The organism is Arthrobacter sp. NPDC080086, from assembly GCF_040702285.1.
Map to the genome: position 1 here is coordinate 1 of NZ_JBFBKP010000014.1, position 57,671 is coordinate 57,671.

At 69.4% G+C, this 57,671-nt stretch carries 44 protein-coding genes (1 of these 44 running past the window's edge); 13 read left to right on the forward strand and 31 right to left on the reverse strand.

Annotated elements, in window-relative coordinates:
• On the forward strand, window positions 1-474 hold a 474-nt coding region (locus tag AB0305_RS07340; protein WP_366172282.1), incomplete at its 5' end, for an RcpC/CpaB family pilus assembly protein.
• Between the two features lie 59 nt (window positions 475-533).
• Here AB0305_RS07340 and AB0305_RS07345 read toward each other — a convergent pair.
• The 7 genes from AB0305_RS07345 to AB0305_RS07375 all read right to left on the reverse strand — a co-directional run bounded on the left by AB0305_RS07345 (window position 534) and on the right by AB0305_RS07375 (window position 11,735).
• Window positions 534-4,805, reverse strand: a complete 4,272-nt coding sequence (locus tag AB0305_RS07345; protein ID WP_366172284.1) for a DUF4011 domain-containing protein — start codon at window positions 4,803-4,805, stop codon at window positions 534-536.
• Window positions 4,806-4,947: 142 nt separating this feature from the next.
• A complete protein-coding gene (guaA, locus tag AB0305_RS07350) occupies window positions 4,948-6,537 on the reverse strand; it encodes a glutamine-hydrolyzing GMP synthase (protein WP_364133200.1) in 1,590 nt (529 codons plus the stop codon).
• A 152-nt stretch (window positions 6,538-6,689) separates the two neighbouring features.
• The gene (locus AB0305_RS07355) at window positions 6,690-7,202 is read right to left on the reverse strand and encodes a DUF3817 domain-containing protein (protein WP_290255848.1); all 513 of its coding nucleotides are present in this window, start codon (window positions 7,200-7,202) and stop codon (window positions 6,690-6,692) included.
• Window positions 7,199-8,068 carry an SURF1 family protein gene (locus AB0305_RS07360; protein ID WP_364133202.1) on the reverse strand — a complete coding sequence of 290 codons (870 nt, stop codon included), beginning with the start codon at window positions 8,066-8,068 and terminating at the stop codon, window positions 7,199-7,201. Before AB0305_RS07360 ends, AB0305_RS07355 begins: the two co-directional genes overlap by 4 nt.
• Before the next feature lie 126 nt (window positions 8,069-8,194).
• Window positions 8,195-8,683 (reverse strand): PTS sugar transporter subunit IIA, encoded by a 489-nt coding sequence (locus AB0305_RS07365; RefSeq protein WP_290255850.1) that lies wholly within the window; start codon window positions 8,681-8,683, stop codon window positions 8,195-8,197.
• Between the two features lie 60 nt (window positions 8,684-8,743).
• Window positions 8,744-10,495, reverse strand: a complete 1,752-nt coding sequence (locus tag AB0305_RS07370) for a glycerol-3-phosphate dehydrogenase/oxidase (RefSeq protein ID WP_290255851.1) — start codon at window positions 10,493-10,495, stop codon at window positions 8,744-8,746.
• A gap of 103 nt (window positions 10,496-10,598) precedes the next feature.
• Entirely contained in the window at window positions 10,599-11,735 is a 1,137-nt protein-coding gene (locus AB0305_RS07375) for a GuaB3 family IMP dehydrogenase-related protein (RefSeq protein ID WP_290255852.1), read from the reverse strand.
• Window positions 11,736-11,875: 140 nt separating this feature from the next.
• Here AB0305_RS07375 and AB0305_RS07380 point away from each other — a divergent pair, with 140 nt between their 5' ends.
• The 4 genes from AB0305_RS07380 (at window position 11,876) to AB0305_RS07395 (ending at window position 14,762) form a co-directional block, all read left to right on the forward strand.
• The gene (locus AB0305_RS07380) at window positions 11,876-12,769 is read left to right on the forward strand and encodes a hypothetical protein (protein ID WP_364133205.1); all 894 of its coding nucleotides are present in this window, start codon (window positions 11,876-11,878) and stop codon (window positions 12,767-12,769) included.
• A gap of 91 nt (window positions 12,770-12,860) precedes the next feature.
• Window positions 12,861-13,490, forward strand: coding sequence for a hypothetical protein (locus AB0305_RS07385; RefSeq protein ID WP_364133208.1), 630 nt, complete (start codon window positions 12,861-12,863; stop codon window positions 13,488-13,490).
• Window positions 13,487-14,134, forward strand: a complete 648-nt coding sequence (locus AB0305_RS07390) for a hypothetical protein (protein WP_364133210.1) — start codon at window positions 13,487-13,489, stop codon at window positions 14,132-14,134. The genes AB0305_RS07385 and AB0305_RS07390 overlap by 4 nt, the downstream gene beginning before the upstream one ends.
• Window positions 14,121-14,762, forward strand: a complete 642-nt coding sequence (locus tag AB0305_RS07395; protein WP_366172289.1) for a hypothetical protein — start codon at window positions 14,121-14,123, stop codon at window positions 14,760-14,762. The genes AB0305_RS07390 and AB0305_RS07395 overlap by 14 nt, the downstream gene beginning before the upstream one ends.
• 41 nt (window positions 14,763-14,803) lie before the next feature.
• On the opposite strand, the gene AB0305_RS07400 is transcribed toward AB0305_RS07395, so the two are convergent.
• The 3 genes from AB0305_RS07400 to AB0305_RS07410 form a co-directional block, all read right to left on the reverse strand.
• Entirely contained in the window at window positions 14,804-16,639 is a 1,836-nt protein-coding gene (locus AB0305_RS07400; RefSeq protein WP_364133216.1) for an ABC transporter ATP-binding protein, read from the reverse strand.
• 105 nt (window positions 16,640-16,744) lie between these two features.
• Window positions 16,745-18,256, reverse strand: coding sequence for an IMP dehydrogenase (gene guaB, locus AB0305_RS07405; protein ID WP_364133219.1), 1,512 nt, complete (start codon window positions 18,254-18,256; stop codon window positions 16,745-16,747).
• A gap of 212 nt (window positions 18,257-18,468) precedes the next feature.
• Complete coding sequence (locus tag AB0305_RS07410) at window positions 18,469-20,544, reverse strand: acyltransferase family protein (protein WP_364134634.1); 2,076 nt, start codon at window positions 20,542-20,544, stop codon at window positions 18,469-18,471.
• Between the two features lie 209 nt (window positions 20,545-20,753).
• Between AB0305_RS07410 and AB0305_RS07415 the strand changes: the two genes are divergently transcribed.
• On the forward strand, window positions 20,754-21,722 hold the full coding sequence (locus AB0305_RS07415) for a DUF389 domain-containing protein (protein ID WP_364133222.1): 969 nt from the start codon (window positions 20,754-20,756) through the stop codon (window positions 21,720-21,722).
• Here AB0305_RS07415 and AB0305_RS07420 read toward each other — a convergent pair.
• The 4 genes from AB0305_RS07420 to AB0305_RS07435 form a co-directional block, all read right to left on the reverse strand.
• Window positions 21,706-23,766 carry an acyltransferase family protein gene (locus AB0305_RS07420; RefSeq protein WP_364133225.1) on the reverse strand — a complete coding sequence of 687 codons (2,061 nt, stop codon included), beginning with the start codon at window positions 23,764-23,766 and terminating at the stop codon, window positions 21,706-21,708. The genes AB0305_RS07415 and AB0305_RS07420 overlap by 17 nt on opposite strands.
• A 255-nt stretch (window positions 23,767-24,021) precedes the next feature.
• Window positions 24,022-25,632 (reverse strand): chaperonin GroEL, encoded by a 1,611-nt coding sequence (groL, locus tag AB0305_RS07425; RefSeq protein ID WP_290255861.1) that lies wholly within the window; start codon window positions 25,630-25,632, stop codon window positions 24,022-24,024.
• An 81-nt stretch (window positions 25,633-25,713) separates the two neighbouring features.
• Window positions 25,714-26,010 carry a co-chaperone GroES gene (gene groES, locus AB0305_RS07430; protein WP_056737866.1) on the reverse strand — a complete coding sequence of 99 codons (297 nt, stop codon included), beginning with the start codon at window positions 26,008-26,010 and terminating at the stop codon, window positions 25,714-25,716.
• A gap of 236 nt (window positions 26,011-26,246) precedes the next feature.
• Window positions 26,247-26,642: a hypothetical protein gene (locus tag AB0305_RS07435; protein WP_364133228.1), complete on the reverse strand. Its 396-nt coding sequence runs from the start codon at window positions 26,640-26,642 to the stop codon at window positions 26,247-26,249.
• A gap of 56 nt (window positions 26,643-26,698) precedes the next feature.
• Between AB0305_RS07435 and AB0305_RS07440 the strand changes: the two genes are divergently transcribed.
• Complete coding sequence (locus AB0305_RS07440) at window positions 26,699-27,928, forward strand: class I SAM-dependent methyltransferase (RefSeq protein ID WP_364133231.1); 1,230 nt, start codon at window positions 26,699-26,701, stop codon at window positions 27,926-27,928.
• Between the two features lie 25 nt (window positions 27,929-27,953).
• Here AB0305_RS07440 and AB0305_RS07445 read toward each other — a convergent pair whose 3' ends face one another.
• Both AB0305_RS07445 and AB0305_RS07450 read right to left on the reverse strand, forming a co-directional pair.
• On the reverse strand, window positions 27,954-28,787 hold the full coding sequence (locus AB0305_RS07445) for a shikimate 5-dehydrogenase (RefSeq protein ID WP_364133233.1): 834 nt from the start codon (window positions 28,785-28,787) through the stop codon (window positions 27,954-27,956).
• Window positions 28,788-28,877: 90 nt separating this feature from the next.
• Window positions 28,878-30,524 carry a glycoside hydrolase family 3 N-terminal domain-containing protein gene (locus tag AB0305_RS07450; RefSeq protein WP_366172294.1) on the reverse strand — a complete coding sequence of 549 codons (1,647 nt, stop codon included), beginning with the start codon at window positions 30,522-30,524 and terminating at the stop codon, window positions 28,878-28,880.
• A 141-nt stretch (window positions 30,525-30,665) separates the two neighbouring features.
• Here AB0305_RS07450 and AB0305_RS07455 point away from each other — a divergent pair, with 141 nt between their 5' ends.
• Complete coding sequence (locus tag AB0305_RS07455; RefSeq protein ID WP_364133237.1) at window positions 30,666-31,817, forward strand: glutamate--cysteine ligase; 1,152 nt, start codon at window positions 30,666-30,668, stop codon at window positions 31,815-31,817.
• 71 nt (window positions 31,818-31,888) lie between these two features.
• Here AB0305_RS07455 and tsaD read toward each other — a convergent pair whose 3' ends face one another.
• From tsaD to AB0305_RS07485, 6 genes are all read right to left on the reverse strand, one after another.
• Window positions 31,889-32,995, reverse strand: coding sequence for a tRNA (adenosine(37)-N6)-threonylcarbamoyltransferase complex transferase subunit TsaD (gene tsaD, locus AB0305_RS07460; protein ID WP_364133239.1), 1,107 nt, complete (start codon window positions 32,993-32,995; stop codon window positions 31,889-31,891).
• Complete coding sequence (rimI, locus tag AB0305_RS07465; protein ID WP_364133242.1) at window positions 32,992-33,474, reverse strand: ribosomal protein S18-alanine N-acetyltransferase; 483 nt, start codon at window positions 33,472-33,474, stop codon at window positions 32,992-32,994. The genes tsaD and rimI overlap by 4 nt, the downstream gene beginning before the upstream one ends.
• A 59-nt stretch (window positions 33,475-33,533) precedes the next feature.
• The gene (gene tsaB, locus AB0305_RS07470) at window positions 33,534-34,205 is read right to left on the reverse strand and encodes a tRNA (adenosine(37)-N6)-threonylcarbamoyltransferase complex dimerization subunit type 1 TsaB (RefSeq protein WP_364133244.1); all 672 of its coding nucleotides are present in this window, start codon (window positions 34,203-34,205) and stop codon (window positions 33,534-33,536) included.
• Window positions 34,206-34,820: a tRNA (adenosine(37)-N6)-threonylcarbamoyltransferase complex ATPase subunit type 1 TsaE gene (gene tsaE / locus AB0305_RS07475; protein WP_364133247.1), complete on the reverse strand. Its 615-nt coding sequence runs from the start codon at window positions 34,818-34,820 to the stop codon at window positions 34,206-34,208. It lies immediately after the preceding gene.
• Complete coding sequence (gene alr, locus AB0305_RS07480) at window positions 34,817-36,040, reverse strand: alanine racemase (protein WP_364133249.1); 1,224 nt, start codon at window positions 36,038-36,040, stop codon at window positions 34,817-34,819. Before alr ends, tsaE begins: the two co-directional genes overlap by 4 nt.
• 89 nt (window positions 36,041-36,129) lie before the next feature.
• On the reverse strand, window positions 36,130-37,221 hold the full coding sequence (locus tag AB0305_RS07485) for a carbohydrate kinase family protein (RefSeq protein ID WP_290255871.1): 1,092 nt from the start codon (window positions 37,219-37,221) through the stop codon (window positions 36,130-36,132).
• Window positions 37,222-37,311: 90 nt separating this feature from the next.
• Between AB0305_RS07485 and AB0305_RS07490 the strand changes: the two genes are divergently transcribed.
• Window positions 37,312-38,790, forward strand: coding sequence for a 6-phospho-beta-glucosidase (locus AB0305_RS07490; protein WP_364133252.1), 1,479 nt, complete (start codon window positions 37,312-37,314; stop codon window positions 38,788-38,790).
• A 45-nt stretch (window positions 38,791-38,835) separates the two neighbouring features.
• Here the strand turns inward: AB0305_RS07490 and AB0305_RS07495 are convergent, their stop codons facing one another.
• On the reverse strand, window positions 38,836-39,372 hold the full coding sequence (locus AB0305_RS07495; RefSeq protein WP_364133255.1) for a GNAT family N-acetyltransferase: 537 nt from the start codon (window positions 39,370-39,372) through the stop codon (window positions 38,836-38,838).
• Window positions 39,373-39,537: 165 nt separating this feature from the next.
• On the opposite strand from AB0305_RS07495, the gene mshA reads away from it, so the two are divergent.
• From mshA to AB0305_RS07510, 3 genes are all read left to right on the forward strand, one after another.
• Window positions 39,538-40,803, forward strand: coding sequence for a D-inositol-3-phosphate glycosyltransferase (gene mshA / locus AB0305_RS07500; RefSeq protein ID WP_364133257.1), 1,266 nt, complete (start codon window positions 39,538-39,540; stop codon window positions 40,801-40,803).
• 72 nt (window positions 40,804-40,875) lie between these two features.
• Entirely contained in the window at window positions 40,876-42,579 is a 1,704-nt protein-coding gene (locus AB0305_RS07505; RefSeq protein ID WP_364133260.1) for a formate--tetrahydrofolate ligase, read from the forward strand.
• 341 nt (window positions 42,580-42,920) lie between these two features.
• A complete protein-coding gene (locus AB0305_RS07510; protein WP_364133263.1) occupies window positions 42,921-43,868 on the forward strand; it encodes a hypothetical protein in 948 nt (315 codons plus the stop codon).
• Window positions 43,869-44,096: 228 nt separating this feature from the next.
• Here AB0305_RS07510 and AB0305_RS07515 read toward each other — a convergent pair whose 3' ends face one another.
• The 8 genes from AB0305_RS07515 to glmS form a co-directional block, all read right to left on the reverse strand.
• Complete coding sequence (locus tag AB0305_RS07515; RefSeq protein WP_290255877.1) at window positions 44,097-45,182, reverse strand: inositol-3-phosphate synthase; 1,086 nt, start codon at window positions 45,180-45,182, stop codon at window positions 44,097-44,099.
• A 159-nt stretch (window positions 45,183-45,341) separates the two neighbouring features.
• Window positions 45,342-46,379: an L-glyceraldehyde 3-phosphate reductase gene (gene mgrA / locus AB0305_RS07520; RefSeq protein WP_290255878.1), complete on the reverse strand. Its 1,038-nt coding sequence runs from the start codon at window positions 46,377-46,379 to the stop codon at window positions 45,342-45,344.
• Window positions 46,380-46,400: 21 nt separating this feature from the next.
• Entirely contained in the window at window positions 46,401-48,170 is a 1,770-nt protein-coding gene (gene treZ, locus AB0305_RS07525; protein ID WP_364133267.1) for a malto-oligosyltrehalose trehalohydrolase, read from the reverse strand.
• Window positions 48,171-48,208: 38 nt separating this feature from the next.
• Window positions 48,209-50,533 carry a malto-oligosyltrehalose synthase gene (gene treY, locus AB0305_RS07530; RefSeq protein WP_364133270.1) on the reverse strand — a complete coding sequence of 775 codons (2,325 nt, stop codon included), beginning with the start codon at window positions 50,531-50,533 and terminating at the stop codon, window positions 48,209-48,211.
• The gene (glgX, locus tag AB0305_RS07535) at window positions 50,530-52,770 is read right to left on the reverse strand and encodes a glycogen debranching protein GlgX (RefSeq protein WP_364133272.1); all 2,241 of its coding nucleotides are present in this window, start codon (window positions 52,768-52,770) and stop codon (window positions 50,530-50,532) included. Before glgX ends, treY begins: the two co-directional genes overlap by 4 nt.
• 90 nt (window positions 52,771-52,860) lie before the next feature.
• Complete coding sequence (locus tag AB0305_RS07540) at window positions 52,861-54,423, reverse strand: NAD(P)H-hydrate epimerase (RefSeq protein WP_364133275.1); 1,563 nt, start codon at window positions 54,421-54,423, stop codon at window positions 52,861-52,863.
• Window positions 54,424-54,426: 3 nt separating this feature from the next.
• Window positions 54,427-54,774, reverse strand: a complete 348-nt coding sequence (locus AB0305_RS07545) for a holo-ACP synthase (RefSeq protein ID WP_290255883.1) — start codon at window positions 54,772-54,774, stop codon at window positions 54,427-54,429.
• 4 nt (window positions 54,775-54,778) lie between these two features.
• Window positions 54,779-56,671 carry a glutamine--fructose-6-phosphate transaminase (isomerizing) gene (glmS, locus tag AB0305_RS07550; protein ID WP_364133278.1) on the reverse strand — a complete coding sequence of 631 codons (1,893 nt, stop codon included), beginning with the start codon at window positions 56,669-56,671 and terminating at the stop codon, window positions 54,779-54,781.
• Between the two features lie 113 nt (window positions 56,672-56,784).
• Between glmS and coaA the strand changes: the two genes are divergently transcribed.
• A protein-coding gene (gene coaA / locus AB0305_RS07555) for a type I pantothenate kinase (RefSeq protein ID WP_364133280.1) crosses the window boundary here: on the forward strand, window positions 56,785-57,671 show its 5' portion. It continues 79 nt past the right edge of the window; the window shows 887 of its 966 coding nt (coding positions 1-887); the start codon lies at window positions 56,785-56,787; its stop codon lies off the right edge, out of view.

A 57,671-nucleotide genomic window follows, 5' to 3' on the forward strand; every position in this document is an offset into this window, starting at 1 on the left:
GGGGATCTCAACGCAGTCCAGGTTCCGCCGGGGGTTTTACCTGACGCGGCCATTGACCCGTCGACGGCCGAGGGGCAGCAGCTGGGCATCGCGTTGAGCCGGGGGCAGTTGCTGAGCTCATCGTTCTTTGTCGGACCCGGCCTCTTGACCGGGAGCCCACCCGGTTCCGCCGCCGTACCGTTGCGCATGGCTGATCCCGCCTCGATCCAGCTGGTCTCCCCCGGTCAGCTGGTCAACATCGTGCTGACCGGCGGCAATGGGTTTGAGCAGGCGGCAACGTCGGAGATTCTGGCCGCGCGCGTCCCGGTGCTCTGGACCTCCGCCCGTGGCGGCAGGTCCGGGCAATGGCTCGACGTCGGCGATACGGACGGGCTGATGGTGGTTGCGGCCGACCCCGAGCAGTCCAGGAAGCTTGCCGGCGCGTCGACGCAGGGACAGTTATTTTTTGTCCTCGTTGGTCCCGGTGGGCCGTAGTCACGCTGCGGGCGTGCTGTTGCTCACCGTCCCGCGCCGGCGCTGCCCCGCCCCTGGTGTCAGCCCCAGTGCGGCGGCTTCTGTTCCTGCAGCCAGGCGTCGTGGTCATACCCGCCGGGCTCGTCGCCCCAGCGTCGGGGATCATCCTCCGCGGCTTTGGTGGGAAGGATCCCTGCCGGGGACGCGCTGTGTGCAGCGGCGCCTTCGGCCCGGGACGGCTGACCGGAAGCACTGGCTGCAGTCCGGTCCGCGTCCTGATCCGGGGTACCGGCACTCCGGCCCTCCCCGGCCCGGGCTGCCCTGTCGGTATCGATGGTGGCCGCCGTGGCGGGTTCCCCGTGGGCTTCGCCGGGATGGTTCCGGTTGTCGTTTGCGGCGCTCTGGTGACTGGTCACGTCCGCCTCCTTAGTACTGCTCGTAAATTCCTGCTGGTGCGCCGCGGCGGCCCAGGCGGTGGGCGCCTGGCCGGTGGCCGCATACGCGTCCCGGGCGCTCTCGAGCCCGAAACTTTCCATGTCGTCCGAGAAGCCCGGAGCGGTCCCGATCCGGGAGGACGCCACCGGCTTCTCCAATCCAAGGTACCCGCCAATCCGGTCCGCGCACACGGAGGGATCGGTAAAGACCTCGATGGTCCACAGCGCCATGTAGCGCCAGCCCAGGCGTTCCAGCAGCTGCGGCCGGAGCCGGCTGCGTTCGCGGACGGTCATCCGCCGGTAACGCTCGGTTCCGTCGGATTCGATGGCCACCGGACGCGGGATGTCGGCGTCGTCCTGTCCAATCGTGTGCAGTGGATCCGCAGCCGCCACCATGTCCAGGGCTCCGTCGTACTGGTGCCAGACGCGGGCGCCGCGGGCGCGGAGCCTGTCGCCGAGGTCCGTGACCAACGGGTCCGCACCTAGCGCCTGCTCGCTGGCGGCGGCGCGGGACGCGGGGCTGCCCAGGTCCGAGTTGCCGGCAATCTCCCGGTCGATCAGCTCGTAGAAGTCAACGGCCCCGTGGCTCAGCCGGGAGCTGTCCAGATCCTCGGGCCGGAAGCAGGTGAGCACGTGGAGGGAGCGCCGGGCACGGGTCATCGCCAGTGCGAACTTGGCGCGGCCGCCTTCGACGGACAGGGGCCCCAGGCTGTGCAGCGCGCGGCCGTGCGGCGTGCGGCCGTAACCGGGCGAGAAGATCACCCGGTCGCGGACCAGGCCTTGCGCCCGTTCGAGGTCGACCACGCGGAACGATTCGGTGCCCGCGGTGAAGAAGCCCGCCAGCAGCGGGTAGTTCGGCAGCTGCAGTCGGATGGCCTCGCCGATCCGGGCGGCGTGCCGCAGGCTGCCGGTGACGACGGCGAGGGAGGTCCTCGGACGCAGCCTCGCGTGGTCGAAGACAAGTTCCACAACCCGGTTCACTTCGGCCAGGACGGACTCGACGCCGTCCTGGTCAGCGCTTGGGAGACCCGTTCCGTCCGGCAGGTATTCGACCGTGAGGGCGCGGTCCAGCCCGGTTGCGGACTGCCCCTCGGGCAGCCGCCGGAGTTCGCCGCCGTAGAAGTTCTTACTCAGCTGCCGGACCAGATCCTCGTCCACGGCTCGGTAGACGGTCCGGAGCCTGCGCACCGGCAGCACCGCCGCCAGGCTCTGGTAGGCGCTATCGACGCGGTGGTGGGAGCTCTCTCCCGCCGCGAGCCGCTCGACACCCACGGTAAAGGTTCGCGGGCTGGCGATCCTGTCATCGCCGAAGGCAATAACCTGGCGGGACCGCGCGACCGCGGGGAGCACTGCCTGCAGGGAGGTCGCCTCGGCGTCGAGGATCACCACCGCGTCGAAGTGCCGTTCGGCGGGCAGCAGGCTCGTCATCAGGTACGGGCTGATGGACCAGACGGGCACGAGCATGGGGATGAGTTCGGCAGACTGGGCGGTGAGCGCCGCCGGCGTGACCCGGCCGTCCTTGAGCAGGCTCCGCAGCAGTTCGGCTTGCCGCGGGTGCTCTGCCAGCGCCGCCCGCCAGCGCTCCGCGAGCTTCCACCGGAGCCGGGCAGCGCCGCTGGCGATATGGGCGTTGTCCGCGAGGCGGTATTCCGCCTCCAGCTGCCGGAGGGCATCGCCGTCGGACATGGCGAGGTAGTCGTCCCCGCTGATCATCGCCTCCAGCGCGGACTGCCACCAGGCGAGCTCGAGTTCGGCGGCGACGGAGTCCGCGGAGACCTCACGCTCGGCAAGATCCGCCAGCAGCTCACCCAGGCCGTGCTCGCGCATGTTTTCAATCAGCAGCGTGCGTTCGGGCAGGGTCTCAAGGGTGCCGGTGTCCGCCACCAGGCGGGTCAGCCGGTCGAGCAGCTCCGGGTACGGCGTATTCTGCACGTCGCCGCCGTCGCGGGTATACCTGACGGCCTCGCCGAGGTCCTTGAGCTCGCCGTCCAGTTCCCGGTACAGCCCCGACAGCTCGCCCAACCCGGACGGCACCGCGGGGTGCCGCTGCGTGGTGGCGTACCCCGACCACGCCGCCCGCTGCTCCTGCACCAGGACCAGCGAACTGTGCAGGTCGGCAATGTGGACGCCGGGCCGGACGTACTCCTTCGCGACCCGCCGCAGCCGCGACCGCTGCATGGAGGGCATATCAATGCTGCGCTCCCGTCGCCACGACGAGGAAGCAGTGGCCGAGATCAGGTCGTGGACCGGACGGTCGAAGATGTCGGGGGTGAATTTGTCCAGGCTTCCCCGCACGGCGACCAGCAGGTCGATCTGGTCGCCCCACTCGGCAAAGGTGTCCCCCAGCCGGATTTCGGCGTGCTCGGCGACCTCGTTCATACGGTCGCGGAGCCTCGGCAGCTTCTCCGCGACAGAGCGCGCCACCTGCTGCGCTTCCTGGGTTTCCTTGCGGGTCAGCAAACGGGCGCCGTGCCACGGGCTCAGGGTCGAGGCCCGGCTGAAGCTGCCCAGTTCCGCGGCTCGCCGCAGCCGCTCGGCCAGTTCCGCGCGGTCGCGGATGTTATCAAGGACGCTGCGCTTGAGCCTGACGGTGGTCGCCGGGGCGGGATGGATCGCGGTCAGGGCCGCGAGCGATTGCATCGCCTCGTACGGGGAGCAGCCCCAGCGCTCCCGCACGTTGTGCAGGGAGGCCACGTGGTCCATCAGCGCGTGCCGGTGCTCAGTCAGGGTGGCGTGCAGGTTCTTCAGCTGCGGTTCGAGGGACTTCTCGTTGCGCACGATCGCGCGCACCAGCTGGCCCTTGAGCTGGAGCGGGGTGGTGCTCCCGGCCAGCTGCACCAGCATCGAGTCCAGGCCCAGGGCTTCGAGCTGCGCGGAGACCTCGCCCAGGCTGGCGCGGCGGTCCCCCACCACCAGCACGCTTTTGCCCTCGTCGACGAGGGCGCCGATGGTGTTGATCGCGGTCTGGGTTTGTCCGGTTCCCGGAGGGGCGCTGACCACCAGGGAGTCGCCGGCACGGACGGCATCCACCACGTATTGCTGGTCGGAGTCCGCGTCGAGGAGCAGAAGCTCATCGGCGGGGTTCCGCTCGTCCGTGCTGGCGAAGCGGCCGTCCTTGAGCTCGGGTACCTCCACGGAGTCGCCTGCCGCCACGCGGCCAAGGGCGGCAATGAGCTTGTTCTCCGGGTTGATCCACGGGTCGTCGAGGTTGCCGGAGAGATCGGCGAAGGTGGAGACGAGGAGGTTGTGCTCCACCTCGGCGCCGTGGATCGGCTGGATCAGTGTCGCGAGCCGGTCCAGGACGGGCAGCGGGTCGAAACGGGCGGTGCTGTAGGCCATCCGCGTCACGGCGTTGACGTCGAAGACGATGCCGTGGATGGTCTTCAGGTGACGGACCAGTGCCGGGTTGATCCGGGCCTGCTCTGTAAGTTGCAGCTCGTAGTCGTCTTCGCCGGGACGGACCGTGAGGGACACGGCCGTGAGCATGACCGGAGCGGAGACCCGCTGCGGCTTCCCGCCGACGGCCGAGGTCCAGACGACGGTGCCGGCCGAGAGGTACCCCGCGTCGATGCCCCGGTCGTTGGCCAGCTCAAAGATCTTCGAGCGCAGGTTCCGGGAGGCGCGCGCCGCCACGACGTACTGCTGGCGGTCACGGATGAGGGTGGACAGCCGCGTGCGCCGCCCGGCCATCAGCTGCGCCAGGCCCGACGGGTGGGCATGGGTCAGGTCGATGGAACCCTCGGGCGTCTTTGTGAAGCGCAGCATCGTGTCGGGGCCCGTGACGGGCTTCAGTCCCGACAGCCATTTCCTGAACTCCTCGGAGCCTTCGGGGTGGCCTTGACCAACTGACACTTCTGCCTTCTTTTCTGTGCTCACGGTTTCTGTGTTCGCGCGGAACGCCCTGGACCATACCGGCATGCCTTCGAGCGTAGCCCGGATCGGCCCGCCGGGAGGGGCCGCAACACTGGCAGGGGCCAAAATAGTGCGGTCGATTCCTCTCCACCGGCCGGAGGATTAAACGCCAAGGGCCGGCCTCCGGAGAGGCCGGCCCTTTACAAGGCTATTCCCACTCGATGGTTCCCGGCGGCTTGCTGGTCACATCCAGCACCACCCGGTTCACGCCGTCGACCTCGTTGGTAATCCGGTTCGAGATCCGGGCCAGCAGGTCGTACGGGAGCCGCGACCAGTCCGCGGTCATGGCGTCCTCGGAGGAGACCGGGCGCAGCACGATCGGGTGGCCGTAGGTGCGGCCGTCGCCCTGCACGCCGACGCTGCGGACGTCGGCCAGCAGTACCACGGGCATCTGCCAGACCTCGTTGTCGAGGCCGGCGGCGGTCAGCTCGGCGCGGGCAATCGCGTCGGCCTTGCGCAGCAGGTCGAGGCGTTCCTTCGTTACTTCACCGACGATGCGGATGCCGAGGCCGGGGCCCGGGAAGGGCTGGCGGCCGACGATTTCCTGCGGCAGGCCGAGCTGGGCGCCAACGGCGCGCACCTCGTCCTTGAACAGGGCGCGCAGCGGTTCGACGAGCTCGAACTGCAGGTCCTCGGGCAGGCCGCCGACGTTGTGGTGGCTCTTGATGTTGGCCGCGCCCTCGCCGCCGCCGGATTCGACGACGTCCGGGTACAGCGTGCCCTGGACCAGGAACTTGATCTTGTCGCCGTGCGCTGCCGCCTCGGCGACGATTGCCCGCTCGGCCTCCTCGAAGGCACGAATGAATTCGCGGCCGATGATCTTGCGCTTGGTCTCGGGGTCGCTGACACCGGCCAGGGCGGCCTGGAAGCGTTCCTGCTCATTGGCGACGTAGAGCTTGACGCCGGTGGCGGCGACGAAGTCGCGCTCCACCTGTTCGGCTTCGCCTTCACGCAGCAGGCCGTGGTCGACGAAGACACAGGTGAGCTGGTCGCCGACGGCGCGCTGGACCAGGGCGGCCGCCACGGCGGAATCCACGCCGCCGGAGAGGCCGCAGATGACCCGGGCGTCGCCGACCTGCTCGCGGATCCGGGCGACCTGCTCCTCAAGGATGTTGCCGGTGGTCCAGTTCGGTTCCAGCTTGGCACCCTTGAAGAGGAAGTTCTCCAGGACCTGCTGGCCGTAGGCGGAGTGCTTGACCTCGGGGTGCCACTGCACGCCGTAGAGGCACTTCTCCTCGTTGGCGAAGGCGGCGACGTCGGCGCCGGCCGTCGTGGCCAGGACCTCGAAGCCCTCCGGCGCTTCGTGCACGGAGTCCCCGTGGCTCATCCAGGTGCTCTGGTGCTGCGGCATGCCTTCGAGGATGGAGCGGCCCTCACCCAGGACGGTGGTCTCCGTGGCGCCGTACTCGCGAAGGCCGGTGCGGGCCACCTTGCCGCCCAGGGCGTTCGCCATGGCTTGGAAGCCGTAGCAGATGCCGAAGACCGGGACGCCGGCGTCGAACAGGTCTGCGCCCACGCCGGGGGCGCCCTCGGCGTAAACGCTGGACGGGCCACCGGAGAGGATGATCGCGGCGGGGTTCTTGGCCAGCAGCTGCTCGGTGCTGTAGGTATGCGGAACAACTTCCGAATACACATTCGCTTCCCGGACGCGGCGGGCAATCAGCTGCGCGTACTGGGCACCGTAGTCAACAACCAGGACCGGCCTTTGGGACGTCTGGGATGCAGTGGGTGTGGTCACCCCTCTAGCCTACTTTGCGCCCCCGCTCCCCCGCACATTCGCGGTGCGGCGGGTAAGCGAACTCACAGGCCGGCCGCGTCACGCGCGGCCGGTGAAGGTCAGCGGCGAACCGTGGCGGACGGTCTGCGGCGGCGCGGGGGCCGAGAAAGGGCTTAATAGCGCTGTGGTGCCTGCGGGTTGGCGGCCAGTTCGGCTTCGACCTCGGCGTGGAACTTCTTCTCCACGAAGAACGAGAGGAACGGCACGACGCCGCCGAGGGCCAGGATGATCATCTTGCCGAAGGGCCAGCGCATCAGGGACCAGAGGCGGAAGTTGGACATCAGGTAGACCACGTACATCCAGCCGTGCACGATCAGCACGGTGACCGAGACGTTGACGCCGCCGATAACGCCGGCCGGGTCGGCGTCGGCGAACCCGAAGCCGAACGGTTGCCCGGTGACCGCGTTGGTGCCGCCGGCGAAGAGGTACTGGCCGAAGACGTAGCGGGCGATCAGCTCGGCGCACAACAGCAGCAGCATGGAACCGGTGAGGTAGGCCAACACCTTGTAGAACTTCAGCGCGGAGCGGATCTGGGCCTCGGTTCCGCCGAAGCGGCGCTTCTTGCCGGCGGGTCGTCCCGGTCCGGCGGGCTGCTGCGGGTCGATGGCCGGTTTGGGCTCAATCATGATTGCACTCTCGGGTCGGTGGTGGTGTGGGTGGACGGGGTGTCGGTGTCCGGGTGCGGCGGGTCCTGTCGTTCGGACTGCTCGCGTTCCTGCTCGTCGAGGGCGTCCTCGAGATCCCGGCGGTAGTCGTCCTTGACCAGCCGCCACCAGATGAAGAGGGCGAACCCGGCGAACACCACCCATTCGGCGGCGTAGAAGAGGTTCAGCCAGTTGATGCTCTGTTGCGGCGGCTGGGGGCCGATGTCCAGGGCCTTCGCCGGCGCGGCAACGGCGACGTTGGCCCCGCCGGCGCGCTCGGCGCTGGCGGCGACGAAGCCGGGGTAGCTGCTGACATTCCAGACGTTGATCAGCTCGGCCGTGGAAACGGCGGTCGCCCGGCCGGGACCCGGGTCGGTGTTGGGGACGGGTGCCTCGGACGGTATCAGCCGCCCGGTCAGGGCGATGGTGCCCGAGGGCGGCGCGGCCGCGTCCGCGGGATCGGCAACCCAGCCGCGGGCAACGGCCAGCCAGGTTTCGGGGCTTCCGCCGGCACCGATCAGCACGGGGGCCCCCTGGACGGCGAAGCCGGTGACAATCCAGTACCCCTTGGCGCCGTCCTTGACCCGTCCGGGGACCAGGACCTGCTTCTGCGGGTCGTAGTGGCCGGTGGCGGTAACCACCTGGTCGGCCGCGGTGCCGGGGAAGAACTCGCCGGGTTTGAGGACGGCGGTCAGCGGTTTCGGGTCTTCGGTGGCGGTGGAAACCGGCGCCTCGGACCGCGTGGAGCGGCCGAACTGCCACTGGCTCAGCAGCACGAAGACCCCCGAGATCACCAGCGCAAAGACCAGGCCGGCGATCCAGCGGGGTTTGAGGGCGGTTTTCAACACCCCTTAACCGTACTTCGTCCGCCTGTAGAAGACCGAAACGGGCCTGGGAGTCCCGGCTGCCCCTAGAGTGGAGCAGCCCGGTCCCTGCGTGGCGACGAAGTCGACACGAAAGGGCCTGCCCCACTCTTAGTGGTCGAAGAACACCAGGGAGGAGTTGATCAGTTCGGCGATGACTTCCGGGTCGTAGGCCCGGCGCAGGGACTCCCGGAAGGATTCCTTGGACAGGGAGCGGGCCAGCGTGGCGAGGACCTCAAGGTGGTCGGAGAACGAACTCGCCGGCGTCGCGATCAGCAGCACCACGGTGGCTGGACCGTCGGCGGCGCCGAAGTCCAGCGCCTTGCCGTACTTGGTGATGCCCACGGCGATCGAGGTGCGGGAAACGAACTCGCTGCGGGCGTGCGGCAGCCCCACGCCGCCGGGCAGGCCGGTGGCCATCTGGTGTTCCCGGGCGTTGACATGGGAGAGAAAGCCCTCCAGGTCCGAGATCCGGCCCGCCTCGAACATCCGCTGCGCGAGCTGGGCGGAGGCGTCGTACTTGTCGGCGGCGTCCAGCTCCAGGATCACCATCTGCGGCGTGGTGAGGTCGGCATCGTACCGGTCCAGTGGTTCCGCCAAGAGCTGTCCCTTCGGTTTGGCTTCGTGCACGCCGGCCGGCTGGGGCCGTTCCCGCCCGGGTCAGCGCAACGGGACGATGTCCTCCACACCCAGCCGTGCGGCGTCGGCGGATTCGTCGTCCGGCTGTTCCTGGCTGAGCCGTTCGGCGTCCACCCGGGCCAGGTAGTGCTTGATTTCGCTCTCGCGCTGCGCATCGCTCCAGCCGAGAACTTCACCCATGAGTTTAGCGACTACCGGCGCGGCTGACACACCGCGGTCCCAGGCCTCGATCGAGATCCGGGTCCGGCGGGTCAGGACGTCCTGCACGTGCCGGGCGCCCTCGAACTTGGCCGCGTAGACCGCCTCGGCGCCCAGGTAGTCGTCGGCCCCGGGCAGCGGCTCGGCAAGCTCGGGGTTCTCTGCTATGAGGGCCAGGACTTCCGGGGCCATCGAGCCGTACCGGTTGAGCAGGTGTTCGACCCGGGCCACGTGCACCCCGGTCTCCTCGGCCATCCGGCTGCGCTTGTTCCACGCCGCCTTGAAGCCGCTGGCGCCCAGCAGCGGGATGGACTCCGTGCACGACGGCGGGACGCGTTCGTCCATGGTGCGGGTGGCCTCGTCCACGGCGTCCTTGGCCATCACGCGGTAGGTGGTCCACTTGCCGCCGGCGACGACGACAAGGCCGGGTACCGGGTGCGCCACGATGTGTTCCCGGGAGAGCTTGGCGGTGGAGTCGCTCTCCCCCGCCAGCAGGGGCCGCAGGCCGGCGTAGACGCCCTCGACGTCCTCCCGGGTCAGCGGCCGCTTCAGCACCTTGTTGACGTGCTCGAGGATGTAGTCGATGTCCTTGCTGGAGGCCGCAGGATGCGCCTTGTCCAGGTTCCAGTCGGTGTCGGTGGTGCCGATGATCCAGTGCCGGCCCCAGGGAATGACGAACAGCACCGATTTCTCGGTCCGCAGGATCAGTCCGACGGTGGACTGGAACCGGTCGCGGGGCACCACCAGGTGGATGCCCTTGGACGCGCGGACCTTCAGCTGGCCGCGGTCCGTGACCATGGCCTGGGTCTCGTCGGTCCACACCCCGGTGGCGTTGATGACCTGCTTGGCGCGGATGTTGAAGCTGGAGCCGTCCTCGTGGTCGACTACCTTGGCGCCGACCACCCGCTCGCCCTCCCGGAGGAAGTCCACAACGGCCATCTGGTTCACGGCATGCGCGCCGTAGTAGGCGGCGGTCCGGATGAGGTTCGCGACGTACTTGGCGTCGTCGACCTGGCCGTCGTAGTAGCGGATGGAGCCGACGAAGGCGTCGTTTTTCAGGCTGGGGGCGGCCCGCAGCGTTCCCCGCCGGCTCAGGTGCTTGTGGAAGGGGACGCCGCGGCTGTGCCCGCCGGTGATGGACATGGCGTCGTACAGGGCGATGCCGGAGCCGACGTAGGGCCGTTCCACGAAGCGTTTGGTCAGCGGGTAGAGGAACGGGACCGGACGGGCCAGGTGCGGGGCCAGGACCGAGAGGATCAGGCCACGCTCGTGCAGCGCCTCCTTGACCAGGGCGAAGTCGAGCATCTCCAGGTAGCGCAGGCCGCCGTGGATGAGTTTCGAGGACCGGCTGGAGGTTCCTGCGGCCCAGTCGTTGGCCTCCACGATGGCGACGCTCAGCCCCCGGGTGACCGCGTCCAGCGCGGCGCCGGCGCCGACGATGCCACCGCCGACGATGAGGATGTCGAGTTCCTTGCCGGGCTCCGCGGTTGCCCGCAACGCGGCCAGGGAAGCTTCGCGCTCGTCGGGTCCGAGCGCGCCTCCGGCCTTGGGAGCACCACCGGGAAAACTGTTCATCTCACGCCTCCATCCGGATCAAACCTCGTAGTGCACCACACTACGTCCAAGTTCGGCGGATGGGCAGGGGCAGGACGGCGGACCGGTTACCCCCTACGCCGGCTCAGTTCCCGGCGTAAGGCGAGACGACGACGTCGACGCGCTGGAATTCCTTCAGGTCCGAGTAGCCGGTGGTCGCCATCGAGCGGCGCAGGGCGCCGACCAGGTTGGCGGTGCCGTCGGTGTGGTGGCCAGGTCCGAAGAGAACCTCCTCGAGCGGGCCGACGGTGCCGACGTTGACCCGGTCGCCGCGCGGCAGCTCCAGGTGGTGGGCTTCCTGGCCCCAGTGCCAGCCGCGGCCGGGGGCTTCTTCGGCGCGGGCGAGGGCGCTGCCGAGCATGACGGCGTCGGCGCCCATGGCGATGGCCTTGACGATGTCGCCCGAGGTGCCCATGCCGCCGTCGGCGATCACGTGGACGTAGCGTCCGCCGGATTCGTCCATGTAGTCGCGGCGGGCGGCCGCGACGTCGGAGATGGCGGAGGCCATCGGCGAGTGGATGCCCAGGGCGCGCCGCGTGGTGGTGGTGGCGCCGCCGCCGAAGCCGACCAGGACGCCCGCGGCGCCGGTGCGCATCAGGTGCAGGGCGGGGGTGTAGCCGGCGGCCCCGCCGACGATCACCGGGACGTCGAGCTCGTAGATGAACTGCTTGAGGTTCAGCGGCTCGTGGTCCTTGGAGACGTGCTCGGCGGAGACCGTGGTGCCGCGGATAACAAAGATGTCGACGCCGGCTGCCAGCACGGTCTTGTAGTGCTCCTGGGTCCGCTGCGGGGTCAGGGACCCGGCGACGGTGACGCCGGCGGCGCGGATCTCGGCCAGCCGGGAGGTGATGAGTTCGGGCTGGATCGGCGCCTGGTACAGCTCCTGCATGCGGCGGGTGACGGCGGTGGAGCTGTCCTCCGCTTCGAGGGCCGCCAGCTGGTCCAGCACCGGCTGCGGATCCTCGTACCGGGTCCACAGGCCTTCGAGGTCCAGGACGCCGAGGCCGCCGAGACGGCCGAGAGCGATGGCGGTTTCCGGCGACATGGCCGAATCCATGGGTGCGGCGATCACCGGCATGTCGAACTTGTAGGCATCGATCTGCCAGGAAACGGAGACGTCCTTGGGGTCACGCGTACGGCGGTTGGGGACGATCGCAATGTCATCCAGGGAGTAGGCACGACGCCCACGCTTGCCTCGGCCAATCTCAATCTCGTAAGTCACTGCTCTAGGTTATCCCAGGCCCGGCCCGGGATGCCTGCGGCCGGCCGCCATGGGCAGCGCTGCCCATGGCGGTCCCGCGGGCCTGTCCCCTACGCTGGGGTCACACCAGCCCCCATTCATCCCTTCCTGGAGGACCATCCATGGCCCCTGGCCTTTACGGCGCCGACGTCGAGCAGTTGCGGTCCTTGTCAAAGTCCATGGGGCTGTCCGGGTCGCGGCTCTCCGACACCGAGCGCCGGATCAACTCCCTGGTGGCGGGAGCCGCCTGGCAGGGCGCCGATGCCGGCCGGTTCCGCAGCGAGTGGAGCGGCACCCTGAAGCCGCTCCTCAGCAGGGCCTCGCAGTCGCTGGCGGAGGCCTCGAAGCTCCTCCTCACCCAGGCCAACGAGCAGGAGGCGGCCAGCGCGCAGGGTGGAACCGCGGGAACCCCCGGCACCGGAGGCACCTCCCGCCCCGGCACTCCCGCCGGCAGCGCCTCCGGCAGTGCCGGTGGCACCGGGCAGGAAACCGGCCTCGAGACGATCATCGCCGGGGCCGGCGGGGCACCGTGGTTGGCAGGGAACGCTGCCGTCACCTCGGCCGGGCTCTACGCGGACAAACTGTTGGACACCATGGCCAAGGGCGGGCTGGTCACGAAGCTGACCAACTGGCCCATGCTCGGCGCCCAGTACGGCCAGGCCGCCGAAGCCGGCTACGTCCGCGGCACCCAACTCCTCAACGGCACCTCCCTGCTGGGGCGGCTGTCCGGCGGGTTGGGCATCATCACCGGCGGCCTGCAACTGGCGCAGGGAATAGCGACGGACAACACCGGGATGAAGATCGACGGCGGCATCTCCACCATCCTCGCCGCGGGCAGCTTCGTTCCGGTGGCGGGACCCTTCTTTGCCGTCGCCGGGGTCGCCTGGGGCGGGGCCGGCCTGCTCGCCAGCAAGTTGGGCTACGGCTCAGCCTCGGAAATGATCGGCGACGGCGCCACGCATGTCGCCGACGCCGTGGCCGACGGCGCCAAAAAGGTGTGGGGCTGGCTCACCTGAGCCGCCCATCCCCCCTTCTCCCTAGACTGGGACCAGAGACAGAGACCCGCGGCACCACCCAATCCCCAGACCCGTCGCCCGAAAGGCAGTCATGACCGCGCAAGACGACGCACCCCTGCTTATCACCGAGCACGAACTGATCGCCCTGGTCGCTTTGGCGGGCACCGACGCGGCTCTGATGTGCCAGCGCTTGTTCCGGCTGGACCATGCCGCCGGCGCGCCGCTGGAACAGGCAGGGGTCAGCACGCTCCTGGAACGGGGGCTGATGACCGTCGAGGCCGACGCCCTGGTGCCGGTCGGGCAGGCCGCCAGCGTGGCGGCCGCACTGGCCGGTGCCGATGCGTGGCTGGAAATCGCACTGGTCACCCCCCAGGCCGACCACGTGTACTTCCTCTTCGGCTCCGCCGACGGCGCCCTGATCCTCAGCCTGAGCAAATACGGGGTGCACGAACTGCGACCGCTCACCGATGCCGAGGGCATGATCGTTACCGCCGTCGAGATGGTGAATTTCTACCTGGGCGCGTCGCCGGACGGGCGGCCTGCCGCGGCCACCCTCCGGCGCCATCTCCCGGACGGCGCCTCCCACGCCGTGCACGTGAAGGCGGACCCGGACGGGTCCCTCGAACTCCGCGCCGGGGACGACGGCAGCGAGGCGGTCCCCCTCCGCCTAGAGGATCTGGACTCCAGCCTCCGCAGGGGCCTCGGCCTGCAGCCGGCATGACCGATCCGTCAACGTTCGCCCGGGACCGACCCGAGCATCCCCTGGACCACTGGGCCTCGCCGGAACTGGCCCGGGTCAGCCCGCCGAACGCCCCGTCCCGCCTGCGCCAGTTAGCCGACGCGCAGGCAGCCCGGGCCGCGGCCTGGAGCGCTGCCATCGCCGCCGGACCCGTGCTGCTGCTGGCGGGGGCCTTCATCTCGGCCCTGTCCGGAAACCCCGCCTGGGTCCTGGCTCTCGGCGCGGCCGGAGTGCTGTTGGCGGTGCCGGGCATCGTGGCCTGGAAACGGGTCCGCGCAACGCTGCCGGACGCCGGCGCCAGCCTGGTCACCCGCGGCCCGGGGTCGGCGCGCGGCGGCATCATGATGGTCGCGGTGCTGGCCGTAGTCCTCGGAGCCATCCTGGGGTTCGTCTCCCCCGGCATCGCTGCCCGGGGCGGCTCAACGCTGGCCGCGGTGGCCGGCGCCTACGTCCTGATGGTCGCGCTCCTGGCGGCTTGCATTCTGGTCCCCGCCGTGGTCCTGGGCCGCGGGCGGCAATCCTTCCGCCGCAGGATCGGCACGGACCCGAGCCTCCGTGCCGCGGTGGAAGCAGACCTGGCTACCTGGCGTGACCCCCGCGGTGCCGTCGGGTATGGACCGCTCTGACCGTGGCCGGGCACTAATCATGGCCGAGCGCTGGATTTTTGACGGACACATCGCCGGGATTGGCGCCGCGTCCGGTTTCCGTGCTGTGATCGGCATCTGGCATTCCTCCCCCTTGGGCGCCTTCGCCGATGTGATGGTCCAGGAGGCCACCGGACGGCGGCTGCTGCTGGCCCCCTCCGCGGCGGTGGCGGAGTTTGTCGCCGCCACCTACCAGTTCGACCAAGTGCAGATTGTGGACGTGGACGCCGGGCTCGACGGCGGCCGGCTCACCGTCGCCGCCGGTCCCCTGGCAATCGAGGCAGGCATCGGCACCCGCACGGTGACAGGCATCGGGCTCCGGGCGGTCCCTCACCGCCTCGCCGTCCACCCGGCCTGGCTGACCGCGATCAACCCCCTCGCCGCCCTGCTCAGCCCCGGCGCCCGGACCGCCGGCACCGCCGGGAACGGCAGGCGGGAGTTCTACGGCGTCACCGACCTGCACCGGATCAACGACGCCCGGGTCCGCTGGGACGGCGAAGACCAGGGCGCGCTGGTGCCGATCCGGCCGGCGGTAACCTTCGGCTTCAGCAGCGTCCCTGCCCGGCCCGCCGTGGCGACGGTCCGCACCACGATCCTTTCTGGAGACTGAGCCGTGCGGTGGGGCAGCCTGCGGTCCTCCCCTCTTGGAGGTCAGCCGGCGTCGGCGTCACTCAACTGCGATTCGAACATCCGGAAGTAGCGGCCGCGCAGGGCGACGAGGTCCTTGTGGGTGCCCTGCTCGACCACGCGGCCGTCCTCGAGCATGTACACCACGTCGGCCTTCTCGATCGTGGCGAGCCGGTGGCTGATGGCGATGATGGTGCTGCTCCGGTCCGCGAACAGCCGGGTGAAGATCCGGTGCTCGGCCAGCGCGTCGATCGCCGACGTCGGTTCGTCCATCACCATGAAGGCGGCGTCCCGGTAGAAGTTCCGGGCCATGGCCAGCCGCTGCCACTGCCCGCCGGAGAGGCCGCTGCCCTTGCGCCCGCGGGGGTCCTCCATCCAGTTGCTGACGTGGTTGTCCAGGCCGTTGGGGAGTTTGAGGATGAAGTCCAGCGCCTCGGCGTCTGCCGCTGCCCGGCGGATCCGTGCGTCGTCCCGCGGGGCGTCGACGTCGCCGAAGCGGATGTTCTCCGCGGCGGTGGCGAACTCGTACTTCAGGAACTCCTGGCTGAGCACCGCCAGGTGGCGGTGCCAGGAGGTGACGTCGACGGCGGCGAGGTCGACGCCGTCCAGCAGCACCTGGCCCGAGTCGGGGTGGTACAGCCCGGCGAGGATCCGGATCAGGGTGGACTTGCCGGCGCCGTTCTCCCCCACGATCGCGACGTGCTGGCCCTGCCGGATGGTCAGCGAGATGCCCTTGATGACTTCGAGGTCGCTGCCGGTATAGGTGAAGCGGATATCCCGCAGTTCCACGGTGCGGGGTGCCCGCAGCAGCGGCGGCGCGTGCTCGGAGTGCACCGGTAGCGCCATGAACAGCTCGTAGTCCTTGAGGTTGGCGAGGTCCTCGTCAATGGAACTCAGGGAGGAGACCAGGTTGTTCGCCGTGGACAGGGCGCGGCTGACGATCTGCTGGACGTACAGGAACTGGCCGACCGGCTGGGCCCGGGCGATGATCTGCCCGACGACCCAGATCAACGCCACCACCTCGGCGCCGTACTGGAGCGCGTCCGCCGCGAGCTGGCGCGGGATGTAGCGTTTCTGGAAGTCCAGCCGCCGTTTCTCGTCGGCGTCGCGGAGCCGGGACCGGAGTCCCATCAGGTAGCCGACGATCCCATAGAGCCGCATCTCGGCGATGTGCTGGGGCCGCAGCAGGTTGGTTTCGATCATCCGCCGCTGCCGGCGCGAATCCACCTGGGTGTTCCAGTGGGCGATCTGCTCCCGGGAGAGCTTGAACTGCAGGTAGACGCTGGGCACGATCGCCACCAGCACGATCACGGCGATCCACCAGCTGACCAGCCAGAGTGCGCCGATCGCTAGCACCACGGAGACCAGCTGCGTGAAAATCGCGGCAATCCGGTCCAGGACCCGGGCGTAGGAGTCGGAGAACCGCTTGGCCCGGTCGTAGAGGTCCACGGTTTCCTTGTCGTCGTAGCGCCAGAATTCCAGGGCCAGGAACCGTTCGTACATCAGGTCGCCCACGATCGCGCCGACCCGGAAGCTCATCAGCTGCTGGATGTAGCGGTCCACGCTGCTGAACGCGCCCCAGAACAGGCCAAGGGCGGCGGTAACGACGACGTAGACGATCGCCTGTTGCCCGGCGGCGGCGTTGCCCGCGTAGGCCGCGGCCAGCGCGGTCGTCGTCAGCGCGGCGAAGTAGGTGGTGACCAGCGGCAACAGCGCCGAGATCAACGAGCCGGCCACCTTCATGACGACGGCGGCGGGCGAGGCGCGGAAACTGACCCGCAGCACCTGCGCTACGGCCCGGGCGTAGGGCCGCAAGGCGAGCTTCCGTGCCGGTTCGCGCGCGGGCAGCAGTTCGGACATAGCTTCAGCCTAGGTCACGCGCCCAACGCCGCGGACACGCGAAAGGGGCCGTTCTGAGTGATCAGAACGGCCCCATTCGGGTATCAGTCGGGCACCCTGTTCGGGTCAGCGTGCGCCGTAGTTGGGCGCTTCGACCGTCATCTGGATGTCGTGCGGGTGGGATTCCTTCAGCCCGGCCGGGGTGATCCGGACGAACTTGCCGCGGGCCTTCAGCTCGGGGACCGTGGGGGCGCCGGTGTAGAACATGGTCTGGCGGAGGCCGCCGACCAGCTGGTAGGCCACGGAGGCGAGGGGGCCACGGTAGGCCACCCGGCCCTCGATGCCTTCGGGGATGAGCTTGTCATCGCCGGAGACGTCGGCCTGGAAGTACCGGTCCTTGGAGTAGGAGGTGTTCTTGCCGCGGGTCTGCATGGCGCCGAGGGAGCCCATGCCGCGGTAGAGCTTGAATTGCTTGCCGTTGACGAAGATCAGGTCGCCCGGGGACTCGTCGCAGCCGGCCAGCAGGGAGCCGAGCATGACGGTGTCGGCGCCCGCGACCAGGGCCTTTCCGATGTCGCCGGAGTACTGCAGGCCGCCGTCGGCGATCAGCGGCACGCCGGCGGGGATGGCGGCCTTGGCGGACTCGTAGATCGCGGTGATCTGCGGGACGCCGACGCCGGCGACGACGCGGGTGGTGCAGATGGAGCCGGGACCCACGCCGACCTTGATGCCGTCGGCGCCGGCGTCGATCAGGGCCTGCGCTCCTTCGCGGGTGGCTGCCTGGCCGCCGATGACGTCCACGTGCGCGGCCACCGGGTCCGACTTGAGGCGGCGGATCATGTCCAGCACGCCCTGCGAGTGGCCGTTGGCGGTGTCCACGAACAGGGCGTCGACGCCGGCGTCAATCAGGGCCATGGCGCGTTCCCAGCCGTCGCCGAAGAAGCCGATGGCGGCGCCGACGCGGAGCCGGCCCTCGTCGTCCTTGGTGGCCAGCGGGTACTGCTCGGCCTTGGTGAAGTCCTTGGTGGTGATCAGGCCCTTGAGCCGGCCCTGGTCATCGACCAGCGGCAGCTTCTCGATCTTGTTGGTGGCCAGCTTGTGGGAGGCTTCCTCGCGGCTGATGCCCACGTGGCCGGTGACCAGAGGCATCTTGGTCATGACGTCGCTGACCAGCCGGATCGCGAAGTCTGCCTCGGGAACGAAGCGGGTGTCGCGGTTGGTGACGATGCCGAGCAGCCGCATGCCCTCGTCCACGACGGGGAGGCCGGAGACGCGGTAGTGCGAGCAGATCTCGTCGAGCTCGGCCAGGGTGGCCTCGGGGCCGATGGTCAGCGGGTTGGTGATCATGCCGGATTCACTGCGCTTGACCCGGTCCACCTGGTCCGCCTGGTCGGCGATCGAGAGGTTGCGGTGGACGACGCCGAGGCCGCCTTGGCGGGCCATGGCGATGGCCATGCGGGACTCGGTGACCGTGTCCATCGCGGCCGAGAGCAGCGGGGTCTTCACGGAAATGCGCTTGGAAATCCGGGAGGAGGTGTCGGCGTCGGAGGGGATGACGTTGGTGTGCCCCGGCAGGAGCAGAACGTCGTCGTAGGTCAGGCCGACGAAGCCAAAGGGGTCGTGTTCGGGCTGGGTCATGAGTGCGCCTCTTACCTTGGGTTTCTGGGTTTCACGGGTAGGGGTTGCAGCAGATGACCAGCCCGTCATTACGGGCGTGGCCTGTGCAGAAGTGTTGAATAAATAGTAGAACCTTGGCGCCGATCCCCATATTCCGGGCGGCGGGTGTGAGCCACTTCATCCGGGGTGCCGGCCGGGGGCACACAGGCGCCGCGACGGCGCGCAGGCGCCGCTCAGCTCCAGCCGGTCGCCGCGAGCAGACGCTCCTCGAACATGGGGATCATGGTCTGCACATAGGTCTTGGTCAGGTGGTTGTCGTCCTTGTAGACGTAGACGTTGCCCACCACGGCGGGGCAGGTGCCGTTGGCGCAGATGAAGTCGCTCATGTCCATCAGGTGCAGCCGGGGCACCTTGCCGCGGTAGTCATCCAGCGGCGAGGCGGCGGCCAGGGACTCCTGGAGCGGGACGTTGCACGCGGCGGCGTCGGCGCCCTTCTTCTGGACGCATTCGGGCATGTTCTGGGTGAAGCGGGGGTTGTCCCGGATCCCGACGACGTCGATCCCGGCGTCGGTGAAGGGTTTGATGCCCTCAAGGTACTGCGGAACCTCGGTCTCGTAGGGCGCGTCCTTGTGGGTCAGGGAGGCGACGGTGAACACCGCATCCGGCTTATGTTCCAGGACGTACTCGGCGCTGGCCTTGTTGAAGGCGTTGCAGTCGGCGTCACGCTGGTCCGATTCGCCGCCGAACCGGCAGTTGCCCTTGAGCAGGGTGACGACCTCCCAGCCGTGGCTTTTGGCGACCGGGCCGAGGGCGGCCATGTACTGCTGGGCGTGCGAGTCGCCGAGCACCACGATCCGCTTGGTCACATGCTCGGGGCGGCTGTTCTGCAGGCAACCCTGCAGCAGCGGGTTGCTGGGCACGTTCGCGTCCGTGCAGAGGCCGTCGATGTCCGCCCATTCGTTTTTCATCGCCTGCGGCGCGGGAATGATCTTCGCCTCCGGCGTGGGTTTGCCGGCGTTTTCCGGCGCCAGGACGGCGGCCCCGGGGGTGAGGTCCCGCGGCTGCGCGGCGGCGGCGGCCTCATCCGCGCTGATGCGACCCTGCCAGAGGGTGATCGGGGCGGCCAGCAGGGCCCCGCAGGCGGCGATCACGACGGCGGAGCGCCAGGCCCGGCTCTGCGGCCAGTGCCATTCGCGCAGCGGCTTCTCCACATAACGGGTGGTCAGCACCGCCAGCGCGATGGAGACGGCGACGATGGCCAGGCCCTGCCAGAGGTCCGGCGCGGTGATCCCCCACCCGGCCAGGGCCAGCACCAGCAGCGGCCAGTGCCAGAGGTACAGCGCATAGGAGTTGTCGCCAAGGGCCACCAGCGGCCGCCAGGTAAGGAGCCGGTCCACGCCGAACCGGCTTCCGCTCTGCCCGGCGACGATGATGGCGGCGGCGGCCAGCGTGGGCCAGAGGGCGATGAAGCCGGGGAAGGACCGGTCGACGGTCAGGAGCAGTCCGCAGGAGAGCATGGCCACGAGGCCGGCCCAGCCCAGCACCACGCGCAGCGCCTTGCCAGGCTTCAGGTGCGGCAGGGCCAGGGCGAGCAGCGAGCCCAGGGCGAACTCCCAGAGGCGGGCCCCGGTATCGAAGTACGCGTAGGCCTGGTTGCTGGCGGTCTGGTCGATGGAATAGACGAGTGACGCGGCGAAGACCGCACCGAAGGCCACCGCGAGCAGCAGCGGGTAGCTGACGCCCTTTGTCCCCAGTGGAGTCCAGCGGTTCAGTGCCCGGCGGAGCAGCGCCGCTCCGGCGAAGATCAGCGGCCACAGCACGAAGACCTGCCCCTGGATGGAGAGGGACCAGAAGTGCTGCAGCGGGCTCGCACCCGAATGGTCTTGGGCGTAGTAGTCGACGGCGGTGTCCGCGAGCAGCCAGTTCTGCCGGTACAAGAGGGAGGCCCAGGCCTGGCTCAGGACATCGGGCCAGCGACTGGCGGGGAGGATCGCCCAGGTCCCGGCGAGCACGGCGAGCACCACCACGACGACGGCGGGCAGCAGCCGCTTCAGCAGGTGGAGCCAGTGGTGCACGAGGCGCAGCGGCTTCCCGGCCTCGACCTTGCGGGCGAAGCTCAGGGTCATGAGGAAGGCCGAGATGAGCAGGAAGATGTCCACGCCTCCCGAGACCCGGCCCAGCCAGACGTGGTAGGTCACGACCATGAGGACGGCCAGGGCGCGCAGCCCCTGGACCTCCGGGCGGTAGCCCGTTTTACGGCTCGCCGGAGACCCGGCCGGCGCATGCGGCCGGGTGGGATTGATTCGCAGCTCTGACACGCGGGACCCCTCGGGGTGATTCATCGACATTGTGGGCAGGATTCCGAACCAACAATGTTACCGAACCGTAATTTCGTTCGCCAATCGCCAGAGTGCTTACTAATTGCGGCTGCGCCTGAGGATGCACTCCTTGAGGCCGCGCGGCTGAGTACCCCGCCGCATTCCCCCGGCTACTCTGAACGGGTCGAAGGAGGCCGCCGGTGATCGTCACGGTGCGAATAAGCGTTCCGGCGGAGCTGACCTCCGCCGTCGTCGAGTGTTGCTCGGATGCGGAAGGTGTGGCGGAGGTGGCGCTGCATCCGGGGACCTCGCTGGTGCCCGAGGGTGACGTGCTGCAGGTGATGATCGCCCGGGAAGCCGTCGATCCGCTGCTGGAGAGGCTTCAGTCACTGGGTGTGCAGCGCGCGGGCTCCATCTCCGTCACCACCCCCGAGCTCCTGCTCTCCGACCGGGCCGACCGCGCAGTCGCTGAGGCGCCGGGCGAGGGCGCGGACGCGATGATCTGGGACGAGGTCTCCCGGCAGACCGGGGACGATGCCAAGCTGACCTGGAGTTTCCTGGCCTTCCTGGTTCTCGCCACCCAGCTGGCGGCGATCGGCATCGTCACCGACTCCACCATCGCCATCGTCGGAGCGATGGCCGTCGGTCCGGAATTCGGGCCGCTCGCGGCGCTGGCGGTGGCGCTGGTGCGGCGGCAGTGGCGGCTCGGGCGCAGTGCGGCCCTGGCCCTCGGCGTCGGATTCCCGGTTGCGATGCTCGCGGCGGCCTTCACCGCGTGGTTGTCCGTTCCGCTGGGGCTCTTTCCCACGTCCGCGCTGGACACCGGGTCCGCCGTCGAGTTCATCTACCACCCGGGACCGTACTCGTTGATCGTGGCACTTCTGGCCGGGGTGGCAGGCATGCTGTCGGTGATCAGCCGCCGTTCCACCGCCCTGGTGGGTGTGTTCATCTCGGTGACCACTGTGCCGGCGGCGGGGTTCGTCGCGGTGGCGCTGGTGCTGGGCGAGTACCAGAAGGCGGCGGGCTCGGCCGTGCAGCTGTTCATCAACCTCGCCGGACTGGTGGTGGCCGCGGTGGCCGTGCTCCTTTTCTACCGGGTGGTGACCCGGCGGCACCCCCGCGGTGCCCGACCCCGCCAGGGGCGCAGCAGCGCTACTCCCAGCCGGTAGCGGAGAGCAGCCGGTCCTTGACCATCGGGGCCATGCTCGCCGAATAGGTGCGGCTGAGGTGGTTGTCATCCAGGTAGACGAAGGTGTTGCCCACGACGCCGGGGCAGTCGTTTTCACGGCAGATGAGGTCGGTCATATCCAGTGTGACGACGTTCGGGGCTCTGTCCGCCAGGGTGTCGAGCGGATTATCTGCGGCGAAGAGTCCACTCTTGGCCGGCAGGCACGCCGTGTCGTCCTTCCCCTTCGTCACGACACAATCGGCCATGTTGAATTCGAACCGCGGGTTGTCCCGCAGCAGGATCACCTGGATTCCGAGACCGGTCCACGTATCGAGGCTGGACTCCAGACCGGGGATCAGCGTTTCACCGTTTGACGAGGGCGACGCCGCGGTGCCCACCACCACGATCGCATCCGGCGGGTTGCGCCTGACCTCCGCGGTGACGGCGGCGTTGAACTTGTCGCAATCGGCATTGGCGTTCTGCGCAGTTGTGCCGGGCTTGCAGCCGCCCATCAGCATGGCGTAGAGCCGCCATCCCTTCTCATCACTCACCGGTTTCAGGGCGGGGAGCCACTGTTCTGCGTGCGAGTCGCCGAGGACGAGAACCCTCTTCGCCGAATTCCCGTTCTGGGTGTTTTCGTTGCACACTCCGCGGAGGGTGGCATTCTGGGGCTCGAGTGTACCGCTGCACGGCTGCGGCAAACTGGCCCAGTCCTTGCCCAAGTTCTCCGGCGCGGGAAGGAGGGCCGCGTCGGCGTCGGCCTGCTCTGTGAAGTCCGGCAGCAGCGCACGGGCGCCGGGATTATTCCGCGCGGCCTTGGCCAGGATGCCCTGATTCTCGAAGTACAACGCCAACTGGAGCCCGGCCAGCGGGACGGCGGCGACCGTGAGGGCGGCCACGATCGCAAGCGACGTCCGGCGCCGCCTCACCTCCGGCCACTTCCACTGCCGCCACGGGCGCTCCACGAACCGGGTGGTCAGGTAGGCCAGCGCTATGGTGGTTACGATGATCGCCGAACCCGTGACTGGACCGGCGTGGCCGCGCTGCTGCACCGCGAGCGCAACGACCAAGAGCGGCCAATGCCAGAGATACATCGCGTGGGACATGTCCCCGAGGCGGACCAGCGGCCGGGAACTGAGAATCCGGTCCGCCCCGAACCGGCTACCGGTCTGACCGGCGACGATCACGCAGGCGGCGGCCAGGGTGGGCCACAGCGCGATACTGCCGGGGAAGGACGCCTGGACGTCCAGCAGGAAGCCGCAACTCAACATCGCGGCGATGCCAAGCCACCCGAGACGCACCCGCCACGGCGCCGGGATCCGGAGCAGAGGAAGGACCAGCGCCACGAGCGATCCGAGCGCGAATTCCCAGAGGCGGGCGCCGGTGTCGAAGTAAGCCTCGGTTTGGCTGGCCGCGGTGAAGACGATGGAGTACACGAGGGAGACGGCAAAAATGAGCCCGAAAACGTAGGCCAACAGCGCCCGATACTTCAGGCGGAAGCGCTTGGCGAGGAGCGCGGCACCCACAAAGATCAGGGGCCACAGGATAAACACCTGCCCCTGGATGGACAGCGACCAGAAATGCTGGAAGGGGCTGGCCGAGGAGTGGTCCGAGGCGTAGTAGTCGGTGGCCTGGGCCTGCAGCAGCCAGTTTTCGGAATACACCAGGGACGCCCAACCCTGGCCGACGATGTCCAGCCACCGGGTCCGAGGAAGGAACAAGATCATCGCCGCCAGCGTGGCGACCACCACGACGACGGCCGCCGGGATGAGGCGGCGGAAGAGATGCAGCCAGTGTTTGACCAGGGCGGTCGGACGCCCGTCGTCGTAACGTCCCACGAACTGAAGGGTCATGAGGAAAGCCGACACCAGCAGGAACACGTCCACACCGCCGGAGACCCGGCCAAACCAGATGTGATAGGTCATCACCATCAGGACAGCCAGCGACCGCAGCCCCTGGATCTCGGGCCGGTAGCCGGGTTTCCGGTTGGGACGGGCCGGAACGCCCGTGGGAGCCGCTTCCTGGAGCCCCGCCTGCTGCGTCATCAAAATTCCTCACCACGTACGGCCTGCATCGGGCCGCCGAAACCTAAGTGTTCCACTCTACGGAAGGTGCGCCGGGGGTGCCAGCCGCCGGGGTGCACCCAGCGAGTTAAGCAGAGCGGACTGTGAGGAGCTTGTGAACCGGCCATGTTCTCCCGTCGCAGCCGGGAAAGCAGAAAGAACGCCCCGGCGCAATGCCGGGGCGTCCTCTCTCTGATGCAGATGGTGCACGTGGTGCAGCCGGAACTACACGTTGGCCTAGTGCTGGTGGCCGGCGTGCTCGTCTTCGTCGGCCGGCTTCTCCGCCACCAGGGTCTCGGTGGTGAGAACCAGCGCGGCGATGGAGGCAGCGTTCCGAAGGGCGGCGCGGGTGACCTTGACGGGGTCGATCACGCCGGCGGCGATCAGGTCCTCGTACTCACCGGTCTTCGCGTTGAAGCCCTGGTTGACGGCCGAGTCCGCCACCCGAGCGGCAACGACGTAGCCGTCGAAGCCGGCGTTCTGGGCGATCCAGCGCAGCGGCTGGGTCAGTGCCCGGCGAACGATGCCCACGGCTGCTGCCGCGTCGCCGTCGAGCGCCTTGACTGTCGGGTCCTCGTCGAGGGCCTTGAGGGCGTGGACAAGGGCCGAACCGCCGCCGGAGACGATGCCCTCTTCCAGCGCGGCGCGCGTGGAGGACACGGCATCTTCGATGCGGTGCTTCTTTTCCTTCAGCTCGACCTCGGTGGCGGCGCCGACCTTGATCACGCCGATGCCGCCGGCCAGCTTGGCCAGGCGTTCCTGCAGCTTTTCCTTGTCCCAGTCCGAGTCGGTGCGGGTCAGCTCGGCGCGCAGCTGTGCGACACGGGCCGCGACGTCCTCGGCAGAACCGGCACCGTCGACGATCGTGGTGTTGTCCTTGGTGACGGTGATACGCCGCGCGGTACCGAGGACCTCCAGGCCCACGGTGTCCAGGCTGAGGCCCAGTTCCGGGGAGACGACCTGCGCGCCGGTCAGGGTCGCGATGTCCTGCAGCATGGCCTTGCGGCGGTCACCGAAGCCGGGAGCCTTGACGGCGACGACGTTCAGGGTGCCGCGGATGCGGTTGACGATCAGCGTGGACAGGGCCTCTCCGTCGACGTCCTCGGCAATGATGAAGAGCGGCTTGGAGGCCTGCAGGGCCTTCTCCAGCAGCGGCAGGAAGTCCTGCAGCGAAGAGATCTTGCCCTGGTTGATCAGGATGAGGGCGTCCTCGAGGACGGCTTCCTGGCGGTCCGCGTCGGTGATGAAGTACGGGGACAGGTAGCCCTTGTCGAACTGCATGCCCTCGGTAAGGACGAGTTCGGTCTGCGTGGTGGAGGACTCCTCGATGGTGATCACACCATCCTTGCCGACCTTGCCGAACGCCTCGGCCAGCAGTTCGCCGACCTCGTCGCTCTGCGCGGAGATGGCGGCAACGTTGGCCACCTGGGTGCCCTCAACCGGACGGGCGTTCTCCAGCAGGCGGGCGGCGATGGCCTCGACGGAGACCTCGATGCCGCGCTTGATCTGGCCCGGGGCGGCGCCGGCGGCAACGTTGCGCAGGCCTTCCTTGACCAGGGCCTGCGCCAGCACCGTTGCGGTGGTGGTGCCGTCACCGGCGACGTCGTTGGTCTTGGTGGCGACCTCCTTGGCCAGCTGCGCGCCCAGGTTCTCGTAGGGGTCGTCCAGCTCAACCTCGCGGGCGATGGTCACGCCGTCGTTGGTGATCGTGGGGGCGCCCCACTTCTTGTCCAGCACGACGTTGCGGCCGCGGGGGCCGAGCGTCACCTTGACGGTGTTGGCGAGCTTATCGATACCGGCCTCGAGGGACCGGCGGGCAGCGTCGTTAAACGCGAGCTGCTTTGCCATGGTGTTGTCCTTTCACGAAAGAACCCCGCGCAGCCGTCCCGTTCATCACTGACGGTCCGGCGGCGCGGGGATCCAAGAGAGTTACTTTACGACGATCGCCAGAACGTCGCGGGCGGACAGTACGAGGTACTCGACACCGCCGGTCTTGACTTCGGTTCCGCCGTACTTGGAGTAAATGACGACGTCGCCAACGGCAACGTCGACGGGAACGCGGTTGCCGTTGTCATCGAAGCGGCCGGGGCCTACCGCGACAACTTCGCCTTCCTGCGGCTTCTCCTGCGCGGAGTCCGGGATAACCAGGCCGGAGGCCGTGGTCTGCTCGGCTTCGAGCGGGCGGACAACAATACGATCCTCAAGAGGCTTAATAGAGACCGACACTCGGACCTCTCCTTTTCGTCAGCAAATTCATGGACTTCAAAGCGGTGGTGCCATGCGTACAGACCGTCGTCGCGGTGCCGGCAGCAGCCTGGCAGCTGATGCTTTGGTGTTAGCACCCGCCTAGGGGGAGTGCTAATGACGACTCTATGTAAGGAGTTAGCACTCGGTCAAGGTGAGTGCCAGAAGTTCATCTGTGGCGAACGGCCGCCTGATGTCCGGATGGGCAAGCAGCCCGGCTACTCCCCCGCCAAGTCGTCGTAGTCCCACTCCAGCCCGTCGTCGTCCTCGTCCACCCGGGGCGCGTCGTTGCGCGTCCGGTAGAGCAGGAAGCCGCCGGCCAGGGCCGCGAGGAGGCCGGCGATCAGGAAGATGATGCTGCCGATCCGGACCCCGGCGTAGGTGTCGCGGATGGCCCGGGCCTCGTCGGTGGCGTCCGCGACGTCCTTGCCGTCCACCGAGTAAACCGTGGCATTGAAGGTGTCGAGGAGGAAGATGATCACCAGCAACGCGGCGCAGACGACGGCGGCCACGACGCCGGCGATCAGCGCCGGGCGGGCGTAGCGGGCCAATCCCCGACGGCCCGGGGCCTCCCCCGCCGCCGTTCCATCGGTTTCCGTGTTCCTGTCCTTCATGCCGTCAAGCCTAGTGGGCGCCGCGGGGTTCCCGGGCCTGAACTACGATCGATGGCATGGCTGAGACACCGCAGGACCAGATCGCACCACTGCTCAATCCGGCGGGGTGGGAACTGCTGTCCTCGCTGGGCCCGTACCGGGAGGAGGAGGCGTTCCAGCTCAACGCGGCGCTCCGCAAGGCAGGCCACCCGGCGGATCTGGTCTCCGCGGCCTTGACGCAGTCCCGGCTGCGGACCAAGGCGGAGGCCAAGTTCGGCGAATTCGCCCGGCAGATGATCTTCACCCGTGCCGGCCTGGAGCAGGCCACCCGGCTCACGGTCGCCGCCCGGCACGCCCAGCGTTTCGCGGAGGCGGGGGTCACCCACGTCGCGGACCTGGGCTGCGGGCTCGGCGCCGATGCGATGGCCCTGGCGTCCCTGGACCTGACCGTGACCGCGGTGGAACTGGATGAGACCACCGCTGCCTGCGCCACGATGAACCTGATCCCGTTCCGGAACGCCACCGTGGTGCACGCCGACGCGGAATCCGTGCCGCTGGACGGGATCGACGGGGTCTGGTTGGACCCGGCCCGCCGGACCACGTCCACCTCGGGCACCACCAGGCTCTGGGACCCGGAAGACTTTTCCCCGCCGCTGTCCTTTGTGGAGTCGCTGGCCGCCTCCGGCCGCGCCGTCGGCGTGAAGATGGGCCCCGGGATCCCCCACACCGCAATTCCCGCGGACTGCGAGGCACAGTGGGTTTCGGTGGGCGGCGACGTCACCGAGGTCGCCCTGTGGTTCAACTCCGTCCGCCGCCCGGGCATCCGCCGCGCCGCGCTGGTGCTCGGCCCGCGGGGCGCGGCGGAGCTCACCAGCGTCGAGGATTTCGACGGCGGCCCGGCGGCCCCCGTGGGCCCGGTATCCGGGTACCTCTACGAACCCGACGGGGCCGTGATCCGCGCCGGACTGGTGGCCGACGTCGCGCTCCGGCTCGGCGGACACCTGGTGGACGAGCACATCGCCTACATCTGCGCCCCCGAACTGCAGGACACCCCGTTCGCCCGCGCCTATGAGGTCCTCGAGGTGATGCCACTCAACGTCAAGGCCCTCAAAGCCTGGGTCAGGGAGAACGGTATCGGCGTGCTCGAGATCAAGAAGCGCGGCGTGGCCGTGACCCCGGAGGAACTGCGCGGGCAGCTGCTGCCCGGCGGCCGGGCCGCGAAGAAGGCCAAGAACAAGGCCACACTGGTCCTCACCCGGATCGGCGAGGACCGGGTTGCCGTCGCGGTACGTCCAGTCGCCCCGTAGGGCTCTGTAGCGCCGGGCGGCGACCTTACTGGGCGCGCATGAACTCCTCGGCGGCCCGGACCTGCTCCTCGCTGGGACGGATGCCGGTGTAGAGGACGAACTGTTCCAGCGCCTGGATGGTGGCCACCTCGGCGCCCGTGATGACCTTCTTCCCGGCGGTCCGGGCGGCCTTGATCAGCGGCGTCTCGGCGGGCAGGGCGACGACGTCGAATACCACCTCGGCTTCCTCCACCGCCCACTGCGGGTAGGCCAGGGCGTCCGCCTCGGCGCTGCCCGCCATGCCGATGGGCGTGACATTGATCAGCAGCGCGGCGGGGTCCACACCATCGCCTTGGGCCGGAACGTCGGCGCGCCAGGCGAAACCGTAGAGGTCGGCGAGCGCCCGGCCGGCGTCCTCGTTGCGGGCAATGATGGTGACGTCCCGGAACCCGGCGTCGCGCAACGCGGCCGCCGTCGCCTTCGCCATGCCGCCGGCACCGCGGAGCCAGACGGAGTAGTCCACCGGCACGGCGTTGCGCTGCAGGAGCTGTTCGATGGCGGTGTAGTCGGTGTTGTAGGCGGTGAGGGTGCCACCGTCGTTGACGATCGTGTTGACCGAGTCGATGGCCTTCGCGGACGGGTCCATGACGTCCACGAGGTCGATCACGTCCTCCTTGTACGGCATCGACACGGCGCAGCCGCGGATCCCCAGCCCGCGGACCCCGGCGATCGCCTGGCCCAGGTCCGTGGGGGCGAAGGCCTTGTAGATCCAGTTCAGGCCGAGCTGCTCGTACAGGTGGTTGTGGAAGCGCGTCCCGTTGTTGCTTGGGCGGGCCGAGAGCGAGATACACAGCGTCATGTCTTTGTTCAGGATAGGCACCGCTCCATTAAACGCCACCGGGCGGGACCGTACCCTGCCTAGGGACAGCGGCCATGTCCAGCTCTCTGGTGCAGCTCCCAGATTCAGCGCCTAGGCGCAGCCGGCCCCCGGGCCCTGCGCGCCCACGGCCACCGGCAGTTTCCCCGGCGCCGGCGCCTTGCCGCCCAGCACCGCCGCGAGGGCTTCGAAGGCTTCCCGGCTCCGGCCGTAGAGGGCGATTTTGGCCGGGGCAGCGGACTTCTCCAGCGGCCAGGGCGCGTCAAGGGCCACCGCGACGTCGGCCGTCACGGGGCCCTCGCCATAGCCGATGAGCGCCACCACCGGGCCGGACCCGACACCGATGCCGGCCTGCCGGGCGGCGGCAGCGAAGCGGGCCCGGTCCTGCTCCGTGCCGCCGGTCACCCGGACGCTCGCGGGCACGATCGGACCCTTGCACGGCCCGGACAGCACCGTGATGGCCTCCTGCGAGACCTTCTCGGAGAGGGCCGATCCACTGCCGGGCGCCGAGGCATGGGCCGGCTGGCTGCGTCCGCGCCAGAGCTGCATGGTCACGACGCGGCGCGCGGCCTCGTCCAGGCGTGCGGCCGGCAGGCTGCCCTTGCGGACGGCGGAGACAATCGCGGCGTGCGCGGTGTCCACCGAGGCGGGCATCAGGATCAGGTCCGCCCCCGCCGCGAGCGCCAGGGGCGCGGACGAATCGTTGGGGAACTGCTCCGTAACGGCACCCATGTTCATGGCGTCGGTGACCGCCACGCCCCTGAACCCCATGCGGCGCAATTCGGCATAGGAGGCGGCCGAGACGGAGGCGGGGACTCCGGGCTGGAGGGCGGGCACGGCTATGTGGCCGGTCATCACCATGGGCAGGCCCGCGTCAATCGCCGCCTGGAAGGGCTTGAGGTCACGGGACCGGAGCTGGTCCAGGCTGGCGCCCTGGACCGGGAGTCCCTGGTGCGAGTTGACGCTGACGGACCCGTGGCCGGGAAAGTGCTTGGCCGCGGGCAGCACGCCGGCATCCAGCATGCCCTTGGAGAACGCGGTCCCGACGGCGGCCGCAGTGTCCGGGCTGCCGGAGAACGAGCGGGCACCGATCGTGGGATCCGCCGGACCCATGGTGACGTCCGCAGCGGGGGCGAAGTCGACGTTGAAGCCCACCCCTGCCAGTTCGGCCGAGAGGGCCCGCCCGGCGTCGGTGGCCAGCGGGTCGCTGCCGGCGGCGCCGAAGCTCATAGGGGCCGGCCATTCGGTCAGCGGGGCGCGCAGGCGGGCCACCAGCCCACCTTCCTGGTCGACGCCGATCAGGCCGGGCCAGCCACGGCCGTCGGCACGGGCCGCCCGCTGCAGCCGGTCGGTGGCGGCGCGCATGGCGGTGGTGTCCACCTGGCCGGTCGCCGTCGCGGGAACGTTGTCGCCCATCACGATCGACCCGGCCAGGTGCAGCCGTTCCACCGTCTTGGCGTGCGCCTCGACGTCGAGCCCGACGAAGGAGGCCAGCAGGACCTGGCCCGCCTTCTGCTCCAGGGACATTCCCGCCGCCGCCCGGGCGGCGGCGTCGGCGTCGGCCTGCTCGGGTCCCCAGCCGAGGGGCTGCGCGGAGGGGGCGGAGGGTTGGCCGGACTGCCCGGCGGGGCCGGTGCCTGGGGCGGCCGGGGCGGAGCATCCGGCGGCCGGGAGCACGAGCCCCGCCAGCAGCGCCGCGGTCACGGGCAACAGGTTCCGGTTGTGAAGACTCTCACGCATCAGCTGTAACTTGACCACCAGCTCGATGCTACCCCTGCACTAGACTTGGGACATTGTTGCCATACCCCCGCTCGCCGCCCCGGCGGCGGTGACGGCGCACATAACCACCGGCGAGCGCCGCCACTACAGCGAAGGGACCGCATGAAGATCGAGTTCGCTTCATCCAGGCAGTCAACACTCGGCGTCGAATGGGAGCTGGCCCTCGTCGACGCCGAGACCGGCGAACTCGCCTCGGTGGCCAAGGAGGTGCTGCGCAGCGTCGCCGCCCGGCACCCGGAACTCAACGAGGACGACGAGCACCCGCACATCAAGCAGGAGCTGCTGCTCAACACGGTGGAGCTGGTCACGGGGATCTGCACCACGGTGGCTGAGGCCAAGGCGGACCTGGCGGGATCCCTCGCCGCGCTCCGTGAGGTCACGGACCCGATGGGCGTGGAGGTCTTCTGCGCCGGTTCCCATCCGTTCAGCCCGCCGCAGCTGCAGCCGGTGACGGACAAGGAACGCTACGCCAAGCTGATCGACCGCACCCAGTGGTGGGGCCGGCAGATGGTGATCTATGGGGTCCATGTCCACATCGGCCTGGACAGCCGCGACAAGGTCCTGCCGGTGCTCGACGGCCTGGTCAACTACTTCCCGCACTTCCAGGCCCTCTCCGCCTCCAGCCCGTTCTGGGGCGGCGAGGACACCGGCTACGCCTCGCAGCGGGCCCTGATGTTCCAGCAATTGCCCACCGCGGGCCTGCCGTTCCAGTTCGGCAGCTGGGAGGACTACGAGTCCTACGTCCAGGACATGTTCACCACCGGGGTGATCGACGCCCTCTCCGAGATCCGCTGGGATATCCGGCCCGTGCCCAACCTTGGCACCATCGAGATGCGCATCTGCGACGGCCTGGCCACCCTGGAGGAGGTCGGCGCGATCGCGGCCCTGACCCAGTGCCTGGTCCACGAGTTCTCCACCATCCTGGACAACGGCGGGACTATCCCCACCATGCCGCCCTGGCACGTGCAGGAGAACAAGTGGCGCGCCGCCCGGTACGGCCTGGACGCGATCATCATCCTCGACGCCGAGGGGAACGAACAGCTCGTCACGGACCACCTTCGGGAGACCCTGGACCGGCTCGCCCCGATCGCCGAGCAGCTGGGCTGCGCCGCGGAACTGGGCGACGTCGCGAAAATCATCGACCGCGGGGCCGGCTACCAGCGGCAGCGCCGCGTCGCCGCCGAACACGGCGGCGACCTGCGCGCCGTCGTACTGGACCTGGTCAAGCAGATGCGGCAGGGCCCGGCGGCCTGACGCCTCCCGCCCGACGGCGTGGTCCGGCCGGGATGCCGGCCGGGCCCTTCGCCTCTAACCCTCCGCCCGGGTTAGACGGAGACGGACGTGACCGGCATCGACGAATCCGGCGCGAAACCGATCCTGCTGGGCGCCGTCCCGGCCATCACCAGCTGCGCCCCGAGGGCGGCCACCATGGCCCCGTTGTCCGTGCAGAGGCTCAGCGGCGGCACGGTCAGCCGGATTCCGGCCGAGGTGCAGCGCTGCTCGGTGAGCTCCCGGAGCCGGGAATTGGCCGCCACTCCCCCGCCCAGCAGCAGCTCCGTGATGCCGTTCTCGCGGCAGGCGAGCACCGCCTTGGCCGTGATGACATCCACCACCGCCTCCTGGAATGCCGCGGCGATATCGGCCACCGGCACCTCCTGGCCTTTGGCCTCGAACTGTTCGACGCAGCGCGCGACGGCGGTTTTCAGGCCACTGAACGACCAGTCGTAGCGGTGCGGGCCGGGCTCCTCCGCGGTCCCCATGTACTTGGGCTGGGTGAGCCCGCGGGGGAAGCGGATGGCCTTGGGGTTGCCCGTGCGCGCCAGCTTGTCGATGGCCGGGCCTCCGGGGTAGCCCAGGCCCAGCAGCCGGGCCACCTTGTCGTAGGCCTCACCGGCGGCATCGTCGATCGTCGATCCGAGCAGTTCCACGTCGTCGGTGATGCTGCGGATGCGCAGGATCTCGGTGTGCCCGCCGGAGACCAGGAGGGCGCCAAGGTTGTCGGGCAGGGCCGCCGGCTGTCCGGGACCGCCTGCGCCGTCCGTGTCCAGCAGCCCGACGCCCACGTGCGCCACCAGGTGATTGATCGCGTAGAGCGGCTTCCCGGTGGCCACGGCCAGCGCCTTGGCCGCGCAGACCCCCACCATCAGGGCCCCGGCCAAGCCGGGTCCGGAGGTCACGGCGATCGCGTCGATGTCGTCCAGGGCCACCTCTGCGGCGGCCAGCGCCTCGGTCAGCGTGGGAACGAAGGCGTCGAGGTGGGCGCGGGAGGCGATTTCGGGGATGACGCCGCCGAAGCGGACGTGTTCCTCCATCGAGGAGGACACGGTGTTCGCGAGCAGACGGGTGCCGCGGACAATGCCGACGCCGGTCTCGTCGCAGGAGGATTCGATGCCGAGCACCAGCGGCTGCTGGCTGTGCGGAGCGTTGTTCATGCCTGGCCTGTCTCCTCAGGGTTATCGTCCGGCGTGTGGCCGGCGGTTTCCGGGCCGGTCAGGGTCAGGCGCATGATCAGGGCGTCGACGCCGTCGCGGTAGTAGCGCGGCCGGATGTGGATCTGTTCGAAGCCGAAGCGCCGGTAGAGCTGCTGGGCGCGCGGGTTGTCGGCCCGGACCTCGAGCAGCACGTCCGCGGCGCGGCGCCGGCGGCTCTCGGCGATCAGCCGGGTCAGCAGGGCCGAGCCGATCCCGCGGCCCTCCTGCTCGGGGACGACGGCGATCGTCTGGACGTCCGCGATGGGCTCGATGCACATCAGTCCGGCGTAGCCCACGATCCCGCCGTCGGCCTCGGCCACGAGGTAGTGGCGGGTGTCGGTTTGCGAGAGCTCGTCGCCGAACATCTGCAACGGCCACGCGTCCACGGGGAAGAGCCGGACCTCCAGGGCGTGGACGGCAGGGATGTCGGCGGCCGTCATGGGCCGCAGGGTCACGCCCCCGCTAGCCGGTCCGGAGCCGGCGGCGGGTGCCCCGGCGGTCACAGCGCGCGCTTCCGCGGCCCGGGCACCTGGGCGTCGGATTCGCGCAGGTAGAGCGGCGTGGTGTCGGGCAGTTCTTCCCCGGCGGCCAGGCGTGCGAGGGCGAACTGGCCCAGGGACACCGCCTCGGGCTGGCGTTCGGCGAAACCGGCGACGGCGCGTACCTGGTCGGCGTACAGCCCGGCACCGGCACCGTAGACCGGCAGCTCCGGCAGCTCGGAGGCGAAGCCGACGTGGGGTCCGTCCGCTAGCTCGGGAAGCTGCCCGGTGGCCAAGGTGTACCGGGCCCAGTACACCTCGCGGCGCCGGGCGTCGGTGGCCACCAGGAACTCGGCGGCGCTGTCGATGGACTCTGCCACCTCGAGGGCGATCGCGTCCAGGCTCATCATGCCGTACAGCGGCTTGCCCCAGACGTTCGCGAGGGTCCGGGCGGTGACGATCCCCGAGCGCAGGCCGGTGAAGGGTCCGGGGCCGACGCCGGTGACCACCGCGTCGAGGTCGGCGCCGGTGAGGCCGGCGCCGGTCAGGAGTTTCGCAATGCCGGGGGCGAGGACCTCGGCGTGGCTGCGGGTGTCCTCGGTGGCGAAGCAGCCCACCACGGATTCCAGGGAATCGTCGGAGACGAGGGCCGCGCTGGCAACCGCCGAGGTGTCGATGGCGAGAATCAGCATTTAGTCCTCTTCCTGGGTGCGCGTTGCGTCCGGGCCGGCAGGCAGGGCCGCGGGCGGTTCGGCCCAGCGCGGGCCGAAGCCGCGGAAGACCACGGTGCGGGGCCCGTCGTCGTCCTCGTCTTCGAAGTCGAGCACGTCGTCCGGGGCGGTGTCCGCTTCGGGGACGGGCCGGTGGCCTCCGCCGGGGCTGCTTCCCAGCCTGCGGTGCAGGTCGATTTCCAGGCGGCTCTCGCTCAGGTGCTCCACCCGGTCCCGGCCCCACTCCACCACGGTCACCGCGGAGTCCATGGTGTTTTCGAGGTCGATGTCGTCGATCTCGGCGGCGGACTCCAGCCGGTAGGCGTCCACGTGGACCAGGTCCGGACCGCCGGGGCGGGGTCCATCCGGCAGGTTGGGGTGGATCCGGACCAGCACGAACGTCGGTGAAATGATGCCGGCGCGCACGCCGAGCCCCTCACCCAGGCCCTGGGTAAACGTGGTCTTGCCGGCGCCGAGTTCCCCGGTGAGCACCAGCAGGTCCCCGGCCCGCAGTTCGGCGCCGAGGGCGGCGGCCAGCTCCTGTGTCTGGGCGGCGGTGGCGACCTCGACGCTGCGCTCCCACACCGGCGCGCTCACAGCGACTCCCCGCCGTCGGAGTCGGGGGCCTCGTTGATGTAGCGGCGCGGCACCCGGGTGCTGATCCGTGTGACGATCTCATAGTTGTTGGTCCCGGCGGCGCGGGCCCAGTCCTCGGCGGTGGGCCCGCCGTCGGCGCCGTCGCCAAACAGGACGGCCTCCTCGCCCAGCAGCGACGTCCCGCCCGCCGAGACCTCCAGCGGACCCAGGTCGATCACCATCTGGTCCATTGCGATCCGGCCCACCACCGGGTACGTCCGCTCCCCCACCCGGACAGGTCCGCCGGTGGCAATGCGAGGGACGCCGTCGGCGTAGCCCAGCGGAATGAGGCCCAGGGTGCTGGGGCCGGCAGTGCGGTAGTTCAAACCATAGGAGACGCCCTGGCCGGCGGGGACGTCCTTGCAATGGGCCACCACCGTGCGCAGGGTCATGGCCGGGCGGAGCCCAACGTCCTCGGCGCCCTGGTCCTCGAACGGCGAGAGGCCGTAGATGCCCAGCCCGACCCGGACCAGGTCGAAATGCGTGTCCGGCCGGGACAGGGTGGCCGGGGTGTTCGCGAGGTGGCGGACCTCGGGGTCGACGCCGGCGTCCTGGGCCATGGCCAGGATGTCGCGGAAGACGGCGAGCTGCGCATCGGTTTCCGGCCGCTCGGGCTCGTCCGCAACGGCCAGGTGGGAGAAGATCCCGACCACGCGCAGCAGGCCCTGGTCCTGAAACTCGAGGGCCTCACCGAGCAGCGAGTCCCAGGCCGCGAGGGTCACGCCGTTGCGGCCCAGGCCGGTGTCCACCTTGAGATGGACCCGGGCGGGGCGTTCCTGTTCGCGGGCGGCCGCGACGATCCGGCCCAGCTCCCAGCCGGAGCAGCCGATGTCGATGCCGGCGGCGACGGCGGCGGCGAAGTTGCTGTCCGGGGTGTGCAGCCAGGCCAGCAGCGGCGCGTCGATGCCGGCGGCGCGGAGGGCGAGGGCCTCGGAGATGTGGGCGACGCCCAGCCAGCTGGCACCGGCGCTGAGCGCGGCGCGGGCCACCGGGATGGCGCCGTGGCCGTAGGCGTCCGCCTTCACCACGGCCATCACCTTCGCCGGGGACGCGACGGCGGCGAGCCGCCGGACATTGTGCCGGACCGCGGCGAGGTCGATGACCGCAGACCGTTCCTCCGCGCGGGCCGGCGCGGCGTCCGCGGACGGCTGGGACTCTCCTGATGCTGCTGGGGATATCACCTAACGATTCTACGGGTGGCCCCGGACGCGGCTGAATTCCGGGGCAGGGTCCGTGCTCCCGCCCCCGCGTCTTCGCCGTCCTAGCCGTCCTACGCGTCCGAGAGGTGCGCGATGGTAGCCGCGGCCCGACGCTGCGCCGCCGGCGGGACATCACGCACGATCTCCTCGAGGAAACGGTAGCGGCGCAGCCACTGGCTGCCCTGACGTTCCTTCCGGGCGTTGGCCCGCTGCCACCAGTCGGCGAGGTCGCCCCAGCCCGGTGCGGCGAGGGAACCTCCCACGTGCTGCACGGCCAGGGCGGCGCAGAGATTGGCAAAGCGCAGCCGGTCCCCCAGCGGCCAGCCGGCCAGGCAGCCCACGATGAACGCCGCGGCAAAACAGTCGCCGGCACCGGTGGGATCAAAGGCGGTGACGGGAAGCGACGGCACCCATTCCTCCTCGCCGCTCTCCGAGTCCACCGCCATGGCACCCTGCGCGCCGAGGGTCACCACGGCCACCGGCACCCGGTCCGCGAGCGCGTAGAGCGCCGCCCATGGGTTGTCCTTGCCGGTGAAGGCCATCGCCTCCTGCTGGTTGGGCAGGAAGGCGTGGAAGTAGCGCAGGTTCTCCAGCCGCGCCCGCGCCCAGGTTTCCGTGGGGTCCCAGCCGACGTCGCCGAAGAGCCGGACGCCGGCCCGGTGCGCGGCCACGGCCCACGGTTCCATCTCCTCGGCGAGGTCGGCGACGGCGGCGAGCGCGAGCGGCGGTGACCCGATCAGTTCGGTGGCGGAGACGGGCGCCGGGTGGCCGTGGGTGATCATGGACCGGTCCTTTTCCACGCTGAGGGACACGGTGACGGGCGAGTGCCAGCCGGGAATCCGGCGGGACAGCGAGAGGTCCACATGCTCCTGCCCGGCCAGGATCTTCCAGTTCTCCTCGCCGTACCCGTCGTCGCCAAAGACCGCCGCGAGGCCCGTCCGCAATCCCAGCCGGGCCGCGGCGATGGCCTGGTTCGCCACCCCGCCCGGGCAGCTGCCCATGCCCTCGCTCCAGATCTCGGTTCCCGGCCGCGGCGCGTGCGGCAGTCCGGTGAAAATGATGTCCTGGAACACGGTGCCCGTCAGCAGCACGTCGAATCCCAAGGCCGCCGGGGAGCGGACGGCGGCAAGCGGATCGAAACGCGGCGCTGGAATCGCGTCCATACTCCGCAGGGTACGCCCGCCGGCCCGGTCCCGGTAGCGGCTTTGGTCCGCCCCTCCCCCGCCGCCGGCGGACTGGCCTACACTGCTGGCATGCGGCTCATGGTTGCCGGCGGCGGCGGGTTCCGGGTGCCGCTCATTTACCGGGCGCTCTGCACCGGCCCGTACGCCGGGCTGGTGCAGGAGTGCGTGCTGTACGACGTCGATGCGCACCGGCTGGAGGCCATCGGGGCGGTGCTGGCGTCGTTCCGGGCCGGGCTTCCGGACGGTGCGCCCGCCCCGGCGGTTCGGACCTCCACGTCCCTGGAGTTGGCCCTCACCGGGGTGGACATGGTCTTCGCCGCCATCCGCCCGGGCGGAACCGCGGGACGGGTGGCGGACGAACGGGTGGCTCAGGGCGCGGGGCTGCTGGGACAGGAAACCACCGGCGCGGGTGGGATCTCGTACGCGCTGCGGAGCATCCCCCCGATGCTCGAGCTCGCCGCGGCGATGCGGCGGTTGTGTCCCTGGGCCTGGTTGGTGAACTTCACCAACCCGGCCGGGATGGTCACGGAGGCCCTGATCCCGGTGCTGGGGCCGAAGGTGGTCGGGATCTGTGATTCCGCCGGCGGCCTGGCCCGTCGGGTAGCGCGGGCCGCCGGGGTAGCGCTGCCGGACGGCGTTCTGGCGGGGGTGGGCTATTACGGGCTGAACCATCTCGGCTGGCTGTACCGGCTTGAGTCCGGCGGCCGGGACCTCCTGCCGGAACTGCTCGCCGATCCGCGGAAACTGGCCGGGGTCGAGGAGGGCCGCCTTTTTTCCCCGGAACTTCTGGCCGGGCTGGGCTGCCTGCCGAACGAGTACCTCTTCTACTACTACGCCGCAGGGCAGGCCGCCGCCGCGATGCGGTCCGCGGCGGAGACCCGCGGCGAGTCCATCCACCGGCAGCAGGCCGGGCTGTACCCGCGGCTGGCCGGGGCGGGGGCGGAGGCCTACGCGCTGTGGGACGCCGCGCGCCGGTCCCGCGAGGAGGGCTACCTCGCCGAGGCCAGGCCAGGCGGCGAACACCGGGACGAGGAGGATCTCGCCGGGGGCGGGTACGAGAGGGTGGCGCTGGCCCTGATGCGGGCGCTCTCCGGCGGCCGGGAGACGGAGTTGATCCTCAACGTCCCCAACACCCTGCCGCCCACAGGGCCCGGCGGAGGCGGGGGTCCTGCGATCCCGGGCCTGCCGGCGGACGCCGTCGTCGAGGTGCCGTGCCGCGTCAATGCCGACGGCGTCGTTCCGCTCGCCCAGGACCGCCCGGCCCAGGCGCAGCTGGACCTGATGCGCCGGGTGAAAGAGGTCGAGCGGCTGGTGGTCCGGGCCACGACGCCGGGGCCTGGCTCACGGTCGGGTGTTCAGGGGAGCGACGGCACCGCCGGCGGCGGTTCCAGCGCTATCTCCGGATCGGCACGAAGGGAAGCCGCGCTGACCGCCTTCGCCCGCCACCCGCTGGTCGACTCCGAGGTACTGGCCGCGAGGTTGCTGGCCGGGTACGAGGCGGCCTTCCCCCGGCTCGCCGCGCTGTGGCAGGACTCACCGGGCCGTTGAGGGAAAACCCGGCGGAGGGGAAAGCCTGCGTGGGAGCGGACGTGCCTACAACATCCGGTGCATGACGTGCAGGCCCACGAACCCTTGCTCCGGGTGCTGGAAGGCTTCGGGAATGGTGGCCAGGATGGTGAAGCCCATGCCCTGCCAGGCGGCGACCGCCCTGACGTTGGTTTCCACCACGGCGTTGAACTGCATGGCCCGGAAGCCCTCCCGGCGGGCGGCGTCGAGGGAGTAGGTGCAGAGCGCGCGGGCCAGGCCGCGGCCACCAAACCCGGCCCGCACCATGTAGCCCGCATTCGCCACGTGGCGCCCGCCGCCACCTTGGTTGGCGTGCAGCTCCCCCGTGCCCAGCACGACGCCGTCGTGCTCGCCTGTGCCCACGGCGACGAAGGTGCGGCCCGGCGCCGTCTTGACCCACTTGGACCGCGCAGCGTCCTCGGTGGTGTCCCGGTCCCAGGTGAAGGTCTCACCGGCACGGATTACCGGCTCCAGGATTTCCCAGATGCCGGGCCAGTCGCGGTCCGTGGCGTCCCTGATGATCCAGTCGGCGGTTTCCTGCGGGGCCTTGTCAACGGTGCTCACAGCGGCCACCGTATCAGCGGGGCTCGGACGGGGCACGGCGGGGCACCCGCGGGCGCCGGCCGGCCGGGTCCCGGGCGGCAATCCGAGCCTCCGCAGGAGTAGTGTTTTACCGAATCCACGTCCCCGGAACGCCGGGAACCGCACCCTGAGAGGAAGGACACCACGATGCCGCTGGTCCGTCGGGTCGCATTCCTCTCGCTGCACACCTCCCCCATGGAACAGCCCGGGTCCGGCGACGCCGGCGGCATGAACGTCTACATCCGGGCCCTGGCCGCAGCCCTCGCGGAATCCGGCGTCGAGGTGGAGATTTTCACCCGCTCGACCGCAGCGGACCAGCCCGCCGTCGAGCACCCCTCCCCCGGCGTGTGCGTGCACAACGTCTTCGCCGGGCCGGCGCGGAAAGTTCCCAAGGAGGAACTACCCGCGCTGCTGCACACGATGGTCGCGGAGATCGACCGGATCAAAGCCGACCAGCCGCGCGGCCGGTACGACCTGATCCACTCGCACTACTGGGTCTCGGGGGTCGCGGGGCTGGAGCTGTCGGAGCTTTGGGGCGTGCCGCTGGTCCACACCATGCACACCATGGCCAAGGTCAAGAATCTGCTGCTGGAGTCCGGTGAAAGGCCCGAGCCGCGGCGCCGCGAAGAGGGCGAACACCGGATCGTCGACGGCGCCACCCGCCTGATCGCGAACACCGCGGCGGAGGCTGCGGAACTGGTCTCGCACTACGACGCGGACCCGGACCGGATTGACGTCGCCCCGCCCGGGGTTGACCTCGATGTCTTCACCCCGGCGTTCCGGGCCAAGGCCCGCAGCGACCACGGCGTGCCGCCGGGCCGTTTCCACCTGCTCTTCGCCGGCCGGATCCAGCGCCTGAAAGGCCCGCAAATCCTGATCAAGGCCGCAGCCCTGCTGCGTGCCCGGCGCCCCGACATTGACCTGCAGGTCACCATCCTCGGCGCGGTGAGCGGGGCGAAGGACTTCGACCTCAAGGCCCTGATCACCGCCGCAGGGATGGACGACGTCGTCACCCACCACCCGCCGGTCAGCGCGCCGAAACTGGCCGGCTGGTACCGCTCCGCCGACGTCGTCGTCATGCCCTCCTACAGCGAATCCTTCGGGCTGGTGGCACTGGAGGCCCAGGCCTGCGGCACCCCCGTGGTCGCCACCCGGGTGGGCGGACTCTCCCGCGCCATCTTCGACGGCAGGACCGGGCTGCTGGTGGAGGGGCACAAGGCCTCGGACTGGGCGGACGCCCTCGAATCCCTGCACGACGACCCGCTGACCCGCGAAGACATGGGCCGCGCGGCGTCCGTGCACGCCCAGGGATTCGGCTGGCACCACACGGCCGCGCTGACGCTGGAGAGCTACCAGGGCGCGCTGGTCCAGTATTTTGGAACACGAAGCACCACGGCGGTGCCCGCTCCCTGACCGGGAGCCCCGCCGGACGCTTGGCCGGGACCGCCGGCACAGCGAATCCACGCCACGAGCCGAAGGACGCCGATGTCAGCCCCCACCTCCCCCGCCGCGCCCGTTCCCAGCGACCTCGAGATCGCCCGGCGCGCCACCATGCGGCCCATCGACGAGGTCGCGGCCGCCGCCGGGATCAACCCCGAGGCGCTGGAACACTACGGCCGGTACAAGGCCAAGATCGATCCGGCCCGGCTCACCGGCGCCGCTACTCCGGCCCGCGGCAAGGTGGTGCTCGTTTCGGCCATGTCACCCACCCCTGCCGGGGAGGGCAAGTCCACCACCACCGTCGGCCTGGCCGATTCCCTGGCCCGCGCCGGCCACCGGGTCATGATCGCGCTGCGCGAGCCCTCGCTGGGCCCCATCCTGGGGATGAAGGGCGGCGCCACCGGCGGAGGCTACTCCCAGGTGCTGCCGATGGACGAGATCAACCTGCACTTCACCGGCGACTTCCACGCCATCACCTCCGCCAACAACGCCCTGATGGCGCTGGTGGACAACCACATCTATCAGGGCAACGCGCTGAACATCGACCCTCGGCGCATGACGTTCAAGCGGGTCCTGGACATGAACGACCGGGCCCTCCGCGAGGTCGTGATCGGGCTCGGCGGCCCGACCCAGGGCGTGCCGCGGCAGGACGGGTTCGACATCACGGTCGCCTCCGAGATCATGGCCGTCTTCTGCCTCGCCACGGACCTGGACGACCTTCGCTCCCGGCTGGGCCGGATCACCTTCGGCTACACCTACGACCGGGAGCCGGTCACCGTTGCCGACCTCGGCGTCGAGGGCGCCCTGACCATGCTGCTCAAGGACGCGATCAAGCCCAACCTGGTGCAGACCATCGCCGGCACACCCGCGCTGGTTCACGGCGGCCCGTTCGCCAACATCGCCCACGGCTGCAACTCCCTGATCGCCACCCAGACGGCCCGCTCCCTGGCGGACATCGTGGTGACCGAGGCCGGTTTCGGCGCTGACCTGGGCGCGGAAAAGTACATGGACATCAAGTCGCGGGTGGGCGACGTGGCACCGTCCGCCGTCGTGGTGGTCGCCACCGTCCGCGCCCTCAAGATGCACGGCGGGGTGGCCAAGGACCGGTTGCAGGAGCCCGACGTCGATGCCCTCGCCGCCGGCGTCGCGAACCTGCAGCGGCACGTCCGCAACATCGGCAAGTTCGGCATCACCCCGGTGGTGGCGATCAACAAGTTCGGCACAGACAGCCAGGAGGAGCTCGACTGGCTGCTGGCCTGGTGCAAGGCGGAGGGTGTCGAGGCCGCCGTCGCGGATGTCTGGGGCCGGGGCGGCGGGGGCGACGGCGGCGACGAGCTCGCCGCGAAGGTTGCCGCAGCAATCGAGGCCCCGCATGGGTTCGCCCCGCTGTACCCGCTGGAACTGTCGGTGGAGGACAAGATCCGTACCATCGTCCAGGAAATCTACGGCGCCGACGGCGTGGAATTCTCCGTGCCGGCGCTGAAGCGGCTGGCGGACATCGAGAAGAACGGCTGGTCCTCGATGCCCGTGTGCATGGCCAAGACGCAGTACTCGTTCAGCGACGACGCCGCCAGGCTGGGCGCACCGAAGGGCTTCACCGTGCACGTGCGGGACCTGATCCCCAAGACCGGAGCGGGCTTCATCGTGGCACTCACCGGCGCCGTGATGACCATGCCCGGGCTGCCGAAGGTCCCGGCGGCGATGCGGATGGACGTCGACGCCGACGGCAACCCGGTCGGCCTCTTCTAACCCCTCCCTCACGTCCGGCCCTCCCGAACCCGAAACGCTCCCGCACGTCCGGCACCGACCGACGAAACGCTCCCGCACGTCCGGCACCGATCGTCGAAACGCTCCCGCACGTCCGGCACCGACCAACGAAACGCTCCCTCACCTCCGGCACCGATCGACGAAACGCTCCCGCATGTCCGGCACCGACCGACGAAACGCTCCCGCACGTCCTGCACCGACCAACGAAACGCTCCCTCACGTCCGGCACCGACCGACGAAACGCTCCGTCACGTCCGTCGCGGCTTCTTAGACGGCTGTGGATAACTTCTCCAAAGCTTGTCCAAGTCGTCCACAATGCCAGCATGCGCGCACGAAGAGAGTTGCCGGAGTCGTTGGAGGCCAGACCGTTCACCCTTACTTCTGCGATGTCGTTGGGAGTGACGAGAGCCAGGTTGCGGCAGCCGGATGTCCGGCACATCAGTCGGGGGCTCTACCGGCCCGCAAGTTGGAGCTTCGAGCTGGAGTCGGCCGCCCGCGCGTTGTCCGAGGCCTCCCCCGGGGCGTGGATCTCACACGTCACGGCCGCTCGGCTTCGCGGCCAACTCTTGCCCCTGTGGCTCTCGGATTCCGAGGAGTTACACCTGAGCAAGCCCCGCGCGCTCCCGGAAGTCCGTCGGAAAGGAATTGTTGGACACACGGTTGTTGCCTTCGACGACGAGGTCGAGACCGTTGATGACATCCGGATCAGCACGCGCTCCCGGACGTGGCTCGACCTGGCCAAACGCTTGAACCTGCCTGAGCTGGTCTGCATGGGGGACGAGCTCGTTCGTGTCCCCCGGTTCAACCTGGAGGGACGGAGCGAGCCGTTCGCGTCCCTCGCCGGATTGCGGTTGATGCTGGGTCGCCATCCGAATCTTCAGGGAATCGTCCGGGCCCGAATAGCTTTGGAGTTAATGCGCGTCGGAGCAGACTCAGGACCTGAGACCCTCCTTCGCCTCGCGATGTGCGACGCCGGGCTTCCTGAACCGGAGCTTCAAATAGAACTGCACCCGGGTAGTTCCGCAACCCCGACGGCCGACCTCGGGTACCGGCGTCGGCGCCTCGCGATCCAGTACGACGGTGGTCATCACCTGGAGCCCGCCCAAATCTTCAGCGATCGACGCCGAGATAAGGCCTTTGAAGCGGCCGGCTGGGCAGTGATCCTTTTGACTAAAGAAGACCTCGCCGACGGTTTCGTTGCCGCGACGTCCAAAATCAAACGTGTCCTACGCAGCGCATACGTTAGCCCGTCAACCGCCGCCGGCTTTTGATGTCGATTTGAGGGAGCGTCCCAACGGAACCCGCCGATCGTGAGAGGGCGTCCAACGGAACCCGCCAATCGTGAGGGAGCGTCCTAACGAAACCCGCCAATCGTGAGGGAGCGTGCGGACAGGAAAGTCCCTCCGGCAGGAAAACACAACGCTCCCGCACCGGAAGTGCGGGAGCATCGTGGTGAAACGGGCCGGATCTGAGGGAGCGTCCGGAGGCGGGGAAGGGCTTTAGCGCTCCAGGTCTCCGCGGATGAAGGCCTCGACCTTTTCACGGCCGAGGTCGTCGTTGAACTGCTCCGGCGGGGACTTCATGAAGTAGCTGGAGGCGGAGAGCAGCGGACCTCCGATGCCGCGGTCCAGGCCGATCTTGGCGGCGCGGACAGCGTCGATGATCACGCCGGCGGAGTTGGGCGAGTCCCAGACCTCCAGCTTGTACTCCAGCGACACCGGGGCGTCGCCGAAGTTCCGGCCCTCGAGGCGGACGAAGGCCCACTTGCGGTCGTCCAGCCACTGCACGTAGTCGGACGGGCCGATGTGCACGTCGCGCGCTGCGAGGTCGGCCTCGACGTTGGAGGTCACGGCCTGGGTCTTGGAGATCTTCTTGGACTCGAGCCGGTCGCGTTCCAGCATGTTCTTGAAGTCCATGTTGCCGCCGACGTTCAGCTGGTAGGTGCGGTCCAGGGTTACGCCGCGGTCCTCGAACAACTTGGCCATCACGCGGTGGGTGATGGTGGCACCGATCTGGCTCTTGATGTCGTCGCCCACGATCGGGACGCCGGCCTCGGTGAACTTGTCCGCCCACTTCTTGGTTCCGGCGATGAAGACCGGCAGGGCGTTGACGAAGGCGACGCCGGCGTCGATGGCGCACTGGGCGTAAAACTCGGCAGCTTCCTGCGAGCCGACGGGCAGGTAGCAGACCATGACGTCCACCTGGGCGTCCTTGAGGGCCTGGACGACGTCGACCGGCTCCTCCGGGGACTGCTCGATGGTCTCGAGGTAGTACTTGCCGAGGCCGTCGAGGGTGGGACCGCGCTGGACGGTGACACCGGTCGGCGGGACGTCCGCGATCTTGATGGTGTTGTTTTCGCTGGCGAGGATGGCGGCGGAGAGGTCCTGGCCCACCTTCTTGCCGTCGACGTCGAACGCCGCCACGAACTGCACGTCGTTGACGTGGTACTTGCCGAACTGGACGTGCATCAGACCCGGGATCGTGGCCTCGGGATCGGCGTCCCGGTAGTACTCGACACCCTGGACCAGCGAGGTGGCGCAGTTACCCACGCCCACGATTGCAACACGAATCGGATTTGCAGACACGAAACTCCCTTAGAGAACCAACAGGTGCCCGGCGAGGCCGTACCGCGAGGGGACGGCGAAGAAGCGGGCACGACGCCGTGCGGCGTCCTTGCATTCTAGTCAACGGTGCCGCGGGCGGGGTTTGTTCCCGTCCGCGGCACCGTTTCGATAACGGACCGGTTACTTCTGGGCCCAGAGGTTGATGTCGGACTCGACGGCGAACTCGTCGATGGCGTCCAGTTCCTCGGCACTGAAGTCGAGCTTGTTGATCGCGGCGAGGCTGTCCTCAAGCTGCCGGACGCTGGAGGCCCCGACGAGCGCGGAGGTGACCGGGGCGCCCTTGCGCTGGTCGCGCAGGATCCAGGCGATGGCCATTTGGGCCAGGGTCTGGCCGCGGCCCTCGGCGATCCGGTTGAGCCCGCGCACCCGGTCCAGGTTCTCCTCGCTGATCATGTCCGTGTCCAGCGACTTGTGCTGGGCGGCGCGGGAGTCTTCGGGGACCCCGTTGAGGTAACGGTCGGTGAGCATGCCCTGGGCCAGGGGTGAGAACGCGATGGACCCGGCCCCCACCTGCTCCAGCGCCTCGTGCAGGCTCGGGCTGCCGTTCTCGGTCCATCGGTTCAGCATCGAGTAGCTGGGCTGGTGGATCAGCAGGGGCGTGCCGAGGTCCTTCAGGATCCGGGCCGCTTCCAGGGTCTGTTCCGGGGTGTAGGAGGAGATGCCGGCGTAGAGGGCCTTCCCGGAGCGGACCGCCTGGTCCAGGGCGCCCATGGTTTCCTCCAGCGGGGTCTCCGGGTCCGGGCGGTGGCTGTAGAAGATGTCCACGTAGTCCAGGCCCATCCGGCCCAGCGACTGGTCCAGGCTGGCCAGCAGGTACTTGCGGGAGCCCCAGTTGCCGTAGGGACCGGGCCACATGTCGTAGCCGGCTTTGCTGGAGATGATCAGCTCGTCGCGGTACGGGGCGAAGTCGTCCCGGAAGTGCCGGCCGAAGTTGGTTTCGGCGCTGCCGTAGGGCGGGCCGTAGTTGTTGGCCAGATCGAAGTGCGTGACGCCCAGGTCGAAGGCGCGGCGCAGGATGTCCCGCTGTACCTCGAAGGGCTTGTCGTCGCCGAAGTTGTGCCACAGGCCCAACGAGATGGCCGGCAGTTTCAGGCCGCTGCGCCCGACCCGGCGGTAGGGCATCGTGTCGTAGCGGTTTTCCGCTGCGGTGTAGGTCATGGGTTTCCTTCCGTGCTGGCGTTATTTCCCGGACGAGACGATACCGGCGCTGTGGCCGGGCAGGCTCAGCCTCCCGCCGTCGAGGGCGACGGCGTCGTCCGTGGCGAGCCCCAGGGAAGACCCGGTGACGGACACGGTCCGGGCCTCGGCGGAGAAGTTCAGGGCGACCTCGGTGCCGCCGCGGCGCAGCAGCAGCCAGCCTTCGTCCTGGCTGAAGTCGACTGCGGTGTCCGCGAACCCGCCGTCGGTGAGGTCCGGCGTCGAGCGTCGCAGGGCGATGAGTTCCCGGTAGAGGTCCAGCAGCCGGGCGTGGTCTCCCTCGGAGGCCTCGGCCCAGTTCAGCTTGGAGCGGGTGAACGTCTCCGGGTCTTGGGGGTCGGGGACGACGTCGGGGTCCCAACCCATGCGTTCGAATTCCTTAATCCGGCCCTCGGCGGTGGCCTTGCCCAGGTCCGGTTCCGGGTGGGAGGTGAAGAACTGCCAGGGCGTGCTGGCTCCGTATTCCTCACCCATGAACAGCATCGGGGTGAACGGGGCGGTGAGGGTGGCGACGGCGGCGAGGGCCAACTGCCCGTAGCCCAGGGTCTGGGAAAGCCGGTCGCCTGTGGCCCGGTTGCCGATCTGGTCATGGTTCTGATTGCAGACCACCAAGGCGGCGGGGTGGACCAGGCCGGTGTTGATCGGCCGGCCGTGGTGCCGTTCCCGGAAGCTGGAGTAGCTCCCGTCGTGGAAGAAGCCCTTCTCCAGCACCTTCGCCAGTGCTCCGAGGGACCCGAAGTCCTCGTAGTAGCCGGTGGTTTCGCCGCTGACGTTGACGTGCACGGCGTGGTGGAAGTCGTCGCTCCACTGCCCGGCCAGCCCGTAGCCGTTCGCGTCCCGGGGGTAGAGCAGGCGCGGGTTGTTCAGGTCGGATTCGGCAATCATGGTGGCGGGCCGGCCGGTTTCGGCGGCGACGGCGTCGGCGAGCGCGCCGAAGTCCTCCAGCAGGTGGACGGCGCGTTCGTCCTTGAAGGCGTGCACGGCGTCTAGCCGGAGGCCGTCGACGTGGTAGTCGCGCATCCACATGGCGGCGTTGTCCAGGATGTAAGAGCGGACGACGTCGGAGCCGGGCCCGTCGAGGTTGACCGAGTCGCCCCAGGTGTTGCCTTCGCCGGACTTCAGGTACGGGCCGAAGCGGGGCAGGTAGTTGCCGCTGGGGCCGAGGTGGTTGTAGACCACGTCCTGGATGACGCCCAGCCCGGCGGCGTGGGCGGCGTCGACGAAGCGCTGGTAGGAGGCCGGCCCGCCGTAGCCCTCGTGCACGGCGTACCAGAGGACGCCGTCGTAGCCCCAGTTGTGGGTGCCGTTGAAGCCGTTGACCGGCAGCAGTTCGACGAAGTCGACGCCGAGGTCGGCGAGGTAGTCGAGTTTTCCGGCGGCGGCGTCGAGGGTTCCCTCGGGGGTGAAGGTGCCCAGGTGCAGCTCATAGATGACGCTGCCTTGCAGTTCCCGGCCGGACCAGCCGCCGTCGGCCCACTGGTGTGCACGGGGGTCGAAGGTCCGGGAGAGGGAGTGGACGCCCTCGGGCTGCCGGCGGGAGCGCGGGTCCGGCAGCGGGCTGTCGTCGCCGTCGAGGAGGTAGCCGTAGTCGACGTCGCCGCCGGCCGGCGCGTCCGCCGCCGTCCACCAGCCCTCGGGGCCTGAGGCTGCGCGGGTCATGGTGTAGCGCTGGCCGCCTGCGAGCAGGACGACGTCCTTGGCCTCCGGCGCCCAGATGTCGAAGCGCGCGGATCCGTCTGTGGGCAGTGTCATTGCCGTTCCCCCTGGGTTGGCGTGGGACTGTGAAGGGCTCATGCGGTCGGGGCGAGGAGGGCCACCGGGAAGTGGCGGAGGAGATCCCCCACCGCCACGGAGCCGGGTTCGAAGGACCGGCCGGTGAGCTGGTCGGTCATCGGCACGGCGAGCTCAAGGGCCGTGTCCTGCCAGCCGCCGCGCTGCTCCAGGCCGTGGGGCAGGCGGGTGGCGACGGTGACGGCGCCCGGGGCGTCCTGCCCGCGGTCGAAGGCGACGACGTGGCCGGCGGCGTGACCGGTGGCCTGCAGCGGCGTGTAGCCGGTGAAGAGGTCCTGCCGGTCGCGGCGCAGGCGCAGCGCTCGGGAGGTGACCAGGAGTTTGGCGTCGTCGTCGCGGTAGGAGTCCGGCAGGTCGCCGCCGTCCAGCCGCGCCAGGGCGGCCCGGCGGGCGCCGAAGTCGAATGGACGCCGGTTGTCCGGGTCGGTCAGGGACCGGTCCCAGAACTCGGTGCCCTGGTAGACGTCCGGGACGCCGGGCATGGTGAGCTGGACGAGCTTGGCGCCGAGCGCGTTGACGGCGCCCCGCGGGTCCAGCCATTCGACCAGTGAATCCAGTTCGGCACGAACGGCCGGGTTGTCGAAGGCGGCATCGACCGCGGCGGTCAGCTTGGTCTCGAACTCCTCGTTCGGGTCCAGCCAGTCGGTGGAGTTCCCCGCTTCCCGGGCGGCCTTCTGCGCGTAGGACTGCAACCGGTCCCTGTCCGCCGGCCAGACTCCGGCGATGGCCTGCCAGAGCAGGTTCGCCAGCGGGCCATCGGGCAATGGGGCGAGCTGCTGCAGCCGTCCCAGAGCCGCACTCCATTCGGCGGGGCATTCGGCGAGCACCGTGATCCGGGCGCGGGTGTCCTCGCTGCGCTTGGTGTCGTGGGTGCTGAGCGTCGTCATGGACAGCGGCAGGCGCTCCTGCCGGCGTGCCATCCGCGTGTGGAAGTCGTCCACGGAGACCGCGAATTCGGTGGGGTCCGCGCCGACCTCGGTGAGGGTGCCCAGCCGGGTGTACCGGAAGAAGGCCGTGTCCTCGACGCCCTTCGCCATCACCATGCCGGAGGTCTGCTGGAAGCGGCGGCCCAGTTCCTCACCGGCGTCGGGACCGGCCTGCAGCAGCAGCGGCAGCAGGGTTCGAACGGCGTCCTTGAGATCCGGCCGGCGCTCGACGGCGAGGTCGCACGCTTCCCTCAGTACGTCTTCCCCTTCGGGGAGGTAGCTGCGGTAGACCGGGAAGGCTGCAATGATCTCGGAGAGGGCGTCCGCCGCGGCGTCCACGGTCAGGCCCGCGTCCGCCGGGACCAGCCGGGCGAGGCGGAGCATCTCAGAGTGCAGGATGCCGTCGGTGATGCGGCGCTTGGTGCCGCGGATCATGTCTTCGTAATCGGGGACCCGGCCGTCGCGCAGCGACGCGTCCAGGGCATCCAGGCCCGCCTGGCCGGCCGGATCCACGAAGAGCCGGTCCACGTCCGCGAGCGCGTCGTACCCCGTGGTGCCCTCGGCTTCGAACCCGGCAGGCAGTTCCTCGCCCGGTTCCAGGATCTTCTCGATCAGCAGGTACGCCCCGCCGGTGGCCTCACGGAGCCGGTGCAGGTAGCCGCCCGGGTCTGCCAGGCCGTCCGGGTGGTCGATGCGGAGCCCGTCCACCAGGTCCTCTCGGAACCAGCGGACAATCTCCTCGTGCGCCTCGTCGAAGACTTTCGGGTCCTCGACCTTGATCCCGGCGAGGGTGTTGACCGCGAAGAAGCGGCGGTAGTTCAGCTCGTTGTCGGCGCGGCGCCAGCCCACCAGTTCGTAGTGCTGACGGTCGTGGACCTCGCGGGGATCATCCCCGGCGGAGTAGGTCCCGGCTGCCAGGGGGAACCGGTGGTCGTAGTACCGGAGTTCGCCGTCGCGGACCTCCAGGACGTCGACGTCGGAGTCCTCACCGAGGACGGGGATGCGGATGCGTCCGCCGCCGAAGTCCCAGTCGACGTCGAACGCCGGGGCGTAGGGCGACTGGCGGCCTTCCTTGAGCAGGGACCACCACCACGGGTTCTGGACCGGGGTGGCGACGCCGACGTGGTTGGGCACGATGTCAACCAGCACGCCCATGCCTGCCTCGCGGGCGGCGCGGGAGACCGCGGTGAGGCCCTCGGGGCCGCCGCGGTCGGGACCCACGGCGGACGGGTCGGTGACGTCGTAGCCGTGGTCCGATCCTTTCTCCGCGGTCAGGATGGGTGAGAGGTAGATCCAGTCGACACCGAGCGACTTCAGGTACGGGACCTGGGCGGCGGCGTCCTGCAGGGTAAAGCCGGACCGGATTTGCAGCCGGTACGTGGAGATCGGTGTTTTCATGCCTGGGTGGCCTTCGCTTCGCTCTCGTCAGCGGCCTTGGTCTGGGCCTGAACCATCTCTTCCTGGGCTTCCTCATCGGCGGCGCGGGCGGCCAGCGATGCGGCGGCCGAGTAGTCGACCTCCACCTCGGGGCCTGTGTAGGCGCGCAGCACCACCATGGATTTGGCGGCGAGGGTCAGGGTGGTCCCGGCCTTCAGCGGCTCGTAGTCGTCGGCCTGGGCTGCGGTGTCGATGAGGACCTCCCAGTTCGGGGAGTACTCGTCCGGCGGAAGGACGAAGTCGACGCCGTCGTCGTGGGCGTTGAAGGCCAAGAGGAAGCTGTCGTCGGTGATCCGCCGGCCTCGGGAGTCCTGTTCTTGGATGCCGTGGCCGTTGAGGAACACACCGATGGTCCGGCCGAAGCCGCTCCCCCAGTCCTCCGGGAGCATGCCCGTTCCGTCGGTCTTGAGCCAGACGATATCCGGCAGCTTCTCACCCTCGCCGCGTACCACCGGGCGGCCGTCGAAGAAACGGCTGCGGCGGAAGGTGGGGTGGTCGTGGCGGAGTTTGTTCACGAAAGCGGTGAATTCCACCAGCGGCTGGTCCATCGCCTCCCAGTGGACCCAGCTGAGCTCGGAGTCCTGGCAGTAGGTGTTGTTGTTGCCCTGCTGGGTGCGGCCGAGTTCGTCGCCGTGCAGCAGCATGGGGACGCCCTGGGAGAGCAGAAGGGTGGCGATGAAGTTGCGCTGCTGGCGGGCGCGCAGTGCCAGTACGGTCTCGTCGTCGGTGTCCCCCTCGATGCCGCAGTTCCAGGAGCGGTTGTGGGATTCGCCGTCGTTGTTGCCCTCGCCGTTGGCCTCGTTGTGCTTCTCGTTGTAGGACACGAGGTCCCGCATGGTGAAGCCGTCGTGTGCGGTGACGAAGTTGATGGAGGCCACGGGCCGGCGGGCGGAGCTCTCGTAGAGGTCCGCGGAGCCGGTCAGCCGGGACGCGAATTCGCCCAGGGTGGAGGGTTCGCCGCGCCAGAAGTCGCGCACGGTATCCCGGTACTTGCCGTTCCATTCGGTCCACTGCGGAGGGAAGTTGCCCACCTGGTAGCCGCCGGGGCCGACGTCCCAGGGCTCGGCGATGAGCTTGACCTGGGAGACGATCGGGTCCTGCTGAATGAGTTCGAAGAAGGTGGACAGCTTGTCGACGTCGTAGAACTCGCGGGCCAGGGTGGAGGCGAGGTCGAAGCGGAAGCCGTCAACGTGCATCTCGGTGACCCAGTAGCGCAGCGAGTCCATCAGGAGCTGCAGCGAGTGCGGGTGCCGGACGTTCAGGGAGTTACCGGTGCCGGTGTAGTCCATGTAGTGCTTGAGGTCGCCGTCCACCAGGCGGTAGTAGGCCTGGTTGTCGATGCCCTTGAAGGAGAGCGTGGGTCCCAGGTGGTTGCCCTCGGCGGTGTGGTTGTAGACCACGTCGAGGATGACCTCGATGCCGGCACGGTGCAGGTCCCGGACCATGGCCTTGAACTCCTGGACCTGGAGGCCGCCGTCCCCGGCGGAGCTGTAGGTGTTCTGCGGGGCGAAGAAGCCGATGGTGTTGTAGCCCCAGTAGTTATTCAGGCCCTTCTCTACCAAGGTGCCGTCGTTGACGAACTGGTGCACGGGCATAAGCTCGATGGCGGTGACGCCGAGCTTCTTGAGGTGTTCGACGACGGCGGGGTGCGCCACGCCGGCGTAGGTGCCGCGCTGCTCCTCGGGGATGTCCGGGTGCAGCTCGGTCAGGCCCTTCACGTGCGCCTCGTAGATGACCGATTCATGGTAGGGCACGCGCAGCTGGCGGTCGCCGTCCCATTCGAAGAAGGGGTTGATGACCACGCCGTGCATGGTGTGCGGCGCGGAGTCCGCGTCATTGGTGGAATCCGGGTCGCCGAACTCGTAGGAGAAGAGGGCCGGGTCCCAGTCGATCTGGCCCTTGATGGCCTTGGCGTACGGGTCCAGGAGGAGTTTGTTCGGGTTGAACCGGTTGCCGTTGGCCGGGTCGTAGGGCCCGTGGACGCGGAAGCCGTAGCGTTGGCCCGGCTGGACCATGGGCAGGTAGCAGTGCCAGACGTAGCCGTCCACCTCGGTGAGTTCGATCCGCGTTTCGGTGAGGTCGTCGGCCAGGAGGCAAAGCTCCACCCGCTCAGCCTGTTCGCTGAACAGTGCAAAATTGGTGCCGGTGCCGTCGAACGTGGCTCCCAGCGGGTATGCCGTACCGGGCCAAACTTCCATGTGTACTCCTCGTGCGATGCGGACTATCTCTAGACAGACTACTTGTAAGCAGGGTTACTAAATTACCAAGACGCGGCGGGGTCGGTTGTGTTACAGCGCGGCCATGACCTCCGGGAGCGTGCGGGCGATATCGGTGGCCGTGATGGGGCCGCCGCGGCTGGCGAGTGTCCCGGCCCGGCCATGCAGGCTGGCGGCCATGGCGCCGAGGGCGGCCCAGCGGTCCGCGGCCGCGATTCCGGCGGCGGCGAAGTGGCCCGGATCGTCCGCCAGCTGGGCCATCAGGGCGCCCAGGATGCCGCCCAGGACGTCGCCGCTGCCCGCCGTGGCCATCCAGGGGGTGGCCTCGGCCTGGCTGAACACCGCACCGGACGGGGCCGCCACCAGGGTGGTCGCACCCTTGAGCAGCACCGTTGCGCCGGTCAGGGACACCGAGTGCCGGGCACTGGCCAGCGGCGCGGCCTCGACGGCGGTGCGTTCCCCGCCGGCGCCGTAGCGGCTCAGGAGGGTGGCCAGTTCTCCGGCGTGGGGTGTCAGCACGGTCTGACCGGTCAGCTCGCGGGGCAGGACGGGAAGGGCGCCGGCGTCCGCCACGACCGGCAGCCCGGCGGCGGCAGCGGCCCGGACCCGGTCAAGCTGCTCCCCGGCGCCGTCGTCGAGTCCGGAGCCGAGGAGCCAGGCCTGGACACGCACGTCGGTGTCCTGGCCGCAGACCACCTCGGGGCAGGCGTGCCGGACCAGGTCGGCGACCGCCGGCGGCCCGACGTAGCGGACCATGCCGACGCCGGCGGCGAGGGCGCCGCGGCAGGCGAGGACGGCGGCGCCGGGGTACCGCTCCGAGCCGGCGACCACGCCGAGGACGCCGCGGGAGTATTTCTGTTCCCGGCGGCCCGGGTGCGGCAGGAGCGCCGCCAGGTCCGGGGCCTGCAGCCGGCGCACGGACGGGAGGCCAAGGCCGTTCTCGACGCCGATGGGCACCGTCACGATCCGGCCGGCGTGGTCCGCGCCGGGGTCGGCCAGGAGTCCGGCCTTGGGGGCGCCGAACGTCACGGTCAGATCGGCGGCCAGGACGGTGCCGTGCGCTTCGCCGGTGTCCGCGTCGATGCCGCTGGGGATATCGCAGGCGACCACGAGGGCTCCGGCCCCGGGCTCCAGCCTGCGGTCACGCTGGTCCCGGATCTCGCCGGACAGCAGTTCAAGGAGCCGCACCGTCGAACCCTGCAGGCCGCCGCGGGCTCCGGTGCCGAGGATAGCGTCGATGACGATGTCGGAACCCGCGGCCCGGCGCGCCAGCCCGGCGGCGGCCTCACCTGAGTCCGGCAGGGCGATGGACCGGCCGCCGGCAGCGTGGAAGGCGGCCAAGGCCTCCGGGTGGGCGTCGCCGGCGGTGAGTACCGCCGTCGTCCTCATGCCGCGGCGGGCCAACAGGGCCGCGGCGAAGAGGCCGTCCCCGCCGTTGTTTCCCTTGCCTGTGAGAACGGTGACGCTGCCTCCGTAGAGACGGCGCCCGCGGCCCCGCAACTCACGCACCACGGCAGTGGCCAACCCGTAGGCGGCCCGTTGCATGAGAACAGCGCCCATGCCGGGGTCCGCAGCTGCTTCCAGGAACCGCCTTTCGACGTCCCGGATGTGCGTTCCGGTATGGGCGCTGATCATGGCCTAACCTTCGGCGATCACCGTGGCGGTGGCGATCCCGCCGTCGTGGCTGATGGACAGGTGCCAGCGCTTGACGCCCTTCGACTGGGCCACGGCCAGCACGGTGCCCTTGACCTGCACCGTGGGCCCGTTCTGGTCTAAGCCGATCCAGCAGTCCTGCCAGTTCATACCGGCCGGGGCGCCCAAGACCTTGGCGACGGCTTCCTTGGCGGCAAACCGGGCGGCCAGGGAACGGGTGTTCAGCTCCCGCTCGGCCGGGACGAACAGCCTGTCCCGCAACCCGGGGGTGCGCTCCAGTTGCCGCCCAAACCGCTCGATGTCTACGACGTCTACGCCAATGCCTACGATCATGCGGCTATTCTACGGTCACGCTCTTGGCGAGGTTCCGCGGCTGGTCCACGTCGTAGCCCTTCGCGCTGGCGAGGGCCAGCGCGAAGATCTGCAGCGGGACGGTGGTCAGCAGCGGCGCCAGCAACGTGGGGGTTTCCGGGATGTAGATGACGTGCTCGGCGAACGCCTTGACCGCGTCGTCGCCCTCTTCGGCGATGACGATCGTCTTGGCACCTCGGGCGCGGACTTCCTGGATGTTGGAGACCACCTTGGCGTGCAGGGAGTCGCGGCCGCGCGGGGACGGGACCACCACGAACACCGGCTGGCCCTCTTCGATCAGGGCGATCGGGCCGTGCTTGAGCTCGCCGGCGGCGAAGCCCTCGGCGTGGATGTAGGCAAGCTCCTTGAGCTTGAGCGCACCTTCCATGGCGACTGGGAACCCGACGTGGCGGCCCAGGAACAGCACGGACTTGGCGTCGACCATGGACTCGCCGAGCTCCTTGATCCGGGACGCGTCGTCGAGAATGGACTGGACCTTCTCCGGGATCTTGCCCAGGTCGGAGAGGATGTCCTTGATTTCGCCCTGGAACTTGTTACCGCGCAGCTGGGCGAGGTAGAGGCCCAGCAGGTAGGCGGCGGTGATCTGGGCGAGGAAGGCCTTGGTGGAGGCGACGGCGATTTCCGGGCCGGCGTGCGTGTAGAGCACGGCGTCGGATTCGCGCGGGATGGTGGAGCCGTTGGTGTTGCAGATGGCCACCGTTTTGGCGCCCTGTTCCTTGGCGTAGCGGACCGCCATCAGGGTGTCCATGGTCTCGCCGGACTGGGAGATCGAGACGATCAGGGTCTGGGCGTCCACGATCGGGTCACGGTAGCGGAACTCGTGCGAGAGCTCGACCTCCGTGGGGATCCGGCACCAGCGCTCGATGGCGTACTTGGCGACCTGGCCGGCGTAGGCGGAGGTACCGCAGGCGAGCACGATGATCTTGTCGACGCTCTTGAGCAGCTCGGGGTCGATCCGCAGCTCGTCCAGGGTCAGCTTGCCGTCGACGTCGGAGCGGCCCAGCAGGGTCTGCAGCACGGCGTCGGGCTGGTCGTGGATTTCCTTCTCCATGAAGGACGGGAAGCCGCCCTTCTCTGCGGAGGCCGGATCCCAGTTGACGTGGTATTCCTTGCCCTCGGCCGGGGCGCCGAAGAAGTCTGTGATCTCTACGGAGTCGGCGGTGATGGTGACGATCTGGTCCTGGCCGAGTTCCACGGCGCGGCGGGTGTAGTCGATGAAGCCGGAGACGTCGGAGCCGAGGAAGTTCTCGCCTTCGCCCAGGCCCACCACTAGCGGGGAGTTGCGGCGGGCGGCCACAACGACGTCGGGCTGGTCGGCGTGCACGGCAAGCAGCGTGAAGGCGCCCTCGAGCCGCTGGCAGGCGAGCTGCATGGCCTTGGTCAGGCCGCCGTTGGCGTTGTCGCCGCCGAGCTGGTTGCGGTAGATGTCGCCGAGTAGGGCGGCGGCAACCTCGGTATCGGTCTCCGACTGGAAGGTCACGCCCTTCTCCAGCAGTTCTTGCTTGAGTTCGGCGAAGTTCTCGATGATGCCGTTGTGGATCAGCGCCAGCTTGCCGCCGTCGGACAGGTGCGGGTGTGCGTTCTGGTCGGTCGGACCGCCGTGGGTGGCCCACCGGGTGTGGCCAATGCCGGTGGTCGCATCCGGCAGCGGGTTGGCTTCAAGTTCGGCGATGAGGTTGCTGAGCTTGCCGGACTTCTTCCGCGAGGAGATCGCGCCATCGGCGACCACGGCGATACCTGCGGAGTCGTATCCGCGGTACTCCAGCCGGCGCAGACCTTCGAGGACGACGTCCAGGGCCTGGTGCTCGGTACTTACCTGGCCACTCGGGCGGCCTACATATCCAACGATTCCACACATGGGCACCAGCTTATCTGGTTTTAAGGCTGCACTCAGGATCGCTACGCCCGGAGCGCCAGCCGTCACGGCGCGCGCATTTCGCTCTGGGCGCCCGCGAGGGCAGAATCTCTAGGGTGACTTCGCAACGCAATGATGCGAACGGCGAGGGCGTCTCCCCGTTCGTGGAGCTGGACCGGCAGACCTGGTCCCGGCTCGCTGCCCAAATGGAGCAGCCCCTCAACGAGGAGGACGTCCTCCGGCTCCGCGGCCTCGGCGACCCACTGGACATGCGGGAGGTCCGCGAGGTGTACCTCCCGCTCTCCCGGCTACTCCACCTCTACGTCGAGGCGGCCAACCAACTGCACGCGGCCACCACCACATTCCTGGGCGAGACGACCCGCCGCACCCCCTTCGTGATCGGCGTCGCCGGTTCGGTGGCCGTGGGCAAGTCCACCATCGCCCGTGTACTGCGTGAAATGCTGCGCCGCTGGCCCGGCACCCCCAACGTGGAACTCATCACGACGGACGGTTTCCTCTACCCCCTGGCGGAGCTCAAGCGGCGGCAGTTGCTGGACCGCAAGGGGTTTCCGGAGTCCTACGACCGCCGCGCCCTCCTGCGCTTCGTCAGTGAGGTCAAGGGCGGAGCGGAGGAAGTCCGGGCCCCGTGGTACTCCCACGTCACCTACGACATCGTCCCCGGCAAGGAAGTCGTCGTCCGCCGGCCCGATGTGCTGATCGTGGAGGGCCTCAACGTCCTCGCCCCCGCCCGCCCGCGGTATGACGGCCGGCAGGGCCTGGCGCTGAGCGACTTCTTCGACTTCTCGATTTACGTGGACGCCAAGACCTCCTACATCGAGGAGTGGTACGTGGACCGGTTCCGCAAGCTGCGCACCACCGCGTTCGCGCAGCCGGAGTCCTACTTCCACCGGTACGCCACGCTCTCAGACGCCGAGGCCGAGGAGACGGCCCGCGGGATCTGGAAGCGAATCAATGAGCCGAACCTGGTGGAAAACGTGCTCCC

Bases quoted from the DNA above. Each gene is read 5' to 3' on its own strand.
- tsaB (WP_364133244.1), bottom strand. From the start codon at position 34,205: ATGCTGATTCTCGCCATCGACACCTCGGCGGTTGCCAGCGCGGCCCTC.
- AB0305_RS07545 (WP_290255883.1), bottom strand. From the start codon at position 54,774: ATGATCGTAGGCATTGGCGTAGACGTCGTAGACATCGAGCGGTTTGGG.
- AB0305_RS07435 (WP_364133228.1), bottom strand. From the start codon at position 26,642: ATGAAGGACAGGAACACGGAAACCGATGGAACGGCGGCGGGGGAGGCC.
- groL (WP_290255861.1), bottom strand. From the start codon at position 25,632: ATGGCAAAGCAGCTCGCGTTTAACGACGCTGCCCGCCGGTCCCTCGAG.
- AB0305_RS07385 (WP_364133208.1), top strand. From the start codon at position 12,861: ATGACCGCGCAAGACGACGCACCCCTGCTTATCACCGAGCACGAACTG.
- mshA (WP_364133257.1), top strand. From the start codon at position 39,538: ATGCCGCTGGTCCGTCGGGTCGCATTCCTCTCGCTGCACACCTCCCCC.
- tsaD (WP_364133239.1), bottom strand. From the start codon at position 32,995: ATGAACAACGCTCCGCACAGCCAGCAGCCGCTGGTGCTCGGCATCGAA.
- AB0305_RS07505 (WP_364133260.1), top strand. From the start codon at position 40,876: ATGTCAGCCCCCACCTCCCCCGCCGCGCCCGTTCCCAGCGACCTCGAG.
- glgX (WP_364133272.1), bottom strand. From the start codon at position 52,770: ATGGAAGTTTGGCCCGGTACGGCATACCCGCTGGGAGCCACGTTCGAC.
- AB0305_RS07345 (WP_366172284.1), bottom strand. From the start codon at position 4,805: ATGCCGGTATGGTCCAGGGCGTTCCGCGCGAACACAGAAACCGTGAGC.
- AB0305_RS07540 (WP_364133275.1), bottom strand. From the start codon at position 54,423: ATGATCAGCGCCCATACCGGAACGCACATCCGGGACGTCGAAAGGCGG.
- AB0305_RS07510 (WP_364133263.1), top strand. From the start codon at position 42,921: ATGCGCGCACGAAGAGAGTTGCCGGAGTCGTTGGAGGCCAGACCGTTC.
- treZ (WP_364133267.1), bottom strand. From the start codon at position 48,170: ATGACACTGCCCACAGACGGATCCGCGCGCTTCGACATCTGGGCGCCG.
- glmS (WP_364133278.1), bottom strand. From the start codon at position 56,671: ATGTGTGGAATCGTTGGATATGTAGGCCGCCCGAGTGGCCAGGTAAGT.
- AB0305_RS07440 (WP_364133231.1), top strand. From the start codon at position 26,699: ATGGCTGAGACACCGCAGGACCAGATCGCACCACTGCTCAATCCGGCG.
- AB0305_RS07420 (WP_364133225.1), bottom strand. From the start codon at position 23,766: ATGACGCAGCAGGCGGGGCTCCAGGAAGCGGCTCCCACGGGCGTTCCG.
- AB0305_RS07390 (WP_364133210.1), top strand. From the start codon at position 13,487: ATGACCGATCCGTCAACGTTCGCCCGGGACCGACCCGAGCATCCCCTG.
- AB0305_RS07355 (WP_290255848.1), bottom strand. From the start codon at position 7,202: ATGATTGAGCCCAAACCGGCCATCGACCCGCAGCAGCCCGCCGGACCG.
- AB0305_RS07455 (WP_364133237.1), top strand. From the start codon at position 30,666: ATGAAGATCGAGTTCGCTTCATCCAGGCAGTCAACACTCGGCGTCGAA.
- mgrA (WP_290255878.1), bottom strand. From the start codon at position 46,379: ATGACCTACACCGCAGCGGAAAACCGCTACGACACGATGCCCTACCGC.
- treY (WP_364133270.1), bottom strand. From the start codon at position 50,533: ATGAAAACACCGATCTCCACGTACCGGCTGCAAATCCGGTCCGGCTTT.
- AB0305_RS07380 (WP_364133205.1), top strand. From the start codon at position 11,876: ATGGCCCCTGGCCTTTACGGCGCCGACGTCGAGCAGTTGCGGTCCTTG.
- AB0305_RS07490 (WP_364133252.1), top strand. From the start codon at position 37,312: ATGCGGCTCATGGTTGCCGGCGGCGGCGGGTTCCGGGTGCCGCTCATT.
- AB0305_RS07395 (WP_366172289.1), top strand. From the start codon at position 14,121: ATGGACCGCTCTGACCGTGGCCGGGCACTAATCATGGCCGAGCGCTGG.
- AB0305_RS07450 (WP_366172294.1), bottom strand. From the start codon at position 30,524: ATGCGTGAGAGTCTTCACAACCGGAACCTGTTGCCCGTGACCGCGGCG.
- rimI (WP_364133242.1), bottom strand. From the start codon at position 33,474: ATGACGGCCGCCGACATCCCTGCCGTCCACGCCCTGGAGGTCCGGCTC.
- AB0305_RS07370 (WP_290255851.1), bottom strand. From the start codon at position 10,495: ATGAACAGTTTTCCCGGTGGTGCTCCCAAGGCCGGAGGCGCGCTCGGA.
- AB0305_RS07400 (WP_364133216.1), bottom strand. From the start codon at position 16,639: ATGTCCGAACTGCTGCCCGCGCGCGAACCGGCACGGAAGCTCGCCTTG.
- AB0305_RS07485 (WP_290255871.1), bottom strand. From the start codon at position 37,221: ATGGACGCGATTCCAGCGCCGCGTTTCGATCCGCTTGCCGCCGTCCGC.
- guaB (WP_364133219.1), bottom strand. From the start codon at position 18,256: ATGACCCAGCCCGAACACGACCCCTTTGGCTTCGTCGGCCTGACCTAC.